General features: G+C 34.6%; 47 protein-coding genes and 1 riboswitch. Of the genes, 17 read left to right on the top strand and 30 right to left on the bottom strand.

Annotated features, from left to right (window positions below):
- Positions 1–245: 245 nt before the first annotated feature.
- Positions 246–1,637, top strand: coding sequence for a class II fumarate hydratase (gene fumC / locus CRO45_RS14925; protein ID WP_097150424.1), 1,392 nt, complete (start codon positions 246–248; stop codon positions 1,635–1,637).
- A gap of 1,015 nt (positions 1,638–2,652) precedes the next feature.
- On the opposite strand, the gene CRO45_RS14930 is transcribed toward fumC, so the two are convergent.
- The 4 genes from CRO45_RS14930 to CRO45_RS14945 all read right to left on the bottom strand — a co-directional run bounded on the left by CRO45_RS14930 (position 2,653) and on the right by CRO45_RS14945 (position 7,344).
- Entirely contained in the window at positions 2,653–3,951 is a 1,299-nt protein-coding gene (locus tag CRO45_RS14930; RefSeq protein ID WP_097150425.1) for a nucleobase:cation symporter-2 family protein, read from the bottom strand.
- Positions 3,952–4,013: 62 nt separating this feature from the next.
- Positions 4,014–4,589, bottom strand: coding sequence for a xanthine phosphoribosyltransferase (locus tag CRO45_RS14935; protein WP_097150426.1), 576 nt, complete (start codon positions 4,587–4,589; stop codon positions 4,014–4,016).
- Between the two features lie 130 nt (positions 4,590–4,719).
- A riboswitch (purine riboswitch) is annotated at positions 4,720–4,821 on the bottom strand.
- 157 nt (positions 4,822–4,978) lie between these two features.
- A complete protein-coding gene (locus CRO45_RS14940; RefSeq protein ID WP_097150427.1) occupies positions 4,979–5,674 on the bottom strand; it encodes a hypothetical protein in 696 nt (231 codons plus the stop codon).
- Between the two features lie 209 nt (positions 5,675–5,883).
- Positions 5,884–7,344: an amino acid permease gene (locus CRO45_RS14945; protein WP_097150428.1), complete on the bottom strand. Its 1,461-nt coding sequence runs from the start codon at positions 7,342–7,344 to the stop codon at positions 5,884–5,886.
- 217 nt (positions 7,345–7,561) lie between these two features.
- On the opposite strand from CRO45_RS14945, the gene CRO45_RS14950 reads away from it, so the two are divergent.
- Both CRO45_RS14950 and CRO45_RS14955 read left to right on the top strand, forming a co-directional pair.
- Positions 7,562–8,770, top strand: a complete 1,209-nt coding sequence (locus CRO45_RS14950; protein WP_097150429.1) for a CynX/NimT family MFS transporter — start codon at positions 7,562–7,564, stop codon at positions 8,768–8,770.
- A 67-nt stretch (positions 8,771–8,837) separates the two neighbouring features.
- Positions 8,838–9,392 (top strand): restriction endonuclease, encoded by a 555-nt coding sequence (locus CRO45_RS14955; protein ID WP_097150430.1) that lies wholly within the window; start codon positions 8,838–8,840, stop codon positions 9,390–9,392.
- A gap of 43 nt (positions 9,393–9,435) precedes the next feature.
- On the opposite strand, the gene CRO45_RS14960 is transcribed toward CRO45_RS14955, so the two are convergent.
- The gene (locus CRO45_RS14960; protein WP_097150431.1) at positions 9,436–10,497 is read right to left on the bottom strand and encodes a nitric oxide synthase oxygenase; all 1,062 of its coding nucleotides are present in this window, start codon (positions 10,495–10,497) and stop codon (positions 9,436–9,438) included.
- Between the two features lie 209 nt (positions 10,498–10,706).
- Positions 10,707–12,557 (bottom strand): SLC13 family permease, encoded by a 1,851-nt coding sequence (locus CRO45_RS14965; protein ID WP_097150432.1) that lies wholly within the window; start codon positions 12,555–12,557, stop codon positions 10,707–10,709.
- Between the two features lie 394 nt (positions 12,558–12,951).
- On the opposite strand from CRO45_RS14965, the gene CRO45_RS14970 reads away from it, so the two are divergent.
- Entirely contained in the window at positions 12,952–14,451 is a 1,500-nt protein-coding gene (locus CRO45_RS14970; RefSeq protein WP_408057158.1) for a catalase, read from the top strand.
- A 148-nt stretch (positions 14,452–14,599) separates the two neighbouring features.
- Here the strand turns inward: CRO45_RS14970 and CRO45_RS14975 are convergent, their stop codons facing one another.
- The gene (locus CRO45_RS14975; protein WP_097150433.1) at positions 14,600–15,529 is read right to left on the bottom strand and encodes an AEC family transporter; all 930 of its coding nucleotides are present in this window, start codon (positions 15,527–15,529) and stop codon (positions 14,600–14,602) included.
- A 443-nt stretch (positions 15,530–15,972) separates the two neighbouring features.
- On the opposite strand from CRO45_RS14975, the gene CRO45_RS14980 reads away from it, so the two are divergent.
- Positions 15,973–17,430: a hypothetical protein gene (locus CRO45_RS14980; RefSeq protein WP_097150434.1), complete on the top strand. Its 1,458-nt coding sequence runs from the start codon at positions 15,973–15,975 to the stop codon at positions 17,428–17,430.
- A 56-nt stretch (positions 17,431–17,486) separates the two neighbouring features.
- Here CRO45_RS14980 and CRO45_RS14985 read toward each other — a convergent pair whose 3' ends face one another.
- Together CRO45_RS14985 and CRO45_RS14990 are read right to left on the bottom strand one after the other, a co-directional pair.
- Positions 17,487–18,671, bottom strand: a complete 1,185-nt coding sequence (locus CRO45_RS14985; protein WP_097150435.1) for a CaiB/BaiF CoA transferase family protein — start codon at positions 18,669–18,671, stop codon at positions 17,487–17,489.
- Between the two features lie 402 nt (positions 18,672–19,073).
- Positions 19,074–19,367, bottom strand: coding sequence for a DUF6509 family protein (locus CRO45_RS14990; RefSeq protein ID WP_097150436.1), 294 nt, complete (start codon positions 19,365–19,367; stop codon positions 19,074–19,076).
- A 158-nt stretch (positions 19,368–19,525) separates the two neighbouring features.
- Between CRO45_RS14990 and CRO45_RS14995 the strand changes: the two genes are divergently transcribed.
- On the top strand, positions 19,526–20,716 hold the full coding sequence (locus tag CRO45_RS14995) for an alanyl-tRNA editing protein (protein WP_097150437.1): 1,191 nt from the start codon (positions 19,526–19,528) through the stop codon (positions 20,714–20,716).
- A 40-nt stretch (positions 20,717–20,756) separates the two neighbouring features.
- Here CRO45_RS14995 and CRO45_RS15000 read toward each other — a convergent pair whose 3' ends face one another.
- From CRO45_RS15000 to CRO45_RS15060, 13 genes are all read right to left on the bottom strand, one after another.
- Positions 20,757–21,572, bottom strand: a complete 816-nt coding sequence (locus CRO45_RS15000; protein ID WP_097150438.1) for a metallophosphoesterase — start codon at positions 21,570–21,572, stop codon at positions 20,757–20,759.
- Positions 21,573–21,652: 80 nt separating this feature from the next.
- Positions 21,653–22,360, bottom strand: coding sequence for a hypothetical protein (locus CRO45_RS15005; protein WP_097150439.1), 708 nt, complete (start codon positions 22,358–22,360; stop codon positions 21,653–21,655).
- On the bottom strand, positions 22,357–23,079 hold the full coding sequence (locus CRO45_RS15010) for a hypothetical protein (protein ID WP_170949508.1): 723 nt from the start codon (positions 23,077–23,079) through the stop codon (positions 22,357–22,359). Before CRO45_RS15010 ends, CRO45_RS15005 begins: the two co-directional genes overlap by 4 nt.
- Positions 23,063–23,953 (bottom strand): ATP-binding cassette domain-containing protein, encoded by an 891-nt coding sequence (locus CRO45_RS15015; protein ID WP_097150441.1) that lies wholly within the window; start codon positions 23,951–23,953, stop codon positions 23,063–23,065. The genes CRO45_RS15010 and CRO45_RS15015 overlap by 17 nt, the downstream gene beginning before the upstream one ends.
- Positions 23,954–23,956: 3 nt before the next feature.
- Positions 23,957–24,328, bottom strand: coding sequence for a GntR family transcriptional regulator (locus CRO45_RS15020; protein WP_097150442.1), 372 nt, complete (start codon positions 24,326–24,328; stop codon positions 23,957–23,959).
- 1,002 nt (positions 24,329–25,330) lie between these two features.
- On the bottom strand, positions 25,331–26,284 hold the full coding sequence (locus CRO45_RS15025; RefSeq protein WP_170949509.1) for a nuclease-related domain-containing protein: 954 nt from the start codon (positions 26,282–26,284) through the stop codon (positions 25,331–25,333).
- A 268-nt stretch (positions 26,285–26,552) separates the two neighbouring features.
- A complete protein-coding gene (locus CRO45_RS15030; RefSeq protein WP_097150444.1) occupies positions 26,553–26,978 on the bottom strand; it encodes a Na+/H+ antiporter subunit G in 426 nt (141 codons plus the stop codon).
- Positions 26,956–27,240: a Na(+)/H(+) antiporter subunit F1 gene (locus CRO45_RS15035; RefSeq protein ID WP_097150445.1), complete on the bottom strand. Its 285-nt coding sequence runs from the start codon at positions 27,238–27,240 to the stop codon at positions 26,956–26,958. Before CRO45_RS15035 ends, CRO45_RS15030 begins: the two co-directional genes overlap by 23 nt.
- Positions 27,240–27,722: a Na+/H+ antiporter subunit E gene (locus CRO45_RS15040; RefSeq protein WP_097150446.1), complete on the bottom strand. Its 483-nt coding sequence runs from the start codon at positions 27,720–27,722 to the stop codon at positions 27,240–27,242. Before CRO45_RS15040 ends, CRO45_RS15035 begins: the two co-directional genes overlap by 1 nt.
- 1 nt (position 27,723) lies before the next feature.
- Positions 27,724–29,208, bottom strand: coding sequence for a Na+/H+ antiporter subunit D (locus CRO45_RS15045; protein ID WP_097150447.1), 1,485 nt, complete (start codon positions 29,206–29,208; stop codon positions 27,724–27,726).
- The gene (locus CRO45_RS15050; RefSeq protein ID WP_097150448.1) at positions 29,201–29,539 is read right to left on the bottom strand and encodes a Na(+)/H(+) antiporter subunit C; all 339 of its coding nucleotides are present in this window, start codon (positions 29,537–29,539) and stop codon (positions 29,201–29,203) included. Before CRO45_RS15050 ends, CRO45_RS15045 begins: the two co-directional genes overlap by 8 nt.
- A 4-nt stretch (positions 29,540–29,543) precedes the next feature.
- On the bottom strand, positions 29,544–29,969 hold the full coding sequence (locus CRO45_RS15055; RefSeq protein WP_097150449.1) for a Na(+)/H(+) antiporter subunit B: 426 nt from the start codon (positions 29,967–29,969) through the stop codon (positions 29,544–29,546).
- On the bottom strand, positions 29,953–32,364 hold the full coding sequence (locus CRO45_RS15060; RefSeq protein WP_097150450.1) for a Na+/H+ antiporter subunit A: 2,412 nt from the start codon (positions 32,362–32,364) through the stop codon (positions 29,953–29,955). Before CRO45_RS15060 ends, CRO45_RS15055 begins: the two co-directional genes overlap by 17 nt.
- Positions 32,365–32,683: 319 nt before the next feature.
- On the opposite strand from CRO45_RS15060, the gene CRO45_RS15065 reads away from it, so the two are divergent.
- Positions 32,684–33,364: an adenine nucleotide alpha hydrolase family protein gene (locus tag CRO45_RS15065; protein WP_097150451.1), complete on the top strand. Its 681-nt coding sequence runs from the start codon at positions 32,684–32,686 to the stop codon at positions 33,362–33,364.
- Positions 33,365–33,494: 130 nt separating this feature from the next.
- Here CRO45_RS15065 and CRO45_RS15070 read toward each other — a convergent pair whose 3' ends face one another.
- A complete protein-coding gene (locus CRO45_RS15070; protein WP_097150452.1) occupies positions 33,495–36,581 on the bottom strand; it encodes an efflux RND transporter permease subunit in 3,087 nt (1,028 codons plus the stop codon).
- A gap of 93 nt (positions 36,582–36,674) precedes the next feature.
- Between CRO45_RS15070 and CRO45_RS15075 the strand changes: the two genes are divergently transcribed.
- Positions 36,675–37,523: a TetR/AcrR family transcriptional regulator gene (locus CRO45_RS15075; RefSeq protein ID WP_170949510.1), complete on the top strand. Its 849-nt coding sequence runs from the start codon at positions 36,675–36,677 to the stop codon at positions 37,521–37,523.
- Between the two features lie 98 nt (positions 37,524–37,621).
- Positions 37,622–38,347, top strand: coding sequence for a DUF421 domain-containing protein (locus CRO45_RS15080; RefSeq protein ID WP_408057159.1), 726 nt, complete (start codon positions 37,622–37,624; stop codon positions 38,345–38,347).
- Between the two features lie 57 nt (positions 38,348–38,404).
- Here CRO45_RS15080 and CRO45_RS15085 read toward each other — a convergent pair whose 3' ends face one another.
- Positions 38,405–39,349, bottom strand: a complete 945-nt coding sequence (locus CRO45_RS15085) for a carbohydrate kinase family protein (protein WP_097150454.1) — start codon at positions 39,347–39,349, stop codon at positions 38,405–38,407.
- Positions 39,350–39,493: 144 nt separating this feature from the next.
- On the opposite strand from CRO45_RS15085, the gene CRO45_RS15090 reads away from it, so the two are divergent.
- From CRO45_RS15090 to CRO45_RS15105, 4 genes are all read left to right on the top strand, one after another.
- Positions 39,494–40,066 (top strand): GNAT family N-acetyltransferase, encoded by a 573-nt coding sequence (locus tag CRO45_RS15090; RefSeq protein WP_097150455.1) that lies wholly within the window; start codon positions 39,494–39,496, stop codon positions 40,064–40,066.
- A gap of 19 nt (positions 40,067–40,085) precedes the next feature.
- Positions 40,086–40,979: an EamA family transporter gene (locus CRO45_RS15095; protein WP_097150456.1), complete on the top strand. Its 894-nt coding sequence runs from the start codon at positions 40,086–40,088 to the stop codon at positions 40,977–40,979.
- A gap of 117 nt (positions 40,980–41,096) precedes the next feature.
- Positions 41,097–42,611: an argininosuccinate lyase gene (argH, locus tag CRO45_RS15100; protein WP_097150457.1), complete on the top strand. Its 1,515-nt coding sequence runs from the start codon at positions 41,097–41,099 to the stop codon at positions 42,609–42,611.
- Entirely contained in the window at positions 42,612–43,574 is a 963-nt protein-coding gene (locus CRO45_RS15105; RefSeq protein WP_097150458.1) for an N-acetylglucosamine kinase, read from the top strand.
- 22 nt (positions 43,575–43,596) lie between these two features.
- Here CRO45_RS15105 and CRO45_RS15110 read toward each other — a convergent pair whose 3' ends face one another.
- From CRO45_RS15110 to CRO45_RS15120, 3 genes are all read right to left on the bottom strand, one after another.
- Positions 43,597–44,865 carry a transglutaminase domain-containing protein gene (locus CRO45_RS15110; RefSeq protein ID WP_097150459.1) on the bottom strand — a complete coding sequence of 423 codons (1,269 nt, stop codon included), beginning with the start codon at positions 44,863–44,865 and terminating at the stop codon, positions 43,597–43,599.
- A 29-nt stretch (positions 44,866–44,894) separates the two neighbouring features.
- Positions 44,895–45,278 (bottom strand): YkvA family protein, encoded by a 384-nt coding sequence (locus CRO45_RS15115; protein ID WP_097150460.1) that lies wholly within the window; start codon positions 45,276–45,278, stop codon positions 44,895–44,897.
- Positions 45,279–45,568: 290 nt separating this feature from the next.
- Positions 45,569–47,326: an ABC transporter ATP-binding protein gene (locus tag CRO45_RS15120; RefSeq protein ID WP_097150461.1), complete on the bottom strand. Its 1,758-nt coding sequence runs from the start codon at positions 47,324–47,326 to the stop codon at positions 45,569–45,571.
- Between the two features lie 195 nt (positions 47,327–47,521).
- On the opposite strand from CRO45_RS15120, the gene CRO45_RS15125 reads away from it, so the two are divergent.
- From CRO45_RS15125 to CRO45_RS15135, 3 genes are read left to right on the top strand one after another with little or no spacing between them, the layout of a single operon-like run.
- Positions 47,522–48,940, top strand: a complete 1,419-nt coding sequence (locus CRO45_RS15125) for an ABC transporter permease subunit (protein WP_097150462.1) — start codon at positions 47,522–47,524, stop codon at positions 48,938–48,940.
- Positions 48,941–48,950: 10 nt separating this feature from the next.
- Positions 48,951–50,447: an ABC transporter permease gene (locus CRO45_RS15130; protein ID WP_097150463.1), complete on the top strand. Its 1,497-nt coding sequence runs from the start codon at positions 48,951–48,953 to the stop codon at positions 50,445–50,447.
- A gap of 32 nt (positions 50,448–50,479) precedes the next feature.
- Positions 50,480–52,279, top strand: a complete 1,800-nt coding sequence (locus tag CRO45_RS15135) for an ABC transporter substrate-binding protein (protein WP_097150464.1) — start codon at positions 50,480–50,482, stop codon at positions 52,277–52,279.
- 46 nt (positions 52,280–52,325) lie between these two features.
- Here CRO45_RS15135 and CRO45_RS15140 read toward each other — a convergent pair whose 3' ends face one another.
- The 3 genes from CRO45_RS15140 to aceA form a co-directional block, all read right to left on the bottom strand.
- Positions 52,326–53,495, bottom strand: a complete 1,170-nt coding sequence (locus CRO45_RS15140) for a pyridoxal-phosphate-dependent aminotransferase family protein (RefSeq protein ID WP_097150465.1) — start codon at positions 53,493–53,495, stop codon at positions 52,326–52,328.
- Between the two features lie 195 nt (positions 53,496–53,690).
- On the bottom strand, positions 53,691–55,292 hold the full coding sequence (aceB, locus tag CRO45_RS15145) for a malate synthase A (RefSeq protein WP_097150466.1): 1,602 nt from the start codon (positions 55,290–55,292) through the stop codon (positions 53,691–53,693).
- Between the two features lie 120 nt (positions 55,293–55,412).
- Positions 55,413–56,696: an isocitrate lyase gene (gene aceA, locus CRO45_RS15150; RefSeq protein WP_097150467.1), complete on the bottom strand. Its 1,284-nt coding sequence runs from the start codon at positions 56,694–56,696 to the stop codon at positions 55,413–55,415.
- Positions 56,697–56,903: 207 nt separating this feature from the next.
- Between aceA and CRO45_RS15155 the strand changes: the two genes are divergently transcribed.
- A complete protein-coding gene (locus CRO45_RS15155) occupies positions 56,904–57,572 on the top strand; it encodes a LytTR family DNA-binding domain-containing protein (protein ID WP_097150468.1) in 669 nt (222 codons plus the stop codon).
- Positions 57,573–57,671: the final 99 nt, after the last annotated feature.

Raw genomic sequence — 57,671 nt, forward strand, 5'->3', positions numbered from 1 at the left:
CGATTATCGTTATCATAGAGAATGGAATTAGATCTGTACCCCCCCTAAAAGTATTCGATCTTTTATTCTCATTAAAAAGGAGTCTCACCTCACTATTTTACATGCTAGCGGCTCCTTAAATGACAATTAGCGTTGTATGACGCATAAATCGGCTGTAGCGGTAATTTTGCTACAGCCTTATTACTAGATATTGTGTTCATTTTTGATGTATAACTAAAATATAACAATATAGAGGGGTTGAAAGAATGGATTATCGTATTGAAAAAGATACATTAGGCGAAGTTCGTGTACCCGCAGATAAGATTTGGGGCGCTCAAACTCAAAGAAGTAAGGAGAATTTCCAAATTGGTCAAGAAAAAATGCCTATTGAAATTATTCGTTCCTTTGCCATTCTAAAGAAGGCTGCCGCGATTACAAATAACAAATTAGGAAAATTATCTGAAACAAAAGCTAATGCAATTGCAACTGCAGCAGATGAGATTCTTAGTGGTAAATGGGATGATGAATTCCCTTTAGTGGTATGGCAAACTGGTAGTGGTACTCAATCAAACATGAATGTGAACGAAGTAATTGCTCACCGCGCAAATCAACTACTAGAAGAACAAGGGTCACAAGAACGTGTACATCCTAATGATGATGTTAACAAATCACAAAGCTCAAACGATACATTCCCAACTGCCTTACATATTGCAGCAGTTGAATCTGTTGAGGATTATTTACTGCCTCGACTCCAATTATTAAAGGAAACTTTAAGAGAAAAGGCAGAAACCTTTAAAGATATTATTAAGATTGGTCGCACCCATTTACAAGACGCAACACCTTTAACACTTGGTCAAGAAATCAGTGGTTGGCATCATATGCTAGTCAAATCCGAAAAAATGATTCAAGTAACGAAGGAGTTTTTAAGGGAACTTGCAATTGGTGGTACAGCTGTTGGAACTGGTATCAATGCTCATCCTAATTTTGGTGAGATGGTTGCAGAAGAAATCAGCAAGATTACAGGTAAATCTTTTGTATCAGCAGAAAACAAATTCCATGCATTAACAAGTCACGACGAAATCGTTACCGCTCATGGCGCATTAAAAGCATTAGCCGCTGATTTAATGAAAATCGCAAATGATGTACGTTGGTTAGCAAGTGGTCCACGTAGTGGTATTGGCGAGATTACAATTCCTGAAAATGAACCTGGAAGTTCCATCATGCCAGGTAAAGTAAACCCTACTCAATCTGAAGCATTAACGATGGTTGTTACTCAAGTGATTGGAAATGATGCAACAATTGCTTTTGCTGCAAGCCAAGGGAATTTTGAATTAAACGTATTTAAACCTGTGATCATTTATAACTTCCTACAATCATCAAGATTACTTGCCGATGCAATGAAATCATTCAATGATAACTGTGCTGTAGGTATTGAACCAAATACTGAAATTCTAGAGCGTAATCTCGAGAACTCATTAATGCTTGTAACAGCTTTAAATCCTTATATTGGCTACGAAAACGCTGCGAAAATTGCAAAGACAGCCCACAAAGATGGGACTACATTAAAAGAAGCAGCACTTGCACTAGGGTTATTGACTGAAGAGCAATTTGAACAATATATCGATCCGAAGAAAATGATTTATCCAAATGCGGAATAATGATTACGGAGGCTGTTGCGACAGCCTCCTTTTTAGTTCTTTCTTATGCATTGTCATTCATTGTTCGGCTATGTCCTTCTCACGAGATTTTCATTCCGATATACCCTTATGAGGACTATTTTCATGTTACTTCGACCGCAAAATGGTCTTTATCAACCATATCAATACTTATTTTCATGTAATTTCAACCCATATCTGTCTTTAGAAGCTGGATAAAGGACATTTTGTATGAGTTTTCACTTCATCTTGTCCTTTAGAAGCCTTATAAAAGACATTTCGCATTAGTTTTCCATTCGTTTTGTCTTTTAGAAGCACTATAAAAGACATTTCGTATGAGTTTTCACTTCGTTTTGTCCTTTAGAAGCACTATAAAAGACATTTCGTATGAGTTTTCACTTCGTCTTGTCCTTTAGAAGCCCTATAAAAGACATTTCGTATTAGTTTTCCATTCATTTTGTCCTTTAGAAGCACTATAAAAGACATTTCATATGAGTTTTCACTTCGTTTTGTCCTTTAGAAGCACTATAAAAGACATTTCGCATTAGTTTTCCATTCGTTTTGTCCTTTAGAAGCACTATAAAAGACATTTCATATGAGTTTTCCATTCATTTTGTCCTTTAGAAGCACTATAAAAGACATTTCATATGAGTTTTCACTTCGTTTTGTCCTTTAGAAGCACTATAAAAGACATTTCGCATTAGTTTTCCATTCGTTTTGTCCTTTAGAAGCACTATAAAAGACATTTCATATGAGTTTTCACTTCGTCTTGTCCTTTAGAAGCACTATAAAAGACATTTCATATGAGTTTTCACTTCGTCTTGTCCTTTAGAAGCACTATAAAAGACATTTCGCATTAGTTTTCCATTCGTTTTGTCTTTTAGAAGCACTATAAAAGACATTTCCCTATCATTTCCACATCCAAATGTCCTTCATCCGAAAGCCTGAACAAAATCTCAACCTAGCGGAATAAAAAAATGCTACAAAACTCAATCGTTTTGCAGCACTCTTACTCACTTTATTTAACTGTAGCTGGCTCTACTGGAATTGGCTCTTTTTTCGGGCCAATCATATTAAATAGGAAGTTTAAAACAATGGCAGTTATAGAACCACAAACAATTCCATTTGACGTTAAAATTGAAGCCCATTCTGGTAGAACTGCAAAGATAGATGGTACGAATGCTACTCCAGCACCTAGCCCTACTGCGATTGCAGCAACCATTGCATTTTCTGGTGTGCGAACAATTTCTGGAGCTAACATTGTAATACCTTGTGTTACAACCATCCCAAACATCGCAAGCATTGCAGCACCTAAAACTGCTGTAGGAATAATTTGCGTTAACGCAGCGATTTTTGGTAAAAAGCCAAGTGCAACAAGAAGTACACCAGTAATCATAATTACTCGACGAGATTTCACACCTGTCATTTTTAATAGACCTACGTTTTGAGAAAACGTTGTATATGGGAATGCATTAAAGATCCCACCAATAATTGAAGCTAATCCTTCTGAACGATAACCACGTGCTAAATCCTTCGAATCTAGCTTTTCTTTCGTAATATCACTTAATGCATAGTAGACACCTGAAGATTCTACTAAAGAAACCATCCCTACTAAAGTCATTGTTAGAATAGCCGCAATATCAAACGTTGGCGTACCGAAATAAAACGGTTGAACCATATGTAACCAACCAGCTTCAGTAACCGGCGTAAAATCAATTTTTCCTAAGAAGCCTGCAGTTACTGTTCCAATTACTAAACCTAATAAGATAGATATCGAACGAACAAACCCAGTAGCAAAACGATAGATTAATAGAATTACTACTAATGTAATCATTGCTAATGAAATATTAAAAGCTGAACCAAAGTCTTCTGCACCTTGTCCTCCACCCATATTATTAAGAGCGACAGGAATTAGAGAAATACCAATAATCGTTACTACAGATCCAGTAACAACTGGTGGGAAAAATTTTACAAGTTTTCCAAAAATACCTGAGATAAGAACGATGATAAGTCCTGAAGCAATAATTGCTCCGTACACCGCGCCTACTCCTTTATCAGAACCAATCGCAATAATTGGTGTTACCGCTGTAAACGTACAACCTAATACGACTGGTAATCCAATTCCGAAAAACTTACCACGCAATACTTGTAAGATTGTTGCAAGTCCACACATCATAATGTCGATTGCAACTAAATATGTCATTTGTTCAGTAGAAAATTGCAATGCCCCACCAATAATAATAGGAACTAATATAGCCCCCGCATACATTGCGAGCAAATGCTGTATACCAAGAGTAAATTCTTTTGCCTTGTTCATGGGAAATAATCCTCCAATGTTATTTGTTTAGTATTCAGCCATAACAGTTCAAATTAAGCTCTTTAATAGTCAAAAAATTCAATTTGACCATTCGCTAACGATTTTATATTAGCTAATGATTCCACTCGAATACCTTGTTCTCTTAAAATTTGACCACCTTGTTGGAAGCCCTTTTCAATAACAATACCAACACCAACTACTGTTGCACCTGATTGTTGTGCAATATCTAATAGTCCTTTTACTGCTTCACCGTTTGCTAAAAAATCATCAACAATTAGAACATTATCATCTGGTGATAGGAAATCTTTTGATACGGATATTTCATTTGTTTCATTTTTTGTAAATGAATGTACTTTTGAAGAATATAAATTTCCTGATAGAGTTAACGACTTTCTTTTACGAGCGAAAACGACAGGCGCACCAATCGTCAAACCTAACATTGTTGATGGAGCAATTCCTGATGATTCAATCGTTAAAATTTTTGTGATTACTTCATCTGTAAAACGGTTGGCAAATTCCTCACCGATTTCCTTCATTAGTAGAGGATCAATTTGGTGATTTAAAAATGAATCAACTTTAAGTACTGTATCTGATAAAACTTTGCCGTCGTTCATAATTTTCTCTTTCAATAATTTCATAACTAATTACCTACCTTCCTAATAATAAATCCCGAAAAATAACAAAAAACCCGAAAGCTTATTTCCTCTATGAGTCAACAAGCCTTTCGGGTGTATATACGAAAGTAAATAGATAATCTGAAAAAGTTTATCCATTTCTATTGTCTCTCATAGTCGACTTATTTACGGTAAGTCGGTAGAAACTTGCGAGCCATATCCCCGCGATTATATGAGTGATATATTAAGTTTTTTATTGTTAATTTTTATAAGAACGTACCCAATTATAAACACGAATGAAGTCGAATGCAATATAATTTAGGAAAATATTAAACAATTATTCGGGATTTGTTAAAGAAAAATGACATTTACTATATTAACGTTCGCCTTTTCAGAATATTCACTACAAGTAATTATGATAATAAATCATTTATTGTTTGTTTTAATACACTAAAAGATGTTCCCGTCTTCCCAAAGTTCCCTAAACTACGGCAAGCTAAAATGTTTACAATTTCTCCATTTTCTAAAGTAAGTTTAGCTAAAACCCCTTGTGTCTCTAACTGTTGAACAGACTGATTTAAATCAGCAACTACTGTTAATTGTTCTCCATATAGTTCAAGAAACTGTTTCCAATTAGTAGCACCCTGTACAATTACAACTTTTGGTGCAAACTCATTCAGAAGTTCCTGCAAAATTGCTAAACCTCTTTCATACAAATGATACAAATGATTGTTTTGTTTTTTCATTTCCTTAAATTGACGACTATCTTCTACATATAAACAATTTAAATAAGATAACAGAACATTCTCACCGTAATTTGTTTTCATCCATTTCATAAAATTTAAACAACCTTTATATTCACGGGATGCTGTTTTTATCTCTTCAGAAAATAGTTCTTGAAATTCGTTACTACTTACTAATGACTCAGCAAATATATCTAAATCATCCAAATCAATTTGAAGAAATGGTTCTGGAGTTGCACCAATGATGAAAATATTTGATTTGTATGGATTACCATTTGCTTGAAATGGTTGAAAGGCAATTTTTTGTTCCTTTGAATCCACTACCCATTGTTCAATTTTCTTGTAAAAGCCTGCCGACACAGTCATATTCTCAACATCCTTTATCTACATTCTTTAGAATTACCTATTTGTAGAACCATTATAACAAGCGTCTGTTGTTAATAAATATATGAATTAAAGTAATTATATGTAAGATTACAGCAATTCAACCCACAAAACAAAAGCTTTCTATACCTAATGCAAAAATCTACTCCCACTAAAAAGGGACGTCTCAAAAAGTTAGACGTCCCCTACTATTAATCATTATTATTTAAATCACATTTTTCTAACGGTACGATCTTTGTTTTATGTTTTATTTTATAACCAAACCAAAGAATTAAAAATAATGGAATACCAATATAGGAAACGGCAATCCCATACCAATCAATTGAACCTCCAGTAAAGGCTGTGTAGTTTTGTCCTGCAATGACAATTAAACAAACTATAAATGCAAAAAGCGGTCCAAATGGATAAAGTCTCGCTCTATATGGAAGCTCCCCTAGACTTCTCCCTTGTACAATAAATGCTTTTCTAAAACGATAATGGCTAATCGCAATTCCAACCCACGCGATAAAACCTGATAAACCAGAAGCATTTAAAAGCCATATATAGACAATTCCATCACCAAAGAACGATGATAAAAATGCTAAACAACCAATTGCTAACGTTGCGAGTAAAGCATAATACGGTACACCATTTTTACTTAACTTCGCAAACATTTTTGGAGCTTTGCCATCCAATGCAAGCTGATAAAGCATTCTAGAAGATGCATATAGACCAGAATTCCCTGCTGAAAGCATTGCTGTTAGTATAATTGCATTCATAACAGATGCAGCAAATGCAATCCCTAACTTATCAAACACTAATGTGAACGGAGAAACTGCTATATCTTCTGATAAGAGTCTAGGATCCGTATAAGGAATAAGTAGTCCTATTGCAAAAATGGCTAAAATGTAGAAAAGTAAAATTCTCCAAAAGACAGATCGAACTGCTCGTGGAATATTCTTTCCGGGATCATCTGTTTCTCCAGCTGTAATCCCTAACAATTCAGTCCCTTGGAATGAAAAACCTGCAGCTAGAAAAATACCAAAGATAGCTAAAAACCCACCATTAAAAGGTGCATCTCCAACAAAGAAATTTTCAAATCCAACTGGATCATTTCCACCTAAAATACCTATAATCATTAAAAATGATACGATAATAAAGACAATTACTGTCACTACTTTAATCATTGCAAACCAATATTCACTTTCACCATACGCTTTTACAGAAAGTAAGTTAAACGTTAAAACAACTGCTATAAAAAGAACAATCCAAAGTACAGAAGAACTATCAGGAAACCAATATTTCATAATTAAATTAACTGCCGCTATTTCTGCAGCGATTGTAATTGCCCAGTTGTACCAATAGTTCCAACCCATTGCAAAACCTAACGCGGGATCTACAAATTTTGTTGCGTACGTACTAAAGGATCCAGATGTCGGCATATAAGCTGCCATTTCACCTAAACTTGTCATTAGAAAATAAACCATAATTCCAATAATTCCATATGCAACTAATGCGCCTCCTGGACCTGCTTGGGCAATGGAAGCACCACTTGCTAGAAATAGGCCTGTCCCAATCGTCCCGCCTAACGATATCATCGCTATATGTCGACTTTTTAAATTACGCTTTAATTTTTGTTGATTGGCATTTGTGCCGATCTGCTGTTCACTCATGTTGTAATCTCCTTTGATGTCACCTATGTAAAGTATAATGATTTAATTGATTATCTTCATTTACCAACCCTATATTATAACTTGTTAGAACCATTAAAGGAGAATATTTTGTTCTAAATAAGTAACTTTAGTTACTATCCTAATCAATTCTACAAGTTGTATTATTAATTTGTGCAATTGTTTAAGTACTTATTTTCACTCTTAGGGGAGGGAAATCATGGATACATATAAATCACCCAAAAACCAAAAACATCTTCATGTTTCTACAATATTATTTGTTATTGCCATCATCTCTTTTGCATCAATACTTCGAACTCCTTTAACTGGGGTTGGCCCAATTATTTCCTATATTCGAGAAGGGCTTGGAATTTCAAATGTACTCGCTGGTTTTTTAACAACCATTCCTCTTCTAGCATTTTCAGTTGTTTCACCCTTCGCACCAAGAATCGCACGAAAATTAGGAATGGAATCCACATTATTTTACTCTGTTATCCTACTTACTACAGGAATTGTTATAAGGTCATTAGGCACTACTTCATTTCTTATTATTGGGACAGTATTAATTGGTATAGCAATTGCATTTGGAAATGTATTGTTTCCAGGCTTTTTTAAACTAAGGTATCCTAACAAAACTGGTTTATTAACTGGAATCTATACAGTCTCAATGAATATTTCTGCAGGAATAATACTTGGAATTAGTCAACCGATTGCATCAAATCCAACGTTTGGATGGCAAGGGTCTCTTGCATTCCCGATTACTTTAACTTTAATTACGATGATTGTGTGGATTCCCTTACTCCGGGGCGAAAAGGTAAACTTAAACAACCTAACTGCTACAGGTTTAAATAGTGCAGAAAAAAAGTTATGGAAATCACCACTTGCTTGGGCAATAGCATTTGCGATGGGATTACAATCACTTCTTTTCTACTGTTCCGCTACTTGGATGCCAGAAATTCTAATCTCACAAGGGTTTAGTGCAGAAAGTGCGGGTTGGATGACATCAATCATGCAATATTCTCAAATCCCTATGACGTTCTTAATACCAATTTTCGCTGAAAAGTTAAGTTCTCAACGTTCCATCGTTTGGTTATTTACGCTATTTTATTTAATAGCTTTTTCGGGGATTTACTTTAACTTCACTGAGTTAACTATTATTTGGATGATTTGTTTAGGTATTGCCTCTGGTACATCGTTCGGTCTTTGTATGATGTTATTTATATTACGAACTAAGACAGCCTATGAAGCATCACAAATATCCGGGTTTGCTCAATCAGTTGGGTACTTATTGGCAGCAATCGGCCCTGTACTATTTGGCTATTTGCATGATAAGACAAATAGCTGGTCAATACCTGTTATTTTATTTATAGTCGTATCAATTTTGTTATTTATATTTACATTCGTTAGTTCAAAAAATCGTTATTTGTAAAACGCAAACATATGTACTCTTTTATGTTACAATATAGTATGTAATTTCCATAAAGGAGTTCATAGATTTGCGAAAAGAAAAAGAAAATAAAAAAAGTAGATTAACACTCATTCCGTTATTAATTTTACTTATAATTGGATATATCGGTTGGTATTATACACAGACAAAAGAAGGAATCTTCGCTGCTATTATTGCTGCACTTATTTTATTTATCATTTTTAAGTTATGGAGAAAATCGCGTGCTACAGCTAAATTTAGAAAAGCTGGCATTTATGATATTGATGAAATGACCGGTGAAGAATTTGAACAGTATCTTGGTGAACTATTTATAAGAAGAGGATTTAATATTTCTTATACGAAAGCATCATCAGACTATGGTGCAGACTTAATATTAGAAGATAAAGAAGATATAATTGTTGTCCAGGCAAAAAGGTATTCTGGTTCTGTAGGTGTTAAAGCGGTTCAAGAGGTAATCGGTGCTTTAAAAATGTATGAAGCAACGGAAGCGTGGGTTGTAACGAATAGTTATTTTACTAAACAAGCCATGAATTTAGCGGAATCAAATGAAGTATTCCTTATTGACCGTGATGAGTTAATTGAAATGATTTTAGAGACAAAATAATAGAAGTGGTACAACTAAATTTTCAATTGTACCACTTCTATTTTTATAAATATAAATCATAGTTCGGTGCTTTTTGATAAAAATAATTAGGCTTTTTTATTATATTGGGGATAGGTTGATGAAATATATGCGTCGCAGCTGGTGACATAGGCGGAATAAGCCACTTCCAATCCCCTGTTACTTCACGGTTACTTTCCTTCTCAAGTTGATCAAATACTTTAAATTGTTGTGCCGCTGTATGATGGTCAACTATACTTACTCCCTTTTCCTTATATGAGTGCAACACTGCCAAATTTAACTCAACAAGCGCTCGATCCTTCCACAAGTTTGAGTTTGAAGTTGTATTTAAACCAATAAGTTCAGCCACTTTCGGTAATATATTATAACGGTCAACATCAGCTAAATTACGTGCTCCTATCTCAGTTCCCATATACCAACCGTTAAAAGGTGCTGCTTGAAACTCAATACCGCCTAAACTCAACTTTAAATTTGAAATAATGGGGACTGCATACCATTTCAATTGAAGCTCATGAAACTTCTCAAATTGAGGATGGGTGATGGGAACCTCCAGAACATACTCTTTTGGGATTTCAAACATTACTGGAGTCCGATTATTTACCTGAATAACAATGGGTAATACATCAAAATGTGTACCTTCTCCTAGCCATCCTAAAGCTTGGCATACTTTCGTAAAAGTAATAGAACTAGGATCACCTAAAACTCCATTATCCGTTTCATATCCAGCATAGCGGATAATTTGTTCATTCCATATACGGACAACACCAGGTTTAAATACTGTAATGGCTGGTTTAATTTTGCCATTATTCGTTGCATATTCAATATGACGAAGAAGTGCTTTAAAAATTTCTTCCTCATCTTCTAACTCACGTTCATCAAATACGTGTAGTGATTTCCAAAACAACCTACCTATACATCGGTTGCTATTTCTCCATGCAACCCTTGTGCCAAACGTTAATTCGTCAAAGGTCGGTTTAAATGTACCTATATCTTTTATTTCTCCGATTCTCTCCCTATACCATTCATCCGACAAATCCATCTCTTCTTTATATTGAATTAGAAATTGCTCAATCTCTATAAGATCCATACATTTCCTCCATCAATTGCAATCATGAGGCCGTTTTACGTCCCAACAACACCTATTTAGAAAGTAATTTTTTGATGTTTGACATAGCCTATTCAAACAATCCTCATTGGGTTATTGTCTTATCTCAAGAAAGATGAAATTTACTTCAAGGAAAAAAAAAGGGGTATCCAGAGAATTTCCCTAGATACCCCAATTTAATAATCTAATCTTTAAAATGGATATATCAATGGAATTACAATCATCATGATAACTAACATAATGATTTGTAAAGGAACACCGATACGTACAAAGTCCATGAATTTATAACCACCTGCTGTTAATACAAGTGAATTTGTTGGAGAGGCAATAGGCGTTGCAAAAGCCATTCCAGCTGCCGCAGCAACAGCAATCATAAAGGTATAAGGATTGACATCCATTAATAACGCAGCATTCATTGCTATAGGTGCGAAGAGTACTGCAGTAGCAGTATTACTTACAAACTGACCAAAAATAATTGTTAAAACATAAACTCCTATAAGCACTCCATAGGCTCCATATTGACCAAGCATATTAATAATTCCATCTGATAATAATGTCATGCCACCAGTCTTTTGAAGTGCTGTTGCCATTGGTAGCATGGCTGCTACAAGTACAATACTTTCGAAGTTTATCTTTCTATAAGCATCATCCATATTTCGTAAACAACCTGTGATAATCATTAAAACTGCACCAATCATCACTGAGATTACAGCATCAAATACTTCGAATACCATTAGCCCTACCATAAGTAATAAGATGATTCCAGCAATTGGCGCTTTACCAGTGGCAGCAACAACTCCAGCAAACTCACGTGGTTGCCCAACAACTACTACATCTTGTGTTTCTTTTGATAATTGGTCTATTTCCTCCCAAGTTCCTTGACCTAAAATAGCATCACCAAAGCTAAGCCTTTGGTCGGCCATATTTTTCAATATGTAATCACCTTTTCGATTGATTCCTAAAATGTTCAAGTTATATTTTTCCCGGAACCCAATTTGACTAACCTTTTCATTTATTAACCGTGACTGGGGAGTTAATAGTACTTCAGCTAATCCTATTTTCTTTGATATTAATTCCGCTGCTTCTTCATTATCCATCGTCTTCAACTCTAAACCATAATCATTCACAAAATTAAGTACATCTACTTTTGTCCCTTGAACAAATAACACATCATTTGGATGTAAAATTGTCATGGGTCCTGCCATTTCATGATTTGATAACGGAGATAATAAATTTTTACTATCATTAAAATTATGTTTTATTGTCATTATGAAGATTTGATATTTTGCAGGAAGCTTAAGTTCTGCTAACGGTTTATCTATAATTTGTGAACTCTCTGGGATATTTATTTGGAATAGTCGATCTTTCAAATGGTAATCTTTAATAATCTTTTTAGGCGAAAGCTTATATCCAGCATCTTTGTTCACCCTACTTTTCTCATTTGGTAATAACCTGTTTCGAATAACGACTAAGTAAAGAATGACAATAATAGTCGCAATTATACCAATTGGAGTAATTTCAAAAAAACCAAGTTTTTCGAACCCATTATCAACTAACGTCTGGCTGACAATTAAGTTTGGCGGAGAAGCAATGAGTGTCATTAAACCTGACATACTTGCAATATAAGATAATGGTAGTAAGTACTTTGATGGACTTACTTTAATGCTAATTGCAACACTTACTACAATTGGTAACATTAAAGCAAATGTCCCTGTATTATCCATGAAAGACCCTACTACCGCTACAATGATTAATAACAAAACAAAAAGTTTTAATTCACTATTTCCAGACCACTTTAATAGTAGCTTTCCTGCCATTCCCGCTAAACCCGTTCTCAATAACCCTTCCCCTACAACAAATAAGGCAGCAATCATAATGACTACAGAATTTGAAAAGCCTGCTAGCGCTTCAGTTGGAGTTAATATCCCAACTATTACAAAGGCAAGGAGTGCTAATACAGCAACTAAGTCGCCTCGTATTCGATTTGTTATAAATAGTGCAATTGTAATTCCCAAGATTATAAAAGTAATTGTTAGTTGCAATATTCTTAATCCCTTCGATTATTTTCCCTTTACTATTTTAACTAATTTCCGAGCTTTTTATTATCAATTATAAACTTAAGTAAAGAATTATAATTTTCAATTAAACCAAATTACTTCACACAACTGATAAAGATAAAGGTGTGTATAATATGATTCCCCTTTAAATCCCTTCATTCTACAAAATGCGACATAATATTTATAAATCAATACTTACACGTAACACTTCACACATAATACGCTATAACCAAAGCTTATTATTTAAGGCGTTTTACACATTTCAACAAAATACAACAATTCCTTAAAAAGAATTATTATAATTTAGTAGAAATTTTTATCTGGATTTGTTATACTAACTTTCGAAGAGATTTAATCGAATACTTTGGGAGGTATTAACGTGACAAATAATAATAATCAACGTTTAACTACTAATGCTGGGGCTCCTGTTGTAAGCAATGATAATGTCCTAACAGCAGGTCGTCGTGGCCCAATTTTATTACAAGACGTATTTTTAATTGAAAAATTAGCTAACTTTAACCGTGAAGTAATTCCAGAGCGTCGTATGCACGCAAAAGGATCTGGCGCTTTTGGTACTTTCACTGTTACACACGATATTACTAAATATACAAAAGCAAAAATTTTCTCTGAAGTTGGTAAGAAAACAGAAATGTTCGCTCGTTTCTCAACAGTTGCTGGTGAACGTGGTGCTGCTGATGCTGAACGTGACATCCGTGGTTTCTCACTAAAATTCTATACTGAAGAAGGTAACTGGGATTTAGTTGGTAACAACACACCTGTATTCTTCTTCCGTGATCCATTACATTTCACAGATTTAAACCATGTTGTAAAACGTGATCCTAAAACAAATATGCATAACGCAAATAGTAACTGGGATTTCTGGACTAGCTTACCAGAAGCATTACACCAAGTAACAATTGTTATGTCTGACCGTGGTATTCCAGCAGGTTACCGTAATATGCATGGATTCGGATCTCACACTTACTCTATGATTAACGAAGCTGGAGAGCGCGTATATGTGAAATTCCACTTCCGCACTGAACAAGGTATTAAAAACTTAACTGCTGATGAAGCTGCTAAAGTAATCGGTGAAGATCGTGAGTCTTCACAACGTGACTTATTCGAAGCAATTGAAAAAGGCGATTTCCCTAAATGGAAAATGTACATTCAAGTAATGACTGAAGAGCAAGCTCGTAACTCAAAAGATAACCCATTCGATTTAACAAAAGTATGGTACAAATCTGAGTACCCACTAATTCCAGTTGGTGAATTTGAGTTAAATCGTAACCCAGAAAACTACTTTGCTGATGTAGAGCAAGCAGCATTTGCTCCATCTAATACAGTACCTGGTATTGGCTTTTCACCAGACCGTATGTTACAAGCACGTCTATTTGCTTACCAAGATGCTGCTCGTTACCGTTTAGGTGTTAATAGCCACCAAATTCCAGTAAACCAACCACGCTGTCCATTCTTGGTTCACCACCGCGATGGTCAAGGTCGTGCTGATGGAAACAACGGTAGTGCATTAACTTACTATCCAAACAGCTATGGTTACAACCAACCACAACCAGAATACAAAGAACCGGCACTAGCTTTAGACGGTCCAGCTGATATTTATGACTTCAACGAAGATGATAATAACTTCTTCGAACAACCAGGTAAGTTATTCCGTTTAATGTCAGCTGAAGAACAAGAGCGTTTATTCCAAAACACTGCTGATAACATGGCTGGTGTTGAAGAATTCATCAAACGCAAACATATTTTACACTGCTACCTAGCTGATCCAGCATACGGTGAAGGTGTAGCGAAAGCTATGGGACTATCTTTAGATGGCATGGATTTATCAAATCCTTATGAAAATACAGTAGCTGCAAAATAATAAACTACTAATCTACTAATTGTGTCTCTGCATTATCATTTCATTTTTGAAATGAACACAATATAAAACTTTACATTGCTATCCAAATAACAAAAACCCTATCTTAAACATCGTTAAGATAGGGTTTTTTGTAACGTATTATGGTCATTTATCCAAACAAAATCGTCGATAAATAAATTACAAAAGTAACAGTCAAACAGCTAACAATGGTTGAAAAGAGAACTGTTTGAGCTGCAATATTAGATTCAACATCATATTCTAAAGCTAAGCTCGAACTATTTCTAGAGGTAGGAAAAGCACTTGCTATAAACAAAGATTGTGCTACTACTCCTTCAAGGCCCAGTATCCAAATAACAAGTAAAGCCAACGCAGGACCAACAATTAATCTAGTAAAACAACTAATAATAATCGTCTTATTGATGATTGTTCTTATTTCTATTTGCGACAATTGTGCACCTAGAGTTATTAAAGCAATAGCTATAAAACCATCAGCAATGTGATTTAAAGGAATGACTAATGTTTCTGGTAGCTTTATGTTCAATATGTTTAAACTAACCCCAATAATTAATGCATGCAAAATAGGCATTTTTACAAAGTCTTTTACTATTTCAATCCCCGACTTTGTAGCAGAAATTAAATTATATAATCCATAAGTATAAGTCGTGACATTTTGAAAGATTACTAGAATCACTTGAATTGCTACCCCTATTGGTTGCGTTTGAAACACCAGCTGTGCAACAGGGATACCATAATTACCTGAATTAATCAGGACGACACTGTTTTTAAATACCGCAGATTCAGTACGATTCAACTTAAGAAGTTTTGCAATGTAGTGGCTTAAAATTATATTAGCCCCAATAAATAGAAAGATAAATATCGCTACTTGGGTTAATACATTTAAATTAACAGACGTTTCGTATAAATTCATAAAAACAGCTACTGGCATAAAACAATAGGTAATTAAATGCGATAATGCTTTTAAATTAAATTTAAATTTCTTCTGAAGTATTGCACCTATAATTAGTAAAATTAGAATGGGTGCAACAATTTGGAAAAAAATCATAGATAAATACGTCATATGTTTTATTCCTTTCAATATTTCAAAAGATCTAGTAATTTTAGAAATTACAAGTATCTTAGATTATAATGAAATTATGGTACATCTTTTGGCTACAACTTACTTGCACCTTATTCAACTATAGCGAAAAAGAGGAATGTAAGTGAAGAGAAATAAAGGAAAAAGGCATTTAAATATTTGTCTTATTATATCTGTAATTTTCACCATCAACCTAGTTAGAAGTCTTGAATACTGGCGAGATTCCTATAGCAAGTCTAATTTTTACTGCCGTTGTTTATATAGCAACAATCCTATTAACATTTACAATAAAGAATAATATGGAGAATATTAATTGTCTGAATTATTCCTAGTATTTTCAGACTTTTTTAATTATTTTAACCCAATTTTCATTAAAATCTGATATATTCTTGTTAGACTTCCACTTTTTGAGAGGGTGTATTCTATTGTTGCATTGCGATGAATTGATTTATAAACAAGCTGCTGGACAAGTTGGAGAACGATTTGAATTGGCTATAAAAGATCTATTCAATCAGGACAATTTACAATTCCCCCCTCAATTTGGTGAGCTTATTCCACTGAATAAATTTCTTCTACATAAAGAAAAAGCATTAACTATTGCTAGTAGAATTGCGCGAAAATATTGGGGAAATATTGACCTATTCCTATTTGAAAAGTTGCAAGATACTACAATTGATCTAAACCATGCAAATGAACGTCTCACACACTTTTTTAACTCTACTCAGGGTAAAAAAGCCCTTTTTCAATATTTAAACATTCACCATAAATTACGATTTGACCATTTAATAAGTCTCGTATTTGGAAAAGAAATTGAAATTACAAACCAAGTTGGAGGGCTTAACTGTATATATTTTTATAAGGTTGGAAAAAGATACTTTATCCATATTATTTACAATCAGAATGAAATCTTTTGGAAGACGTTATTTGTAAAAAAGGTATATTCAATCTTTTTACAAACGTCCATTCTATCAATTAATGATTCTGCAGATTTAATGAATCAGTTGAAATTGCACCTAGAATCACTCTCCACAATAAACAAAACAGTAAGTACACTTAATTCATTGGTGGATGAAATAGCTTTTAATAACCCTAGCTCTTTTCAGTTAAAAGAACTCCAATTATTTAATGTAATTTCCCATTATAACGGCGGGAAAAGACATAGACAAAAATTGATTAGAATTATAGAAGATATGTATGATACATGGGGAGATGGAGATTGGGCTTTAACTGAAAAGGAGCAGACCATCCTTAAGTTTATGTTAGTCATTGATTATTATAAAAAAGAAGATTTCGTAAATACAATTACTCATGGCGAATACTTAATAAAAAAAGACCGGCTAAATAACCATGCTATTGAACTTATACTTGAATATAGTGATGTATTACCAAGCATAAAGCCGGAACCTACTACACTTATAAAAAGATACGATAAAAACTATATAGAAAAAATATTTTATATATTAATAGACGCGTATATACAAAAACAACAGTACAATAAAGTGATCCGCTTATTAAAAGAATATGAAATTGCTTCTTGTACAGCTATTTATAATTATTTAAATCAGGAACAATATGATGAGAATTCTCTTCATCATATTGAAGCTACTGTTCAAAGAGATATTATTTTTATTGTCGACCAGACACCACAACATGCTATGCAATCTCTTGATGTTTGGCATAATCACTATCAAACTGAAAATAGTCTTTTTAACGATATTGCTATCATGTCTTCAAAACATATATGCAATATATTAAAAGCACTATTTGCAACCGAACAATACGAATTGTTCGATAAACTGATGGAGGTTTACACAAAGTATGTTAAAATCGATGAACATTTCCACCAGCTTCGTGATTTTGTCGCCGATTATGTAAAAGCATAACCCCATTAAAAAAGGGATGTCGAGAAAGTATACACCTTTCAAGACATCCTTATCTACTACTCCAAAGAGCCCTTTTCATGTAAATGTTTAATTTCTTCATCTGAGTATCCGAGTCCTTTTAATATTTCATCAGTATGTGCCCCTAACTTTACACCTGCAAACTTATACGTCGGTTCCATGTCACTAATTTTAAATGGTGAACCTATTTGCTTTCGAGGAGCCCCCTTTTCATTTGGCACATTTACTACCATGTTACGAGCTTTCAATTGAGGATGATTGCATGCTTCCTCAAAAGTAAGAACTGGTTCAACGCAACCTTCGAAATCATCGCCGAAAGTCTCCAACCATTCATCAAAGTTCTTTGTTAAAAATGCATCTTTAATGGCTTCTTTAAATCGCGTTTGTGTATAACTGGATGCATTAAAAGTACTTTCAATTAGTTCTGGTATGTCTAAGGCTTCACATAATAATTTTCTAAACTGTGGCTCCAAACTACCTACCGAAAAGTATCTACCATCTTTCGTCCGATAATAATCGTAGAACGTACCCCCATTTAAGATCCCTTCCTCAGCTTTTGGTAAAACCCCACTTCCGAGAAAAGCTGTGCCGTATAACGCATTTAAAGTAAATACTGAGTCTGTCATTGATACGTCAATATATTTGCCCTCCCCAGCTTTTTCACGGTTTAATGCACTAGCTAATATTCCAATAGCTGCATATAAAGATCCACCAGCAAGATCTGCTATCTGTATCCCCATTGGAACTGGTTTTTTATCTTTTAATCTTGAATAATCAAGAACTCCTCCAACTGATAGATAATTTATATCGTGTCCTGGTCTATTACGATATGGACCTGTTTGACCAAAGCCAGTAATTGAGCAATAAATTAGTTTAGGATTTACCTGTTTTAATGTTTCATAATCAAGCCCTAATCGAGTCATGACTCCAGGGCGAAAACCTTCAATAATTATGTCGTATTCCATTATTAACTTTTTTACAATTTCAACCGCTTCTGATGTTTTAAGATTTAAGGAAAGTGATTTCTTTGATCTGTTTAAATGTTGGTGAATATAGGATTCTTTTTGTTCATCATAAGGCGGCATAATCCGAAGCATATCAACTCGACGTTCTGATTCTACATGTATAATATCCGCGCCTAAATCTGCAAACATCATTGTTGTAAATGAACCTGGTAATAATGATGAAAAATCAAGAATTTTCAAGCCCTTCAAAATGGACATACTTATCCCCCCATATAAAGATTCACTCCGAAAAAACCTTGTATTAATACAGATGAGAAATTTTATATCAGTATTATAACAGTTTGTTTCCAATATTTATATATTAATTTTTTTATTTGATAGAAATTTCTGATAATTATATGGTGGGAAAGATCGGAATATGAAAGATTGTATTACATTAACATAATTGGTTGGAATTATTAATTTAGTTTAGTAGACATTTAGAGAGTAAAGGTTTTATTAAAAAAATGTAAATTTCAGATATTTTTGTAAGAAATAAAGTATGATGATGTTGAGCTTTGAGAGTCTCTCTTAAGCTCCCTTTTATACGTGAGATAACCCAGCAATTTAGAGCGGTTGCTGGGTTATTTACTGGGGATTTTTAATTAATATTACATAAAATTAAAGTTCCTCTTTTAGAATTTCTTCGCGACAAAATGCAAGAATTATTTCCTCTTCATCTTCCTCTAAAGCAAAGTCTACATATTCATTGTCTTTTTTATCGATAATGAAATAATTTACAAGTCGAAACTCATTTTCTTTTTTGCCAATGATTGCTCGGATTTCAATACCAGCTTCTGAATATAATTCATCTTCTTCATCAATCTCAACATCTAATAATACTTCAAAACGTTGCCCTTCAATAATATTTGTTGGATCTTTAATTTCTTCAATAGAGTATTGTGTAATTTCCATCTAAGTTCTCCTCTTAACGCTAAATATTCGTATATTTAATAATAACCTTTTCACGCACGCGGTCAATTAAAAGCTACTATTTACTCAAAGTGTACGTCGTGACACAACTACCAAAGTATGACAAAATAATACTATTATTGTTCAAAAGGGGCATGTTTATGAAGGACTTATTTTATTATCAAGATTCAATGATAAAAGAATTTAAGGCAGATGTTGTACGTACAGGTGTTGAAGAAGATGATCGACCATATTTTGTATTATCAAATACTGCTTTCTATCCTACTGGTGGTGGACAACCTCATGATACAGGGTATATTAATGATATTCGTGTAACTGATGTTGAAAAAGTTGAGAATGAAATCCGTCATTATGTAGAGGGGGATGTTCCTTCATCTTTAAACGGGATAGTAACTGGGAAACTCGATTGGGATCGTCGTTTTGACCATATGCAACAACATTGTGGTCAGCATATTTTATCAGCTACTTTTGTAGAGCTTTTTGACTTTGCAACTGTTAGTTTTCACTTAGGTTCTGAAATAGTTACGATCGATTTAAATACAGAACATGTGACAGATGAACAACTAGCACTTGTTGAGAAACGAGCAAATGAAATTATCATAGAAAATCGAACAATTGAAACTAAATGGGTGATCAAAGACGAACTTTCCCAATACCCGTTACGAAAAGATGTTACGGTTGATGAAGATATTCGTTTAGTCATTATTCCTGATTATGATTACAACGGTTGTGGAGGTACCCACCCCACATCAACGGGACAAGTGAGTCTACTGAAAATTATGGGTACAGAAAAAATGAAGAAAAATACTCGAGTATCCTTTGTTTGCGGGAACCGGGTACTAAAACAATTGGATATGCGAAAAAGGGTTTTATCTGAAGTTGCAAGAAATCTAAGTGTTCCTGAAGAAGAGGCAGCAGGTGCACTACAAAAAGTAATGAAGGATGCTAAGGCAACAGAAAAGGCTTTAGGTGAGGCGCAAGATGCGTTGCTTGTTTATGAAGCTCGCGATTTAGCAACCAACAGTGAAAATAATGTAGCAGCTGCAAGTTTTGTAAATCGTTCAGTTCAAACTTTACAAAAACTTGGCCGGGCAATCGTTTCAGAAAATAATAATTTGATTGCCCTTCTCGTTTCTGAAAATGATGGTAAGTTACAATTTGTTGCCTCAAAAGGTACCAATGTAGTTTTCAGTATGAAAGAAGTCTCATCGAAAGTATTACCATTAATCAACGGTAAAGGTGGAGGAAACGAATCCACTGTACAAGGTGGAGGAGAAAAGATCTTATCTGCTGAAAGCTTATTAGCTGAAATGAAGAATATTGTATCCTAATTAAAAGGGCGAGCTGCTTGGCTCGCCCTTGTTCATTTATTTATTTTGCCCTTAACTCAACTACAACAATTTCAGGTAAATTTAAAATTCGGAAAGGTACTGTACTATTTCCAAGCCCTCTACTTACAAACATAGTTGTTGCATTTTCTTTATAAGAACCCGCGGTATACGTCGGTAAAAATCCCTGTCCCGGTGCTACAAGACCTCCTACAAAGGGGATTCGAACTTGACCACCATGAGCATGTCCAGAAAAGACCATATCCATCCCATTTTGTACATATGTGTCAAAGTATTCGGGGCGATGAGCAAGAAGAATCTGTAACGAGTCTCCGTTCGGTTTTGATCCAGCTACATCTAACATCCACTGCGTTTCATGGCCGTTTAACGGATCTTCAATTCCTATTAAATCGATACTTTCTCCATTCCGGTTAATGGTTGTTCTAACATTTGGTAATATCGTCACGCCGGTTTGTTTCATCGCATCATAGATTTCATCAATTTGGTTACTTGCGACTTCATGATTCCCTAAAACATAATAGACATCTGCAATTTTCACGAATTCTCGTATCGCCGTTAAACTTTGTTCTAAATTGAAACGGTTACTATCGATAACATCACCCGTTATAAAAATAACATCTGGGTAAGTATTTCGAACCTTTTCTATAAGTTGTTCTTGGTTGTCTCCAAAAAGAGCATCGTGCAAATCAGAAATTTGTGTTATTCGAAAGCCTTCAAAACTTTCAGGCACTTTTTCAGATTCATATACATGTTCAGTTGTTACAATCCAATGATTATTTATATATAGAAATAAGTAAGCACCTACAACTAGGATGACTAATGTTAGTAACTTTTTCAAAACAATCGCTCGATTCATTATTGTTAGGTAAGTGGTTAAACACTATAATAAGTTATTCTATTAATCTTTTGATTTACAACTTACCGTACATAATAAATATAACCACTTTCATCAATAATATTAACATGACTTGGGACATTCAAGAAGAGAATTGTCCGACCTGTGAATAAACTGTAATATGCATCATGTTCAATATTGTTATCGTTTATTTGATCGAGTATTTGCATTCCAGGATACATTTCATAAAATCTAAACTCCTGATTATTTACTTGCTGAACGATAAGAGTATTCTTTTCAAATGTAAAATAATCTAAGGACGCATGCCTTGTAAAATCATTTCCCCTATATTGATACGGGATGACATATGTTTTTGCATAAATAACATTTGAATTAGAATCTTCTCTTGTCTCTACAATGACATCTGCTTTTATGTCAGTCCCTAAATGTGGTACTATACGAATTTGATCCGAAGTCAGTTCTATTTCCCATTCTTTTTGTAAGTATTTTTCATAATCAGAATTTTTTTTGCCACTTAAAAGTGAATTCCATAATCCTGTTTCATCTTCATACATCGCTTTTCGTTCTTCAATTGAGTATTTCTTTACTTCTTCAGTAGTAAAACTCAATACAAAGATAGAAATTAATCCAAGAGCTAAATACCCTACTACAATCCATTGATTTACTGTTGCTGTCCAGACTTTACTTCCTAAAACTTTTGAAAGAATGATTACAATTAAAAAGATAAAAGCGAAAGAAATAATAATCGGAATAGTAGAGAGTGATGTCATCTACGAGTCACCTCAATTCGATTCAAGATTAATGTTGAAAGACCAAATAAAAGAATAGAACCGACCAAAGCTTTTAGTATCAATAGTAAGTCCCCGCCATTAAATAGAAATCTGATTACACTTGCTATTCCTAGTGGCGTTAAGTTAAGCAAAACAACAAGGAGAACAACTACTCCAATTCCTGTAAATTTTGATAAATGAAAAGCTGAACCCATGAAAAACCCACTAGCAGCCACAAGTAAAATAAGCATAAAGATTACAATCACTTCGACTGGGTTAATAATCAATCCATTTCTGATTAAATCAATCCCACTAAATAATTGGTAAAGTAAGGTTGAAATATAAAGAGTAGCTATAGCAATCATTGTGGCAATAAAACTATAAATAGTAACTACAATAGAATTTGAAACATTAGATACAGTTCGACTCGTTACAAAAGAATAATCATCTTGATGTTGAATTCGACCTTGCATCAATAACGATTGAATAAATGCCCAGATACATGTAATAATAAAAATCATATCTAAACTGTAATAATTGATGTACACACTAAACTGATTAGACCCTCCACCTGAACTTCCCGAACCATTCCAACCTAGAAGCTGTATTACAACTAGAATCCCGATTAAAGTGATAAAGGATTGACTAAAAGCTTTGCATTTCCATATCACTTGTTTCCAAATTACTTGGGGAGTCGTCACACTATTTAAAGACATCATCAATTCCTCCCTTTCTTTGACTCGTTAAATATTTGCAAACTTCACTAGCTGAAACAGGTTGTATAGAAATCCCCTCTTGGATCAGTTCATTTTTCATCGAGGCAACAGATGTTGATTCTACAACTACTTCTCGACTTACAGGTGAGTCTTTTTCAAAGTAAATTTCATTCGAGCGAATGTATTCATTGATTTTTGCACTATTACCAACCAACTTCACAAGCAATTGCTTAACATCTTCTAAAGGTGCATGTAATATCGCTTGCCCGTGGTTGATTAACAAAACATCTTCGATTAAATGTTCAATTTCTTGTAAATGGTGGCTTGAAATAATGATCGTACGAGGATATGCGATATATTCTTTTAAGATTGCTCGGTACATATCAGAACGAATCGCCTCATCCATTCCATTCATCGGTTCATCTAAAAGGGTTACTTTACATCTAGTAGCTAGACCATAAATAAGGTTGAATGTGGACTTTTGCCCTTTGGATAAATTGTGATGGTGGTTTTTATCTGATATATTGGCATACGCAAGAAGTTTACGAGCTAAGTCGTCCTGCCAGTTAGGAAAGAAATCTTTTGCCATTTCAAATAGTTCACTAAGTTTAAAAATAGGCGGGAATGACATTGTATCTTCGATGAAAATTAGATTACTAGAAACTTTTAAATTATTAAATGGGTGCTCTCCATAAAGTTGGACATCCCCACTAGTCGCTCTTAAATGACCGGCTAATATTTTAAGTAATGTTGATTTACCAGCACCGTTACGTCCTATGAGCCCAGTAATTTTATCTTCTTCTATTGTAAATGACATACTATTAAGCGCATTTTGACTCCTATACTTTTTGAAAACTTCTCTAAAAACAATAGTCATTGTTTAGCCCCCCTTTTGAACCTTTCTAATTAACTCTATTAATTCCTCATCGGATACAAACAAACGCTTTGATTCCATAACGATATCTCTTGCAAGGATTGTTAATTTCTCATCACGTCTTTTTTTAACAATCTGTTCCTTTGCCCCTTCTAGAACGAACATGCCGAGTCCCCTTTTCTTGTACAAAATGTTGTTCTCAAGTAGAATTGTAAGCCCCTTACCGGCTGTTGCCGGATTAATGTTAAACATTTCAGCCAGTTGATATTGGGAATAGACTTTACCATCTGAAATTAACCGATCTGCAAGAATTTCATTTTCAATCCATTCAGCAATTTGAATATAGATCGGGGTGGAGCTTTCAGCATTTAAATTCAACGTTGCCCCTCCTTTCGTATTGCTTGTCGTTTATATAATATTTCGAATCGCAACTTAGTACATTACTGTTGTAATGTACTATATATTATGATGGAGTTGTTGTCAATTACTGGGTGAATTGACTTTCGAACTGAGCGACTTTGGACCATATTTGCGTAAAAGCTTTTCTAAAGGGCTTTATTGAGCAATTCTTGGCCCTAATTGAGCACTTTTTTCCGTGAATTGAGCACTTTCCCGATGGAATTGAGCAATTCCAAATCACTTTTGAGCAACTGCATTTCCCTTGGACTTTTTTGAGCAATTTTTAGCCCTAATTGAGCACTTTTTTCCGTGAATTGAGCACTTTCCCGATGGAATTGAGCAATTCCGGATCACTTTTGAGCAACTACATTTCCACTGGACTTTTTTGAGCAACTTTTAACCCTAATTGAGCACTTTTTTCCGTGAATTGAGCACTTTCCCGATGGAATTGAGCAATTCCGAATCACTTTTGAGCAACTGCATTTCCACTGGACTTTTTTGAGCAATTTTTAGCCCTAATTGAGCACTTTTTTCCGTGAATTGAGCACTTTCCCAATGGAATTGAGCAATTCCGGATCACTTTTGAGCAACTACATTTCCACTGGACTTTTTTGAGCAACTTTTAACCCTAATTGAGCACTTTCCCGATGGAATTGAGCAATTCCGAATCACTTTTGAGCAACTGCATTTCCACTGGACTTTTTTGAGCAATTTTTAGCCCTAATTGAGCACTTTTTTCCGTGAATTGAGCACTTTCTCGATGGAATTGAGCAAATTCCGAATCACTTTTGAGCAACTGCATTTCCACTGGACTTTTTTGAGCAATTTTTAGCCCTAATTGAGCACTTTTTTCCGTGAATTGAGCACTTTCCCAATGGAATTGAGCAATTCCGGATCACTTTTGAGCAACTTCATCTATTCGACTATCCCATCACAAAAAAATCCTCCATTCCATACAACGGAAGGAGAATTTTTTGCTGCTCACCAATTCCACTTATAATAAGCTCCCTTGGTATTTCCAAACTCTAATATGTTTTCATGTTTTAATAACCGTTTTGTTAAATGTCGATCATTAATTAACAAATACTCTTGGCATTCACGATTCGTTATCGTCTCTTTGTAAAAAAGAAACCATTCTTGAATGGCGGCAATGTGAGCATCCCTATCTTTATGATTGCAGGAAATACAAATCCAGTTGCCATGATGCCATTTCATACCAACTTGTCCGCAATTTTTGCAACGAACCCCTTTTTTAATATTTAAATTTTCAAGATGTAAACTCTTCTTTAAGGGGTACTGCATAAACCGTTTCTTCACGCTTTCTGCACGTATAAGTTCACTTAACTTCTTTAGTTCTGTTGACGACAAATGGTTAGTCTTCTCTCGATAATAATCCCATTGACGATTAATGTGTACAAATATTGATTTTGGAAAGAGTGCCTGAATCCTCTCTGGCCCCTTTACAATCGTTGGGTGTACAGCACTGGTGAATACAAAGGCACCCACAACAGGGATTTGTAAACCACGCTTTTCCAGCCACCATTTAAGTTGAATCATATTTCTTTCAACTTGAACTTCAGGACTTTCATAGACAGCAAAAAGCCCATTATCCTTTTCGCTAACAAGTCTCTCTGGGTTTTTCTCAAATGAAAGTTTGCCACCAATATTTTTACTTTCTAGTAGAAATATTACGTTAGATGTTAGGATTAAACAGTCTGTTTGAAACTTTCCACCTGCTTCTAGCGAAACACCATGCAATACTTGGTTAGAAAAGGGAAATTGGTAGTGTTCAAATACTTTAGCCAGTCGTTTTTCACCGATTACTCCTAATCTTAGTGTTGTAAGTTTCTTTTCAAGAATTTGTACATTCTCAGGATTGCTAGTTTCTACCCTTTCTAATAGTACATCTATGTTATTCTTGCTAAGAATTTTCAAATAAGAACCGCTCCTATTTTTTATTTGACCGCACTCTATTAAATACTATTATAACGAGAATTTTTTTCTAGTCGCAACGTAAAAACTTATCCACAATCGCGCAATATTTATAAACTGTTTACCACTTCTCCACAGCGTTATCCTCACCCCCACTACTTTTCCACAACACCCCTCAACAAAACCTCATGAAAAACCAAAATTTTTATCCACAAAACAAGAAAAACATCTACTTTTTGAAAAAGTAGATGTTTTTGCTCTGTGGATAGATTTATTCATTTTTTGAATTCTTACTTTCTGTTTCGTCTATCATTACTCCCTCTGCTGTAACAGGAGTTGCATTATCTTCACCAAATAACACTGGTTTCAACTCATCATCACCAGACCCTTCTGCTAAAGGAACCCGTGAACGATAAGCTGCACGAAGCGTTAAGTGTCCCGCAACTGGACTAGTAATAAAGACAAAAATAATTCCCAATAGTAGTCTTACACTGACGTACTCAAAATGCCCCCAAAAATATAGAAATGCACCAAACAAACAGACGAGTACTGCCAATGTTGAACTTTTTGATGCAGCATGTACCCTCGTATATACATCTGGTAAACGAACTAATCCAATAGCACTGATTACACTAAAGATGGCACCTAGTAAGATTAACAAGATTCCAATCCATTCAACGATCTCGTTTACGTTCAATAATATCGCCCCTTTCAATATACTTTGAAAAGGCAATAGTACCGATAAATGATAATATACCTAAAATGAGAATTGCTTCTAAAAAAGCAGTTGTTGATAAAATGATTGAAACAATTGCCATTGCTGATACTAAATTAACCCCAATCGTATCTAGGCCCATTGCTCGGTCTGGCATGGAAGGTCCGACGATAACGCGATATAGAATTAAGAAAATGGCTACCATAAATAATGCTAGTGCAATAAATAGTATTATTTCTTTCATTATCTCGTCACCTCCATAATTGCTCTTTCAAATTTATCTATTTGCTTTATTAATGACTCTCTTGAATCTTCGAGATCCATCGCATGTATGTAGATAGCTTCTCCGTCATCAGAAACTTCCATTACAACTGATCCCGGTGTCAATGTTAATAGAAGAGCTAGTGTTGTAAGCTCCCAATCTCCTCTTAATTTCGTATCATATTTAATAATACCTGGAGTAATCTTTAACTTTGGTGTTAAGATTTGTTTCATAATCACATAACTTGAACTTAATATTTCACGAATAAAAATTAAGATTAACAAGATGATTTTCGTTACTCTTCTTAAGTAAAACTTCGTACCAAAAAAACGATGCATTATATACAAAATTCCGATTCCCACTACAAACCCTGTAAAGAATGTTGTTAACTGTGGTATATCTTCATCTGAAAGCAATAGCCATAATAACGCGATAAATAAGTTTAATATAAATTGTCCAAACACTTTACACTCCCTCCCCTAAAATCGCATCAATATAGATGGAAGGATTAATTAAAGTATGAGCTGCGTCTTGTACATAAACTGAGAGGGATTCTGCACCTACACCTAAATAAATAATCGATATCGTAAATAAAATAAACGACACCATCACACCTTTAGGAATTGGTTTTTTATCCTCTTCACTAACCGTTGTCTCACCAAAGAAAGATGCTAAGAAAATTCTTAATAGAGAGTATAGTACAACAATACTTGAAGCAAAACCAATAGCTAACAATACATAAGAGCCTGCTTCAATTGCACCTTGCCCTATAAGTATTTTTCCAACAAACCCACTGAATGGTGGGATTCCAGTTAATGTTAATAAAACCACAAAGAAAATCCATCCAAATAGCGGATAGTTTTGAATGAGTCCGCTCATTCTTTTAACAATAGTTTCTCCAGTTAAATACACCATTGTCCCAACTAATAGGAAAAGTAACCCTTTTGCTAACATGTCATGAATTAAATAATAAATCGCACCAGATAATGCCGCTTCTGTACCTGAAGCTAAGCCGATTAAAATAAAGCCAACTCCGATGATGACATTATATGTAGCAATTGTATAAACATCTTTCCCTGCTAGCGCACCCATACAACCAAGAACAATCGTTAAACCCGCCATTATTCCTATCAATGTATGTGTTACATCTTGATTTAGTGGGAACATTAACGTAAATGTACGTATTAGCGCATATACCCCGACCTTTGTTAATAATGCTGCAAATAATGCTTGTACAGCTGTTGGAGGCACAATATATGAGCCTGGTAACCAGAAGAATAATAGTAATCCTGCTTTTATACTAAATACAATTAAAAACAGAATTGCAACAGTAGTTATTAGTGGATCCTGTCCTACTTCAGCTACTCTTTCCGCGATATGAGCCATATTCAAAGTCTTTAAAGTCCCATACAAATATGCAAGCGCGACAAGGAAAATCCATGACGTAACTACATTGATCAAAACATATTTTAAAGATTCGCGTAATTGAACTCTTTCTCCACCTAACGCAATCAATACATAGGAAGCTAATAACATTACCTCAAAACATACAAATAGATTAAATATATCTCCCGTTAAGAACGACCCATTCACTCCGGCAATTAATAAGAGTACGAATGGATAAAAGAACATTTGCTCATGTCTTGCGCCGATTGTTGAGAATGCATATATCAAACAGATGATAGTTACAATATTTGCAACAACGACTAATAACATTGAAAAGGAATCTGCTACAAACAAAATCCCAAACGGTGGTAACCAACCACCAAAATCAAGTTTTATAATGCCTTCCGTTTGTACGGCACTTAAGATCATAATAGAGATTCCAGTAATAAAAATCATTGTAAGAATTGAAATGATTCTCTGTAGAATAATATTCCTTCGTAAAAAGACTAGAATAACTGCTGTCATAATTGGGATGATCAGTGGTAAAACTATAAGATTATTCATCTGACGTACCTCTCAATTCTGAAACATCGTCCGTTCCATTTGTCTTATACATACGGTAGGCCAGAACTAAAAGAAATGCTGTTGTAGCAAAACTAATTACAATAGCAGTAAGTATTAAAGCTTGTGGAAGGGCATCAGTAAATGGACCTTTTGAAGACCCTAGGACTGGTACGTCTCCTGTTTTCAAGCCCCCCACCGTTAAAATTAGTAAATGGACTGCATGAGATAAAACTGCTGTTCCTAAAATAATTCGTATAACATTGCGAGAGAGGACTAAATACGTTCCCACTGAAACGAGAACGCCGACTAATACAACCATTAACGATTCCATAATATTAATCATCCTCACTAATACTTAAGATTATTGTGACAAGTGTTCCAATAACAGTTAAAGCTACGCCCGCTTCAAATATTGTCACAGTTGTTAAATGCTTTTCTCCTAAAATTGGAATATTAAAATATCCATCAGTTTGGGATAGGAAAGGAACATTAAAATATAAAGAGCCAATTGCAGTCCCAGTAGCTAAAAGGACGCCCAAAGCCGCTACTTTCTTAAAGTCGAAAGGCATTTTTCTTTGAATTGTTTCTATATCATAAGTTATATACAGTAAAACAATTGCTGACCCTAGAACAAGCCCTCCTATAAACCCTCCACCTGGTGCATTATGCCCTGAAAAGAACAAGTAAACACCAAGCGTTAAAATGATTAAAACAACACCTTTTACGACTGTACGTAAAATGACATCATTCACTTTTCTCAACGTCTGTTCCCCCTTTATTTGCTTTTAGCTTAATGAGGGCATATACACCTAAGCCCGCAATAAAGAGGACGACTACTTCTAACATCGTATCAAATGCACGGAAATCTCCTAAAATTGTATTTACAATATTTTTTCCACCTGCAAGTTCATAAGCATCCTCAAAGTAAGTAGCAATTGTAGGGAATTTATCATAGTTAACTACCGCTAATCCTACAATTGTTACAGTAGCCCCTACTAATATTGAAATAGCACTTTTTGAGATTTTCCAAACTTTCGTGCTCGTTTCAGGTTTAATTTCAGGTAAGAATTTAAAACAAATTAAAAACAGTGCTGTTGTAACTGATTCAACTACAAGCTGTGTTAAAGCTAGATCTGGTGCACGGAAAGTTACAAAGAAGAATGCGACAGAATAGCCAATAACTCCATTGATCAAAACCGTTGTTACCCGTTTTTTCGCAAAAAGAAGAGCAACACTTGCAAACATCACCACAAATACAAGAATTAATTCGTAATGGTCAACCTTAGAGCCACTTAAAGGATTCCAAACAAATGCATCAGAACTGATAAAATAGCCCGCTACAATTAATACAAAGAAGGCATATATATAAACAAAGTAGTTAGTTAAATTACCATTCATATATCGATTTGTAAGATTTCCTGAAATATCTTCACTTTTAGCAAAGAATCCTTCATAGATTGAATTTAATGTTAACCTTTGCGGAATCAAATTATATACTCGTTTCCAATATTTCAACGTCTTATATAAGACAATTCCAAAAATAATTACGCCAATTGTCATCCACAATTCTGGAATAAATCCATGCCATGCAACGATGTTAGGTGTCATTTCATCCGCTGAAAAATTAGGATAAACACTTGTCATTGCCGGCTTTAATATATATCGTCCTAAAATATTCGGGAAGAAGAAGATTAATATAACTAACCCAACCAATATTAATGGAGAAATCAGCATTCCAAATGGTGCTTCATGTAAATCTCTTTCTTTAATATCAGGTTTTACCTTTCCTGTGAATGTACGTAGAACAATTATTAAACAATAAATAAATGTAAATACACTAGCAATCCATGCAACTACTGGTATTAATACGCCCAAACTATCTAATGAAAAAATGTCTAACGTGCTAATACTTAATGCCGCAGTAAAGAACATTTCCTTACTTAGGAAACCATTAAACGGCGGTAAACCTGCCATAGAGAATGATCCAATTAACGCAATTGTAAAAGTTACAGGCATAAAGGACATAAGCCCACCTAATCGTCTTATATCACGTGTTCCAACTTCATGGTCTACAATTCCTACCATCATGAAAAGAGCACCTTTAAATGTAGAGTGGTTGATCAAGTGGAATAGCGCTGCAAACGTGGCCTGAGTATAAATTAATGATTCGTCTGCATAACCAAAATAGAAAGCAACCGAGCCAATACCAAGTAAACTCATAATTAACCCTAGTTGACTTACTGTAGAGAATGCTAAAAGTGCCTTTAAGTCAGTTTGTCGAACCGCATTAAAAGATCCCCAGAATAAAGTGAAAAGACCTACACCAGTAATTACCCAAAACCATGTCATTTCTCCCCCAAATAATGGAGTAAAACGAGCAACTAAGTAAATACCTGCCTTTACCATCGTCGCTGAGTGTAAATAGGCACTAACAGGAGTTGGTGCTTCCATTGCATCTGGTAACCAGATATAAAAAGGAAATTGAGCAGATTTTGTAAATGCTCCTAAAAGAATTAACAATAACGCTGGGATAAATAAACTATGTTCACTTATCAGCTGTACATTTGAGATAAGTTCTCTAATACTCATAGTGCCAGACATAGCATAAAGCATTAAAAAACCAGCAAGCATTGCAATACCGCCGGAGACAGTAATAATCATAGATTTTCTTGCACCAGCTCTGGAACCTTTACGGTGGTGCCAAAATGCAATTAATAGGAAGGAAGAAACACTTGTTAATTCCCAAAATGCATATAACACCATTAAGTTATCAGAAAATACAACACCCAACATTGCCCCCATGAAGAGTAGCAAATAACAGTAAAAATGATGTAATGATTCTTTTTTAGATAAGTAAAAAATTGAATAGAAAACGACTAGCGTTCCAATACCAGTAATTAACAAGCTAAATATTAAACTAAGTCCATCTATATATGTTGTGATATTAATATTTAATGAGGGAATCCACTCATACGTATTTGAAAAAGTTTCACCATTTGAAATACGAGGGATATATGTAGTTAATATAATGAAAAGACATAACGGAATAAATAAAACAACCCAACCAATAACATTCTTACTCAAATACCTGTGGAAAATAGGAACGAGTGCTGCTACTAAAATTGGGAGTATTATAATGGCAAATTCAATTGACACAAAGCTAAACCTCCAATATATAAAAACAAATTTCCTATGTAAAACCAACCCTTCACTTGACTTACTATCAAACTCAATTCATAATATGATGTCATACAGAGGAATTAATACTTCCGTATTTGCATTGATATTAAATTACAATAATAAAAATTTCGTAAAATTTCTTAAAAGCACAATAATTCATTCAAGTAAAAGTATACAATAAGATATACATCGATGCACTTAAATAGCATTTATTTTTTCTCACTTCTCCACCATTTTGCTATTTTCAGTATTGAACTATTTTTAGATAAAACTTTATTTTGAGGTGTATATTAAAATGGGTAGTATTAAAAGGTCAGATGAAAGCATCCTCGTCTGCGTATATTATGGATTAAATGGAGAGCGACTTATTCGTAGAGGTCATAAACTGGCAACATTATTAGATTGTCCACTATATATTTTAACGGTAGATCAAAACCCTCTCGACGCGTTTGATGCAGAAAAATCAGGTTATATTGAAAAATGGACTGAGCTTTGCGATGAACTTGGCGTAGAAAAATTCATTATTCGCGACAATGAGAAAAGACCGATTCAAAAAGTAATTGCAGAAACTGCAAGAAACTATAATATTACTCAAATTATTGTCGGTCAAAGCGCTCAAAGTAGATGGGAAGAGATTACTAAAGGGTCTTTTCTAAATGTTTTACTAAAGGAAGTACCATTTGTAGACTTCCATATTGTATCGGTAAAAAGACAGTCTGTTGACAATGACAACGGTAATTATGAAAAAGGTGTCCGCGCTTATATTATTAGAGACGATGAACACTATAAAATTACCTTTACTTGTCCTAAATTAGAACATTTAGAAGGTATTTTCTTTAAAGAAATTGGTACTGATTTTGATAACGGTATTTTTAAATTCCCTCATGAACATAAAATGAATGAAATTACTGTTAAAGAAGGATATGTGATTAACCCTTATGCAATCCAACCTTTATTCGGTAAACAAATTAGTTAACTTAAAACAATTTAAGTACACCATTGTAAGCTCTAACCAGCAAACGAGGGTGTACTTTTTTATTGTACGATAGTAAAAAAAAACAAACCGCCTTATAGTCTTAAAGACCTTAAGGCGGTTTAATAATTTATTAATTATCTTCTATTTCATTACGTTTCTTTTTGAATATTTTCGATAATATTTCGTACACGATTGGAACGACAACTAATGTTAATAATGTCGAAGATAGTAATCCACCAATTACTGTAATTGCTATATCCTTCGAAATTAGACCGCCACCATCAAGTACAGCCATTGGAATCATTGCTCCAATTGTTGCTATTGCTGTCATTAAAATTGGGCGTAAACGTGTCGCACCAGCTTCTAAAATTGCTTCTCGCATCTCCATACCTTCACGTTCCATACGGATAATGCGGTCAACCAATACAATTGCGTTCGTAACAACAATACCAATTAACATTAACATACCCATCATTACCATTACTGAAATTGTTTGACCTGCAATAAATAGACCTACAAATGCACCAATTACTGTAAATGGTAACGAGAATAGTATTGCAAATGGCGCTAACCCTTCACCAAATGTTACTACTAAGATGAAGTATACGATTGCAACAGCTGCAGCCATGGCAACACCAAGTTGTGTAAATGTTTCTTGCATATCTGCAGCAACACCACTAACACCTGTTGTCACACCTTTTGGTAAATCTAAATCATTAATTTTTGCATCTGCTTGGGAAGTTGCTTTTGATATATCTTTATCCACAATTGTTCCAGTTACAGAAGCGTAGTATTGTCCTTCAGATCGAGCTAATGCGTTTAATGTAGTACCTTCTTCCACTTCTACAAGATCACCAATTGTCATCGTCGTACCTAAAGCAGTTTGAATTTCTGTAGCTAATACGTCTTCTAATGAAGTAGCCGCTGCTTTTTCTTCACGTTTGATAACTACATTAAGATCTTCTCCATCATTTTCAACAGATGTTAAAACTTCTTGTGTATTATTTGTTGCTAATGCCATAACGATTTGAGCTGTTGTTAAACCGTATTGAAGAACGTTTTGTTGTTCTACTTTAAATACATGCTCAACGTAAGGGTCTTCATAATCAGAGCTTACATCCTCTAAACCGTCTACATCAAGTAATGCTGTTTCAACTTGTTTTACAGCATCTCTTAAATCGTCTAAATCTTCACTGTATAAAGTGTAACTAACTTCATTAGAGCCACCCATTGACATTGCCGCAAAGTTTTGTGACTTCCATTCACCAGATTGGTCAACATTAAAAACATACTCTTCTATTTCGTCACGTACAGCAGGGAAATCTTCTAATTCATCATCGAAAATTAGGTACATTAATGCACCGCCACCACCGCCAGACATAATTGAAGCCATATCTGTGCTACTTGAGTCTGTTACTGATAATTGTAATACATCAATATCTGTACGTTTTAGTAATTCTTTTTCAACTTCTTCTACATTTTTTAATGTTTCTTCTTTTAACTCACCAGCTCCTGGTGTGTAAGTTATATACATTACTTTTTCTTCCGAGGATCCTAAGAAACTAAACCCAATTAATGGTGTTAAGGCTATAGAACCAACTAATAATAATATCGCAATAGTAGATGTAATAATCTTATGATTTAATGACTTCTCTAATATTCCACGGTACCACTTAGCCAGTTTACCTACTTCTTTATGCTGTTTGTCTGTTTTCTCACCGTATAATTTTTTACGGAATAGCGTATGAGATAAAACAGGAACGATTGTAATCGCAACTAAAAGAGATGCCCCTAGTGCAAATGCCATCGTTAAAGCAAACGGCATAAATAATTCACCAACCATACCACCAACGAATAATAACGGAGCAAATACTGCTATTGTTACTAAAGTTGAAGACAAGATAGGTTTAAACATTTCAATTGTTGCTTCACGAATTAACGCTCGACCGTTTAATTTCTCTTGTTTTAAATGAATTCGGCGATAAATATTTTCTACTACAACAATGGAGTCATCGATAACACGGCCAATTGCAATCGTAATCGCACCGAGCGTCATAATATTCAATGTAATATCTAACCAGTGCAATAAAAGTAATGCCATTAAGATTGAAACTGGAATTGATATAATTGAAATAATCGTAGATTTAAAGTCTCTTAAGAATAGTAGGATAATAAGTACTGCTATTAACCCACCAAATACAGCTTTTTCAACCATTGAGAATACTGATTCTTCAATTGGTTCCCCTTGGTCTAGTGAAATTTCAACTACTAGCCCATCAATCGCTTTTTCTTCTTCTTCAATTAAATCCTTAACCGCATTTACAACTTCAACCGTATTTGCTTCTTGACCTTTTACGATTTGAATTGCAATAGCATCTTCACCATTTGTTCGTGAAACAGATTGTACTTTACCTTCCACTTCAATTGTAGCAATATCTCCTAGACGAACGAATGGAACAGGATTTGTCTCAGAAGGTGTAACAGGAATTAATAATTCTTTCAGTTCATCTACAGATTTGACTTTTCCGTCTACTGAAACGGCTTGTTCTCCAACTGTAAATTCATATAAACCTAGCGAAAGTGCCATATCACTTGCTTGCACCATTTGTTTAACTGTATCTTCTGTTAAACCTAATGCTGCCATCTTTTCTTCATCATATTCCAGTGCAACCTGTTCAATATGTTGACCAGTAATGGTTGCAGAAGCGACACCATCAATTTTTTCGATTTTAGGTAAAATTATATCTTCAACTGTTGACGTCAATTCAACAATATCTTCTTCCGTACTACTAACTGACAATGCAACAACTGGCATCATGTTCATACTGATTGCCATAATCGTTGGTTCTTCTACCCCTTCAGGTAAAGGAACATTATCAAGTGCTGACTCTAGCTGTCTTTTTTTCTCGTCCATATCAACACCGTAATCGTACTCAATTTGAACTTGAGATACATTTGATGAAGATGTTGAATAAACAGCTTTTACATCTTCCAATAGCTCTACCGCTTTTTCAAACGGAATCGACAATTCATCCATAACTTGTTCTGGTGTTGCACCTGGATATACACCAACAACAATTAAATATGGTATTGAAATATTCGGTAATGATTCCATTTTCATTTTCGTAGCTGAATAAATACCTGATCCAGCAATGATCAGTGTTAATAGCCAAACAGCTAATTTATTTTTTAAGACAAAGTTGACTAAAGAATTCACTTGTACACCTACCCTTTCTTGACACTTCAAATTCCAAATTCTATAATAGTGACTAATCGGTCACTTGTCAATTAATCTATGAGGAGTTTTACTATGTTAAAAAAGCAACTTATTATGGAGTCTGCAATTGAACTATTTGCGAAGAAAGGTATTGACGCAACTTCAGTGCAGCAAATCACGGAACATTGTGGCATTTCTAAAGGGGCTTTTTATCTATCATTTAAATCGAAAGATGAGCTCATCTTTTCCATTATTGATTATTTTACGAAAAACGTAACTGCCAACATTGAACGGTCGGTCAGCGAACAGCAGAACCCCCACGATAAGTTAGCAGCTTACTTTATGGAAATTTTTAATATTTTACAAAAGTATGGCGATTTTGCGACGGTGTTTATTAAGGAACAGCATTTTATAAATGAAACTCTCATCGATAAAATGGCTTATTATGATGAGCTAAACAATAAATTATTATTAGATATATTGAGAGAATTATACCCAAGTAATGTAGATTCCTTACAATACGACTTAATTATTATCATCAAAGGTTTGATAGCAAGCTATGGCGACTTTATCATAAAAAATAGCTACCCATTTGATATAGAAAAGTTAACTGATAGCCTCGTTGAAAAAATCAAAATCATTGCTAAATATGGGGAAAAATCATTTTTCACAAAAGATATGTTTAAAAGTTACTCTAGCCACCAACCAATGATTACAAAGGATTTAATCGTTGAAGAATTACAACAATTATTAACACATATTCAGGACGAGGTTCTAAGGGAATCACTTCAAATACTTGAAAAGCAGATCCAATCCGAATCTCCAAGTAAGGCGATAATTCTTGGGATGTTATCAAATTTAAAAAATGAGCAAGAGTGTGACTGGTTTTGTTATATGATGAGAAAATATTATGAATTAAATATCAGTAATACCCCATTTTAAAGGTTTACAAAATAATTTTTCCTTACCACTCAGGGAGAACTTGAATACTGTATTCATCTTTCGCTCAAGCTAATTGTAAGTGAAAGGAGAATACAAGTGTGGAAGGATTTACAGAATTTAATTTTTGGGAAATGATTCTTCGTGCTACATTAGCATTTTTTGCAATGATAATTTTGGCAAGAATTATCGGAAAAAAACAGGTGAGTCAGCTTACTTTCTTTCATTACATTACTGGGATTACATTTGGATCAATTGCCGCAGAAATATCTGTTAACCAAGAGACACAATTTTGGGATGGCTTTGTCGCACTAATATGGTGGGGTATATTAACTCTTCTTGTAAGTTTCATTGCGTTAAAATCTACGAAAGCACGAGTCCTATTTGACGACAGACCGACTATTTTAATACAAAACGGCACAATTATTAAAAATGGTATGAAAAAGGCTAGACTTCATACAGATGAGCTTTCTATGTTACTAAGAGAACAGGGGATTTTTTCCTTCGACGAAGTTCATTATGCAGTATTTGAGACAAATGGTGAGTTAAGTGTGTTAAAGAAACCATCTAAAGCAACTGCAACAAAATCAGATGTGAAAGCTGATAGTACAATTCCACCATATATGCCAACAGAAGTTATTTCTGATGGTAAAATTAATGCGAAAAATTTAATCGAACTTAATCTAACAGAAGAATGGCTACTCAACAAATTGAAAAAGAAAAATGTAAAAAGTGTGGAAGAAGTATATTTTGCTCAAGTACAAGAAAATGGGTCACTATACATTAGTCTTAATAACGGAAATACAATAAACAGTGGTAGTAAATAACAACTCAACAAAAAAGACTATTAATAACCTCTACTTGTTATTAATAGTCTTTTTCTTTTATAGTAAATCTTTGATTTCGTCGTAATATGGTAATGCCGTTAAAGCACCTGCTTTTGTTGATGCATATGCCCCAAGGCGGTTTGCAAAACTTACACATTTTATTAACTGTTCCTGATTTGAAGGGAGTCCATTATAGTGTACATATCGTAATACACCTGCCATAAATGCATCCCCTGCACCTGTTGTGTCTACAGGTTCAATTTCAATTGTAGGTACAAGAATAATCTCACCGTTTAAAACTGCGTAAGTTCCATTTTCCCCAACTGTCACCAGAATAATTGGAATATCCATATTTTTCAAAGCATCTAGCCCACTTTGTAAATCTTCTGTTTCCGTTAAGAATAAGAGTTCTTCATCGGCCAATTTTAAAATATCAGCAGATTTGAAAAATGATCGAATCGTATTGCGACAAGTTTCTTCGTCACTCCAGCGCAATGGACGAATGTTTGCATCGATTGCAATCATCACATCATTTTTCAAAGCAAGTTCAACAGCTTTTCTTGTTGTTTCTAAAGCTGTAGGATGAAACATTGTTCCTGAACAAATATTAAATACTGAAGCCCTTTGAAAAGCTTCTTCATTTAATTGTTCCGGCGTTACTTGTAAATCAGGTGTTTCATCGATATAGTCTTTAAAAATTCGTTCACAGGCTTCCGTTAAGTGTACATAAACGCCACTAACTCTTTTTTCAGGTGCGTAGATTGAATAGTCTAAATCTACACCTTCTTTTTTCAACTCCGATCTTACAAATTCCGAAGTTTCATCATCACCTGTAATAGTAATGAGTGCAGAAGGTGCACCAATACGACTAATTCCTGCGGCAACATTAATCGTTGCACCACCTAAATATTTTGTAAACGATGTATTCGTTACATCATCAGCTATATAATCAACAAATGCATCTCCATAAACGAGAACAAAATCTTTATTTGTATGAAGCATCAGCGGTTAACCTCCGAAAAGTTAATACCTATAGATTAACACAAAGCTATTTCACAATAAAAATTTCATATTATTCAAACTTTCTAAAATCTAAATTTTGTTCATTAATTTGTTATACTTTACACTGGAAGGATGCGATTTACCGTGACTATTATTATTCGAAATGCTACACAAGAAGATGTAAATCAAGTGGCACCACTTATCTACGATGCAATTGGAGACATTGCAAACCGTTTAACTGGTGAGTCAAGTGAACATAAAATATTAGAACAATTGGAATTGTTATTCTGTCAAAATGATAACCGACATTCTTACTTAAATACATATGTTGCAGTTAACGAGATCGATAGCCTGAAAATCTTAGGTATTCTAGTACTTTATTCAGGAGAAGACGGCATTAAAATGGATACTGCTCTACAAAATTGGCTAAAAATTAAACATGGTAAAACAATAAAAATTGATCAAGAAGCACATTTAGATGAATTTTATGTTGATACTATTTGTGTGCACGAAAAGTGTCGTGGACTAGGCATTGGTACGAAACTTTTACAATTTGCTGAAGAAATTGCCATGCAAAAAGGATTTACCAAAATATCTTTAAATGTAGAAACGAAAAAGGATAATGCACGACGACTGTATGAAAGCATAGGTTATGTCGTGACTGAACCTTGGACAATCATTGATGAACCTTTCCATCATATGGTGAAAAAATTATAGAAATGTGGTTTTTAACAACATGAAATACAATATTCTTTATCCACTACTTATTATCATTGCGTCGAGTAGTTATGGAATACTTTCCACAATAGTTAAAGTAGCTATGAATCATGGATATACTTCTGCTGAAGCTACTACAAGTCAATATGCTATTGGGTTTTTATTAGCATTAATATTATTTTTAATCACACAAAAGAAACTACCTAGAATCAGTAAATCTGGGTTCCTTTTTATTGTTTTTGCGGGTATTTGTACAGGTACAACAGGTATCGTTTATAACCAATCGTTAAATTATCTACCTGCATCCCTAGCAGTAGTATTACTATTCCAATTTACTTGGATTGGTATGCTAATTGATTGTTTATTACGTAAAAGATTACCGAGTCGAGCTGAAGCAATTTCCCTAGTATTTTTATTTTTAGGAACAATTCTTGCAGCTGGCCTTGTGGATGTTGATTTATCAAACATTGCTTGGCAAGGTTGGGTATTCGGATTAGCTTCTGCTGTGAGTTTTTCAATTTTTATTCAATTTAACTCACGTCCTGTAGAAGGGATTACAACCATTTCTCGAACTTTACTTATGTCATTTGTTGCCCTTCTGATGATTAGCGTATTTTCATCCCCTGAGGTTATTTGGAACGGAAAGTTATTTGGCTCAAGCCTATTCATTTTTGGGGTCATATTAGGTATTTTCGGAATTATTTTACCGATTGTGTTATTCTCAATTGCCGCTCCAAAAGTAGGTGGAGGACTAACATCTATTTTAAGTGCGATGGAATTACCTGTGGCAATAATGGCTTCTGTAATTGTATTACACGAAACGTTAACTTTATTACAGATATCAGGAATTGTATTAGTTATTATCGGTATGACACTACCAACTGTATTAGCCCAAAGGAAAAAATCGGTCTAACATTTACTATGTATAGGCCGGTTTTTTATTTTCATAAAAGTAGGCCAATTTAATGAACACCTCATGTAGTGTAAGTCTATGAAAAACATATAGAGAAAGAACGAAGGAGACTCTCTCATGTTTCAAGATTATAAAAAGAAGGTATTCGAACTTGAAGGTAGTCAATTCCCTTCAATTAGTTATCAACAGTTGGTATTACAACCAGCATATGAAGAAGCAAAAAATCAGTTTCTAAACTATCTGATGCAAATTCACATTGCACATTTAAAAATGCTGGAGGAACAACAATTAGTTTCAAAGGAAGAGGCAAAAAAAATAGGTCGAGCACTTAAAGAATTAGATTTGGCGTACTATAAACAAAACGATTATAACCCTAAATATGAAGACTTATTTTTTCGAATTGAAAACAAGTTAATTGAACTTGCTGGTGATATTGCTGGAAATTTGCATATCGGAAGAAGTCGAAATGATATGGGCATCGCAATTTATCGAATGACTTTAAGAAATAAACTTCTTTTACTAATGAATGAATTATTAACACTCCGATCTTCCCTACTTATATTTGCAGAAGAACATATCGAAACCATTATGCTTGGATACACACATACTCAACAAGCCCAACCTACAACTCTTGCTCATTACTTAAAAGCAGTTATTGACCAGTTAACTCGTGATTTCAAGAGACTGCAAGCTGCATACGTTACAATTAACCGTAGTAGTATGGGAGCAGCTGCATTGACAACGACCGGATTTAATATTAATCGCGAACGTGTAGCAAAACTATTAGCATTTGAAGACGTTATCGAAAATTCATGGGACGCGGTTGCTAGCGCAGACTATATAGCGGAACTTGCAAGTATTGTTCAACTAGCTGCCTTAAACCTTGGACGTACTTCTCAAGACTTTTTACAATGGGCAACTCAAGAATTTAATGCATTTACTCTAGCTAGTCCATATGTACAAGTAAGTTCAATTATGCCGCAAAAGCGAAATCCAGTTTCGATAGAACATACTAGGTCTCTACTTTCTGCAGTTGTAGGAGATGCTTCAACCGTTTTACAAATGCTTCATAATACACCATTTGGCGATATTGTAGATACAGAAGATGATATGCAACCGTACTTATGGCGGGCAATGGAAAATTTACGAGGCATATATAAACTATTCGGAAGCATTGTTGTTACAATGGAAGTAAATAAAGAAAAACTACTAAAACGTGCAGAAGAAAGCTTTGCTAATGTGACTGAATTAGCTGACACACTTGTACGATCTGAAAATATTTCATTTAGACAATCCCATTGTATTGTAAGCAAATGTGTACGTACTTTACTTGAAGAGAAAAAGGAATCCCTTGAAAACCTAAATTGGGAACTTGTAAACGAAAAGTCGATAGAAGAGACTGGAAAGCCATTAAAAATTACAAAGGAACAATTTACATTAGTATTAAAGCCACAAAATTTCGTTGAAATTCGTTCCCTTCTCGGAGGTCCAGCCCCTAACACGATGCGAAAGTCCTTACTTCATGCAAAAGCAATCTCTCCACTATTAGAAGACTGGGTAAAAGAAAAAGAGAATTGTATAATGGAAAGTGAACAACAACTGTTAGCATTTTTAGAAGGTTGGAATAAGTAAATGGATAAAAAGCGAATTGTTATGGCCATTGATGGTGGGGCAACTAAAACTACCCTCGTAATCTACTCTGAACAAGGACAGAAATTATTTGAAAAAACATCTACTGGCACAAACTATCATGCAATTGGCACCGAAAAGGTAGAAAGAGTAATGACAGATTTATTGCTCGATGCTTATAAAGCAGTACCTTATGATAGATTTGAAGTTGCGGGTTTTGCGATGGCCGGAGTCGATACTGAACGTGATTTATCTACTGTAAAGGGAATCATTGAAAGTTCCTTTAACAATGTTCCCTATCGCATTAATACAATTATTGTGGAAAACGATGTTCACTCAACACTAATAGGGTTAACTCGCGAAAACCCAGGCGCACTTCTTATATCTGGTACCGGTTCAATTGCATATGCGAAAGATGGTAAAGGTAACATTGTACGTACTGGTGGATGGGGCCATCGTGCAGCAGATGAAGGTAGTGGATATTGGATTGGTCAACAAATTATTCGTGCAGTCGTTCGCCATGAAGACGGCCGATCTAGTAAACAAACCATTCTGAAGGAACTATTATATGAAACTTTGAAAGTAAATCAATTGGATGAGATGTTAGCTTGGCTCTACCACCCTGAATATACTAATGCACAAGTGGCTAGTATTAGTTCCATCCTGAATGAAGCTGTGAAACTAGGTGACGAGACAGCACTCAATATTGCAAATCAAGCTGCTGTAGAACTAACTCTACTAGCGGAAACAATATTACAAAAGATAAATTATTCAAATGAACCTTTTGTCTTTTATCTAAATGGAGGGATTCTTCAAAATCATTCCACCATTCGAGATTTATTCATACAGAATATGCTTACAAAGCATCCAAACTTATCATTCAAATTATGTGATGACCATCCAATTCAATATATTGTAAATCGTGTATTCCTTGAGCTTAATAAAAAAAAGAACTGCAGCCAATAAAACTAAACGGTTGCAGTTCTTTCTATTGTAATGCCATCTTCTTCAATCCATCCGGTGTAGTGAAGTATAAATGACCATCTTCTATAAACAAATTTTTCACTTCTGTTTGATATAATGTGGACTCTTCTGTTCCGTTTGTACGTATTTTCGTTAAGTACGCACCTTTTGAGTAATTACTAAAATATAGCCAATCTCCATACCCAACGATAAACTGAGCACGGCTATCAGTTACTTTCTCACTTACACCTGAATTTAAATCCACTCGATATAAAAGATTATCATCTTCAATATTGCTATAATACATATACCCATTTAATTCATACGCATGATCTACTTGTTTCATGAAGGAGTATTTTTTACTTTTTGCTTCAGGATAATTCGCTTGATCCCATGAATGATCTAGTTTTATCTGAGCGTCGTTTATTAAAAAATACTTATAACTAACTGTATTTGGGCGATCAGGAACAGGATCATTCCAAGTTGTATCTAAATGGTACCATTCACCATCAACCTTAACTAAGTTCCAAGCATGACCACCAGTATAAACTTCTCCTACCACATACTTTGATTCGACCCCTAACGCCTGTAACAGCTTCAAGGCAAGTAATGCATAACCTTGACATACACCTTTTCCTTCACTAACTACCGCGCAAGCACTATGTGGACTAGCTGTTGTATCTTCACTATAGGAAGTGTTTTTTACAATATAGTCGTTAACAAACTTCACTTTTTCAAAGTCAGTCATATTTTGTGGATTTACTGTAGAAAGTATATTCGTGACTTCTGAATCTACGATTAACTCTTGTTCAGGAGTTGTTAAGTATTGTTGATACACTTTTATTTTTGAATCCATTACCCCATACTCATATTCTATTTTCCGGTCAGAAAGGTGTCCCTCAATATATTGGTTTCTACTTTTAGCATCCTTAACAGCACTTTCAATAATATGCTCTATATCACTTGTACTACCTTTATAATGAATCTCAAATTCAGTAATCCAATTACTAAAATAGTAGTAAAATGCATCTGCTAATTCTTCTATACTCTGAACCTCGTTAATAAGGGTAGAGTTTTTAATTGTATTAGATGATGTCGTCATATTAGATATGTTGGATGCGATAGTATTTACACCATCTGATACTACGGTAATAACTTCACTTGTTGCATCGGTAATTTCCGCTGAATGATTATTTAGGAAGTTATTTACTCCGTCTATTATTTTCGGTCCATAATCATACGCTGGTTTTATTAATACGATTAATAATACTATGAGAGTAATTTTTTTTAACATAAGAACACCTCTACCTTAGGTATCTCTAACTATTCCTCTTTATATTCATATTTATCTCCAAAAATTTTCTTTAATAGTAAATGACCTTCCTCTTTCATTTCCTCTGTAATTGATGAGTAAATCGTTGACAGTGCATGCATAATGATTATTGCATCATCTGCTAAACCAATCCCAGGAAGGAAATCCGCTACTAAATCAACTGGCAATATAAAATAACCTAAAACACCAACGATCAACAATTTGTTTTGCTTTGGCATATCCGGGCTTTTAACTGCGCTAAATAATGTGGCTGCCCCATGCAAAGCTTTAAAACCTAATTTCAATCCACTCCCCTTCAGTTTATCGATAAATCCTTTAGGAGAATAGTGTTTTTCTTTTCCACTAACAACTTCTAATTCATATTCCTCTTTCATGGCAACCTCCAAAATAATTAATTTGAAAATAGTTTTTTACAAAGGATGGTGTCTCTTAACCTGTTAACAGAATCCATTTAATTTAAATACGAAACTACTAATTTAAAGTTTCACTTTGACTTTTTTCTTATTTTAAAATTATGTCATACATTTATACAGTCACAATATATGATGGCATTGTCTAAAAAATCCAATTACTATAGCTATCTATAGTAACTTCATATAGAAGTATACACATAAAAAATCCCCACTAGTTAAAGCAGAGCTAACTGTCCGGGGATTTTTAAACATTAAGATAACATTTGTCGTTCTTTTGGAACTGCTACCCAATGATTTGGTAGCACTTCTTTTAACACTGTGTTTGAAAGATTATATTTTTGCGTATTTAATGATTCATCTATTCCTTCATTACGCTTTTTCCTTTCGATTGCAGGATCAGGTATTGGTATCGATTTTAATAACGATTTTGTATATGGATGTTGAGGATTGGAATATAGCTCTTCACTCTCTGCTAACTCTACAATCTTCCCGCCATACATAACTGCAACACGATCACTAATATGTTTTACCATCGATAAATCGTGGGCGATAAATAAATAAGTTAGCCCTAAGCGGTGTTGCAGATCTTTTAACAAATCGACAATTTGCTTTTGAATTGACACATCCAGTGCAGATAATGGCTCATCACACACAATAAATTTCGGTTCAACAGCTAAAGCTCTAGCAATTCCAATTCGTTGACGTTGACCACCCGAAAATTCATGGGGATAACGATTTGAATGTTCCTTTTTTAACCCAACTAACTCTAACAACTCTTCAACTCGTTGTTTACGCTGTTCATTACTCTTTGCAAGACCATGGATATCTAATGCCTCACCTATAATATCCAATACTTTCTTACGTGGATTTAAAGATGAATATGGGTCTTGGAAAATAATTTGCATATGTCTTCTCATGGTTTTTAATTGCTTCTTATTTAAACGGGTAATAGGCACACCATTATATAGCACATCTCCGTCTGTCGGTTCATGCAATCTTAGAATGGTTCTTCCTGTTGTGGATTTACCAGATCCAGATTCTCCAACTAACCCTAAAGTCTCACCTGGGAAAATTTGAAAAGATAAATCATCTACTGCTTTCAAAACTTCGCCTTTCCCTAAATCAAAGTGCTTTTTCAATGATTTAATTTCAAGAAGTGGCTTTGATAAATCAAAGTCCTCATCTAATATAGGAGTTTCTTTTGATTCTTTCTTTTCATGAAGTTTTGGTAACGCATTTAACAATCGTTGTGTATAGGGATGTTTTGCATTATTGAAGATTTCTTCTGTCGTACCTTCTTCAACAATTTCTCCCTCTTTCATAACAATGACACGATCACACATTCCAGCTACTACACCTAAGTCATGTGTAATTAATATAATCGAAGTGCCGAACTTCTTTTGCATTTGCTTCATTAAGTTTAAAATTTGCGCTTGTATCGTTACATCAAGGGCAGTAGTTGGTTCATCGGCTATTAATAAGGAAGGGTTACAAGCTAAGGCCATCGCAATCATGGCTCTTTGTCGCATACCACCTGAAAATTCATGCGGATATTGCGAGTATCGCTTTTCACTATTTTTAATGCCTACTAAGTCTAATAGTTCAACCGTTTTTGAATATGCATCCTTTTTTGAAACACCTTGGTGTTTCATTAAACTTTCTGCAATCTGTTCACCAATACGAATAGTAGGATTTAAAGATGTCATAGGATCTTGGAAAATCATACTAATATGTTGCCCGCGAACTTGTTCCATTTCCTTTTCAGACTGTTCCACAAGGTTTTTTCCTTGAAAGAGTATTTGGCCTGACTTTAAGAAACTCGGTGGAGATGGTAGCAAGCGCATAATTGATCGAGCAGTCACACTTTTACCACTCCCTGATTCCCCTACTATTCCTACGGTTTCTCCCTTATTAACAAAGAAGTTTACACCTTTTACCGCTTCAAATTCGGATTCACCAGTAATAAATGAAACACGAAGGTCGTTTACTTCTAACAATCTATTATTCATAACGGATTCATCCTCTTTTAGCTATATATTAATGCTTGACTATTTAATTTATATATTCCATACTATACTATGTCGCTAGGAATAGTACAAATAATTTTTCTAATAAAGTATTATACTATAGGAAGAATACCATATCTTCTTATTTTTAGATATTAAACTGTTAACAGTTTCACTGCACAATGAATGGTAGGAAGGATGACAAATGAAGTGCATACAAAAGCCACTTTATTCAATAATACGTATCGAAAATTATCGCATGGACGTATTTATGCAATACTATTAATACTACTCGGTCTTCCAGTACATATTGTTGCCTACCTAATGTACAAAATAGGTAAAAACCAGAATTCTTATGATGAGACGTATCAAAGAATTAAGCAAGAGATTGTTTCAAAACGGACTCACCTAAAATGGAAGCAAGAGTTTCTAGAACAAGAAAAAAAGAAGGCAAGCTTCTTTAAAGAGTCTGTAATAGATTCTGAACTAGAGAAAAAGGTGAATAGTTTAGTAGAAAATAGATTAAATAAAGCCGTTGAAGAAGAAGTAAGATTACTAGGTATTGAAAAAGCTACATACCGTACATACTTCACAGAATTACTGAATAGCCAAAAGTTTTTAGTTATTTCAGCGATTCCGGGGATTTTAATGTATGCTTTGCTTCTATTATATAGTAACCCTTTCATCCGATTTATTTTTGAACGTGTTATTCAAACACTCTTTGTAATATTAGGGGTAGCTACCCTTGTATTTACAATTCTTTATATTTCACCATTAGATCCTGCTCGTAATTTACTTGGTATTGAAGCTACACCTGAACAAGTAGCGAATTTCAATCGTATTTACGGGTTAGATCAACCATATTTAGTTCAGCTTTGGAACGCACTAACTGGATTATTTACTTTTGACTTAGGAACATCTTTTGCTGGTAAGGAAAATATCATTGCTAGTATTGCAAATAAGTTCCCAGTTACATTACAAATTACGATTTTATCTTTAATAATGGCGATTGTAATTGCGATTCCAGTAGGCATCATTTCAGCAATTCGCCCTAATTCATTTTTAGATTATTCATTTATGATTATTGCGCTTATTGGATTATCTATTCCTAGCTTCTGGCAAGGGTTAATCTTTATTTTAACTTTCTCACTCGAACTTAAATGGTTCCCTGCTACTTATAATCCAGGAAACTGGTTATCGCTAGTTTTACCAATCGTAGTACTTGGTACTTCGCTTACTGCTTCTATTGCAAGGATGACTCGTTCTTCCATGTTAGAAGTCATAAATGAAGACTATATTATTACCGCAAAAGCGAAAGGTTTGAATGAAAGAAAAGTCATTTCAAAACACGCTATTCGAAATGCTATGATTCCTATCATTACTGTAATTGGACTATTGTTTGGTGGAATGTTAGGCGGTTCATCTGTAACAGAGAAGGTATTTAATATTAGTGGTATCGGTAGTTATATTGTCGATAAGCAATTTATACCTGATATACCTGCTATATTAGGTGGGGTTGTTTATATTGCAATTACAATTTCAATTGTGAACTTAATTATCGATATTTTATATGCATTCTTTGATCCGCGCATCCGCTCAAAAATGAAGGAATCCTAGGAGGGATAATGTGAAAGTCATTTCAAACATCAAACTACTTTTGAAAATTACACACGAGCATGCAAATGCACACTTTACATTAACCTTTTCTGCGGTCCTATCGCTTTTATTTTTAATCTATAGTTATGATTTTAATGCACAATCATGGAGACCTTTTGTACTTTCGTTTTTAGCTATCTATTTAGCTACAACATTGTATGTGTGGTTAATCTCTCTACTAATTAAGAAAGATCTTTCAAAAACAAGGGAGATTCAGAGGCTGACACGTTTTCTAGGTTATCCTTTGATTTTAACGATATTCGTAGGAAATATTTTCGCAAGTAGCTTTGCATTTTCATTAATTTCAAAAAATAAAACGCCAGAATATACTTTTGCTTATTATGCATTTTTAACTCAAATAAGCATCATCCTAATATCAGCGTTTAATATATTTAAACCATATGTTATTGATACGTTTCTTCTTGCAATGGGTGCATTTATCCTTTTAGCGATCATTTATGCCGTCCTAATCATTCTTTCGGCAAAATGTGTTACTTCTAGTTTTGCACCTAGATGGATGTTACCAATTGGTGTGATTTTACTCTTTACTATTTTAACCGGTAACATATTCGCATTTTTATTGGGGATCAGCTTAATTAAAAAGGCTCGAAATAAGGATAGTTCCGCTGTTGAAAAATGGCAAAAAATGTGGAGTAAAATTTTACGTAATTCCATGGCTGTCTTCGGTATGTTCTTTGTTATCTTTATGTTTTCATTATCCGTTGTCAGCCCTTGGACGTTTGACTATGAGTTTGCTACAGCAAATAATTATAGTGCTATTTTACAAACACCCACTCTCGAGTATCCATTAGGAACCGATGATTTTGGACGAGATCTATTTTCACGAATTGTATTCGGTGCTCAAATATCTCTAATTGTTGGGTTCTTTTCTACATTAATTCCTGCTGTTGTCGGAGGAACACTTGGTGCAATCTCTGGTTACTACGGGAAAAAAACAGACAACATTATCATGCGGTTGTTAGATATTTTATATGCGATTCCAGGTATTTTATTAGCAATTGCAATTATCGCAGCATTTGGAGCTAATACAGTGAATTTAATTATTGCTTTAAGTGTTGGATCCATTCCTACTTACGCACGTACAATGCGTGCTACAGTAATGCAAATATCAAACTATGATTTTGTAGAATCTGCAAGAGCTTTAGGAGCTTCCGATGGTTCGATTATTTTTAAACATATCGTTCCAAATTCACTTGCTCCAATGATTGTAAAAGCCACATTAACAATTGGTGGTGCGGTTATTTCAACTAGTAGTTTAAGCTTCCTTGGATTAGGTGTTGAACCTCATATTCCTGAATGGGGTAACATATTAAAAGTTGGAAGTGCTTATCTAGAGACTCATTCATATGTAGCAATATTCCCAGGGGTTTGTATTATGTTACTCGTACTTGCCTTCAACTTCTTCGGTGATGGTTTACGAGACGCATTAGACCCTAAAACAAACTAACTGACAGTACAGACATAGGAGGATTTATAGCAATGAAAAAATTTATTGCGCTATTATTTGTTGCAGTTTTAGCACTTGCTGGCTGTGTACAAACAAAAACAGATGTAAAAGGTGGAGACACTAACACTTCATCTGGCGAAAAAGTAACGATTGAAGTATTAGGTATGGCTTCTGGGGAACAAGATTTAAACATTCTTCGTGACCAATTAACTAAAAATGGTTTTGATGTAAAATTAAACATCCAACCAGATTATGGTTCATTCTCTGCTCAAAAAGAAGCAGGAAACTATGATGTAGCATTATCTAGCTGGACAACTGTAACAGGTAACCCAGACTACGCTGTACGCGGACTATTTAAAACTGGCGGAGACTACAGTGTTGTTAGTGATTCTAAATTAGATGAATTAATCGATAAAGCAAGTACATTAACAGGCGATGAAGCTAAAGAAGCTTATAAAGAACTTGAAGAACTACTAGTATTTGACCAAGCTTACATTGCACCACTTTATATTTCTAACAAAGCTCAAGGTATTTATTCAAAAGCAGTTAACCCTGATACAGTACGTTTATCAAAATCACGTGCTCAAACTTGGGAAGCAATTTCATTTAACGATGAGTCTTTAAATGCAACTGAAACTTTAGTATTACACCAAGCAATTAGTTCACTTACATCTCTTGACCCTATTAAAGGGAACGATGGTTCAATTAACACGTTAAACACAAATATGTATGTACGTTTAGTAAACTTAACTGATGAAGACGAAGTAGTTTCAGATGGTTCATTATCATACAATCACGTAATTGCAGATGGTAACTCAGAATATTACTTCATCTTACGCGACGATATTAACTTTGCTGCAGTAGAAAATGGTACAGCTGTTGATACTGGCGAATTAGTTTCTGCTGAAGATGTTGTATTCTCTTTAAACCGTGCAAAAGATCAAAATGCTGTTCCTGATCACCGTACTTATAGTATCCATGAAAATATTGAAACAGTTGAAGTTGTATCAGACATTGCAGAATTAGAAAATGCAAAAGTTGCTGGTTCAGATGAATCTGTTCTAGATGCATTATCAAAAGACCTTCCATCAGCAGTAACAGAAGTTGTTGCTTCAGAAGATCAAGTTGATAACGCTGCTGGGAAATACCAAGTTGTAAAAATTACAACGCCAACACCATTCCCACAAGTATTAAACTATTTAGCTCACCAATCTGGTGGTATTGTTTCTGAAAAACAAGTAACAAGCATTAACACTTATGATGTAGCAAATTATGATCCAAATACAGACATCGCTTATGGTGACCAAGCAACTGTTACTGAAGGCGGTTCATATAACAATCATTTATATGCAAGTGGTCCATACATTTTAGTACAAAAAAATGACTACGAAGCTAAATTTGTGAAAAACCCTGCTTACCGTGTAGGTACTGAATACGAACCAAAAATTACAAACATTTCAGTTCGTTTTATCAGTGATAACGATAGTGCATTATCTGCATTACGTAACGGAGAAATCCATGTTCTACAATCAGTACCAGAAACAAAAATGGATATTGTAGAATCAGATGAAAACCTAACTTTAAAACAAGCTGACAGTAACGCAGTTTCTTATTTACAATTCAACACTTCAGGTCGCGAAGTTTCAAACTCTGCTGACCTACGTAAAGCAGTTCTTTACTCAATCAACCAAGAAGAATTTATTACTTACTACCAAGGAAACAAAAAACCAGCTGTTTCAACAGTTTCACCTTTAGTTGATACTGGATTAAAACTTGAAGCAGATAGTAGCAAAGTTTCTGAATTCTTAAAAGCATATCAAGAAAGTAAATAATAAAGAAAAGCACGAGTAAGTCATTACGACATTACTCGTGCTCTTTTTATTTTACAGATTGAGCTAGTTCTTCTTTAAGTACGTTGACAGCATTATCAATACTTACTGGCTTGCCTAATTCTTGAAGTACAGCACCAATTTCTTTTACAGCTTGTTCAAGCATAGGAGCTGTTGTATTCCCCATATGACCAATACGGAATGCCTTTCCTCCTAAATGAGCCAACGCGCCAGCAACAATGATTCCTCTTTCAGAAAGTTTTGTTCGGAAGGAAACATCATCTACACCTTCAGGGTATAATAGACAACTAAGTGTAGGTGCTGCAATGTCTTCACTTGCTAATGGTGTCATACCATATGTTTTAAGTGCTACTCGAATAGCTCTTCCATATAAAATATGACGTTGTTCTCTCTTTTCAATTCCTTCATCTAATACAATTTTTAACCCTTCATTATACGCATAAATCATATTTACTGGTGGTGTAGCAAAGTATTTTGATGGATCTTTCATAACTGGTAACCAATTGTGAATATCAGCATAGTAAGCAGGAATAGTTCCTAATGCATCGCGAGCATCAAGTGCCGTTTGGTTAAATGCAATGATTGCAAGCCCTGGTGGTACACCAATCGCTTTTTGCGAACCTGTTAGAACAATATCAATTTTATAATCAGAATTGCCATAAGCTTTGCTCATGTCTTCATCTAGAGCAGCAGTTGCAACAACACCATCTAAAATGACAAGTGCTCCACTTCGTTTAATAAGTGGAACTAATTGTTCTAGGTTGGAAACAACACCTGTTGATGTATCTGCATGAGTAATTGTCACTGCTTTATATTGTGTTTCAGCTAGTTTTTGTTCAATAAGGGATAGCTCAACTTGTTTGCCCCATTCTGCTTGAAGTACATCTACTTCAATTCCAAAGGCTTTCGCTAACGGAGTAAAGCGATCGCCAAAATATCCATGGCTAATAACAAGTAGCTTTTCTCCTTTTCCTACTGTATTGACAATGGCCATTTCCATCGCCAATGTGCCTGATCCTGCAACGAGGAACACTTCCCCATCAGTTTTCAATAAGTCCTTAGTCTGTTGTAGTGCATGTTTAAATTGCTCTACAAAGCGTGGATCTGTATGACCTCTTGTCTCATTTGAAAGCGCATCGTAGATTTCATCTACTACAGGTGTTGGTCCTGGTACTAATAATAGTTCTTTATTTTTCATAATAATCTCCCCTTGCTACTAGTTGTTATACAATACTTCGACAACATATGTACTGTTTCCTTTAATAATGGTTATAAAGATACACTCCCGGATTAAATCTACCAAATAATTGTCATTTTTTGTTTAAATATATCGAGTTTTCATGCTCTTAATAAAGGCCTTACGAATTTAGACTCGTAAGACCCTTTCTTTCATCTAACTAATTTTTTTATAACCTGGTAATGTTAAGAACTCTACAAACTCGTCTTCCACAATTAAATTTTTAAATAGTTCAGCAGCCTCTTCGTATTTGCCACTTTGAAACGTCTGTTCTCCAACAGTATCTTTAATTTTAGATAGCTCTTCTTCTAATACTTCTAATACTAATTCCAAACTCACTTTACGCCCATCATCTAATATTCCTTTATCATGTCGAATCCACTGCCAAACTTGTGTACGAGAGATTTCTGCCGTCGCAGCATCTTCCATTAAATTATTGATTGGTGCTGCTCCATTTCCTCGTAACCAGGAAGCGATATATTGTACTCCGACACTTGCATTAATACGAAGACCTTCTTCTGTTATCGTCCCCTCTGGAACAGCTACAAGATCTTCTGCAGTTACTTTAACATCTTCACGTTTTTTATCAATTTGGTTAGGTGTTTTCATAACCGCATCAAATTGTTCCATTGCTACTGGTACTAATCCAGGGTGGGCTACCCAAGTACCATCATGGCCATCTGTTGCTTCACGGCGTTTATCTTCACGAACTTTCTCAAAGGCAATCTCGTTGGCGCTTTCATCGTTTTTAACCGGAATTTGCGCTGCCATTCCCCCGATTGCTGGCGCATTTCGCTTGTGACAAGTTTGAATACATAAAGATGTATATGCTCTCATAAATGGCACTGTCATAGTCACTTGACCACGATCAGGAAGGATTACGTCAGGTTGATGGCGTAAGCGTTTAATGAAACTAAAAATATAATCCCAACGCCCGCAATTTAAACCTGCTGAATGATCTTTTAATTCATATAAAATTTCATCCATTTCAAAAGCAGCAAGAATTGTTTCTATTAATACGGTTGCTCTAATTGTCCCTTGTGGAATATCTAGATAATCCTGACTATATACAAATATATCATTCCATAGTCGTGCTTCTAGATGACTCTCCAATTTTGGTAAATAGAAATATGGACCAGTTCCACGTGCAAGTGCTTCTTTCGCGTTATGGAAGAAATATAGACCGAAATCAAAGAAACTACCTGACATGGGTTCACCATTTACTAAAATATTTTTCTCAAGTAAATGTAAGCCTCTTGGACGTACTAGTAATACTGCCGTGTTTTCCTTTAAAGAGTATTGTTTTCCTGTTTCAGGTTGTGTGAATTGAATCGTTTTACTGATCGAGTCACGCATATTAATTTGTCCTGCAATCATGTTTTCCCAAGTTGGTGTTGAGGCGTCTTCAAAACACGCCATAAACATCTTCGCTCCAGAATTTAGAGCGTTTATCACCATTTTTCGGTCTACTGCAGGACCCGTAATTTCAACTCTTCGATCCTTTAAATCTTCAGGTAATGGAGCAATAGTCCAATTACCTTCACGAACAGCCTTTGTTTCTTCAAGGAAACCTAGTTTTTCACCGGCATCTAATCTTTTTTGTCGTTCCTGCCTATAATTTAACAACTCAATTCTTCGAGCATTAAACTTTTCATGAAGAGAAACGATAAATTCTAGCGCCTCAGGAGTTAGAATTTCCTTTGCATCCTCCGTGAGTTCTCCAACAATCGTTAATTTTTCGGAAATTGCTTGTTCCATATAAAAGTACCCTCCACTTATAAATGAAATATGCAAAAACAGCCTCGAGTTTCCTTAACGTAATTTGCAGTTGTCATTTCACGCGACTCGAGGCTCTAGCTTATTTTTACGAACTCACTATTATACGAACTGTTCAGTTTCTGTAGAACCAGCCATAGCTGTGGTAGATGAAGTACCACCTGAAATCGTTTGAGCTACTTCGTCAAAGTATCCAGTTCCTACTTCACGTTGATGTTTTGTTGCAGTATATCCTTTAGATTCAGCAGCAAACTCAGCTTGTTGTAACTTAGAGTAAGCAGCCATACCGTGATCTTTATAATCATGTGCTAGTTCAAACATTGAATAATTTAATGAATGGAATCCAGCTAACGTTACAAATTGGAATTTATAACCTAGCTTTGCAATTTCACGTTGGAATTCAGCAATTTCTTTATCCGAAAGTTTTGCTTTCCAGTTAAACGATGGTGAACAGTTATAAGCTAACATTTTACCAGGGAATTCCGCATGTATTCCTTCCGCAAATGCACGAGCTTCTTCAATGGAAGGTGTTGAAGTTTCACACCAGATTAAATCAGCATAAGGGGCATACGCTAATCCGCGTGCAATTGCTTGTTTAATACCCGCTTTCGTACGGAAGAAGCCTTCTGGTGTACGTTCGCCAGTAATAAATTCCGCATCACGAGGATCAATATCGCTTGTTACCATATCTGCAGCATCCGCATCTGTTCGTGCAATTAATAACGTTTCAACTCCCATTACATCCATTGCTAGACGTGCAGCTACTAAGTTTCGAACTGCATTTTGTGTTGGGAGCAATACTTTACCACCTAAGTGACCACATTTCTTTTCAGAAGCAAGTTGGTCCTCTAAATGTACACCAGCAGCTCCTGCTTCAACCATTCCTTTTACAAGTTCAAAGACGTTTAATGGTCCTCCAAATCCTGCTTCAGCATCTGCTACGATCGGAGCAAACCAATCAAATTCATCGTTTCGACCTTCTGCATGATCGATTTGATCTGCTCTTTGCAATGCTTGATTAATACGTTTTACTACTGCAGGAACAGAATTGGCTGGATATAATGATTGGTCAGGATACATTTGACCTGATAAGTTAGCATCAGCTGCCACTTGCCATCCTGACAAATAAATTGCCTTTAACCCTGCTTTTACTTGTTGTACTGCTTGATTTCCAGTTAGCGCTCCAAGAGCATTAATATAATCTTCTTCATGTAAAGATTTCCAGAGTCTAGCCGCACCACGTTTAGCTAAAGTCTGTTCTACTACAACAGAACCTTGTAATTTTACTACTTCTTCTGGATTGTACGGACGAGTAATCCCTTTCCATCTTGGATTTTCTGCCCAATCTTTTTTAATAGCCTCAATTTTTTCTTGTCTTGTTGACATGTAAAAATTCACACCTTCCCCAAATTTTCAATACACTCTATTAATATATAAAATTTTCGGAAAACTGTTCCATAACAGGTGTATTTGTTGTAAATTAATATATAACAGCATGAGTTTATTTTCATTATTTTCTGACAGAATACCTAAAATTTAGGATGAGAGTATCTTTTTTAAGGATGATTCTAAAAACTAAAGGGGAAAAGTTGAATGGAGATGAACAATTTAAAGCTTTGTAAAAATGAACTTGAACAATTTACATCGATTTTAAAAGATTGGATTCCTAAAGATGCATCGATTGCCATCGCTGTTGATCATGCATATATTTATTCTTGGAAAAGTAATCATCATTTACATTTAGAAAGTAGAAGTGATTTTGATGATGAAAGCATCGCAGCTAAAGTACTTAGAACAAGTAGAAAAATAGAGAATGCTTTGGATGATTCTCTCTTTGGAGAACCCTATCCTGTAATTGGATATCCTATTTATGTAGACGAAAAGAAAGCTGCATTAATTATTATTTTACCAACATCTTTTATTGATAAACGTAATCCCTATAAGTTTCTAACTGGCAAGCAAGATGAGTGCTGGACGCCTGTTCCAATTGATCAAATTTCTTATATCGAAAGTCTGCAAAAACGAACATGGTTTTATGCAGATAGTGAGCAATATAAATCTAATATAACGTTAAAAGAACTACAAACTAGATTGCCTAACCATTACATTCGAATTCACCGATCGTATATTTTAAACATTTATTATGTAAAAAAAATAAAAAAGGATATTTCATCAAACTTTATCGTTGTATTAAAAAATAATATCGAACTACCTGTAAGTCAGACTTACGTTAATGAATTAAGGAAGATATTTGAGTTTTAAATTGATGAACTTCTGCTTTTTATGTTAGTTGGATATAAAAAAACACCGCTGATATTTTCAGCGGTGTTTTTGGGATGCAAGCGTTTGCTTTCTTTGAAC

Origin of the sequence: Ureibacillus acetophenoni (assembly GCF_900220965.1) — a bacterium.
Classification (GTDB): Bacteria; Bacillota; Bacilli; order Bacillales_A; family Planococcaceae; genus Ureibacillus; species Ureibacillus acetophenoni.

What these genes read in the sequence shown, in the direction of transcription:
- fumC (WP_097150424.1), top strand. Translation starts at nt 246, where the DNA reads ATGGATTATCGTATTGAAAAAGATACATTAGGCGAAGTTCGTGTACCC.
- CRO45_RS14930 (WP_097150425.1), bottom strand. Translation starts at nt 3,951, where the DNA reads ATGAACAAGGCAAAAGAATTTACTCTTGGTATACAGCATTTGCTCGCA.
- CRO45_RS14935 (WP_097150426.1), bottom strand. Translation starts at nt 4,589, where the DNA reads ATGAAATTATTGAAAGAGAAAATTATGAACGACGGCAAAGTTTTATCA.
- CRO45_RS14940 (WP_097150427.1), bottom strand. Translation starts at nt 5,674, where the DNA reads ATGACTGTGTCGGCAGGCTTTTACAAGAAAATTGAACAATGGGTAGTG.
- CRO45_RS14945 (WP_097150428.1), bottom strand. Translation starts at nt 7,344, where the DNA reads ATGAGTGAACAGCAGATCGGCACAAATGCCAATCAACAAAAATTAAAG.
- CRO45_RS14950 (WP_097150429.1), top strand. Translation starts at nt 7,562, where the DNA reads ATGGATACATATAAATCACCCAAAAACCAAAAACATCTTCATGTTTCT.
- CRO45_RS14960 (WP_097150431.1), bottom strand. Translation starts at nt 10,497, where the DNA reads ATGGATCTTATAGAGATTGAGCAATTTCTAATTCAATATAAAGAAGAG.
- CRO45_RS14975 (WP_097150433.1), bottom strand. Translation starts at nt 15,529, where the DNA reads ATGACGTATTTATCTATGATTTTTTTCCAAATTGTTGCACCCATTCTA.
- CRO45_RS14985 (WP_097150435.1), bottom strand. Translation starts at nt 18,671, where the DNA reads ATGTCCATTTTGAAGGGCTTGAAAATTCTTGATTTTTCATCATTATTA.
- CRO45_RS14990 (WP_097150436.1), bottom strand. Translation starts at nt 19,367, where the DNA reads ATGGAAATTACACAATACTCTATTGAAGAAATTAAAGATCCAACAAAT.
- CRO45_RS14995 (WP_097150437.1), top strand. Translation starts at nt 19,526, where the DNA reads ATGAAGGACTTATTTTATTATCAAGATTCAATGATAAAAGAATTTAAG.
- CRO45_RS15005 (WP_097150439.1), bottom strand. Translation starts at nt 22,360, where the DNA reads ATGACATCACTCTCTACTATTCCGATTATTATTTCTTTCGCTTTTATC.
- CRO45_RS15010 (WP_170949508.1), bottom strand. Translation starts at nt 23,079, where the DNA reads ATGATGTCTTTAAATAGTGTGACGACTCCCCAAGTAATTTGGAAACAA.
- CRO45_RS15015 (WP_097150441.1), bottom strand. Translation starts at nt 23,953, where the DNA reads ATGACTATTGTTTTTAGAGAAGTTTTCAAAAAGTATAGGAGTCAAAAT.
- CRO45_RS15035 (WP_097150445.1), bottom strand. Translation starts at nt 27,240, where the DNA reads ATGAAAGAAATAATACTATTTATTGCACTAGCATTATTTATGGTAGCC.
- CRO45_RS15045 (WP_097150447.1), bottom strand. Translation starts at nt 29,208, where the DNA reads ATGAATAATCTTATAGTTTTACCACTGATCATCCCAATTATGACAGCA.
- CRO45_RS15050 (WP_097150448.1), bottom strand. Translation starts at nt 29,539, where the DNA reads ATGGAATCGTTAATGGTTGTATTAGTCGGCGTTCTCGTTTCAGTGGGA.
- CRO45_RS15065 (WP_097150451.1), top strand. Translation starts at nt 32,684, where the DNA reads ATGGGTAGTATTAAAAGGTCAGATGAAAGCATCCTCGTCTGCGTATAT.
- CRO45_RS15075 (WP_170949510.1), top strand. Translation starts at nt 36,675, where the DNA reads ATGTTAAAAAAGCAACTTATTATGGAGTCTGCAATTGAACTATTTGCG.
- CRO45_RS15085 (WP_097150454.1), bottom strand. Translation starts at nt 39,349, where the DNA reads ATGCTTCATACAAATAAAGATTTTGTTCTCGTTTATGGAGATGCATTT.
- CRO45_RS15095 (WP_097150456.1), top strand. Translation starts at nt 40,086, where the DNA reads ATGAAATACAATATTCTTTATCCACTACTTATTATCATTGCGTCGAGT.
- argH (WP_097150457.1), top strand. Translation starts at nt 41,097, where the DNA reads ATGTTTCAAGATTATAAAAAGAAGGTATTCGAACTTGAAGGTAGTCAA.
- CRO45_RS15105 (WP_097150458.1), top strand. Translation starts at nt 42,612, where the DNA reads ATGGATAAAAAGCGAATTGTTATGGCCATTGATGGTGGGGCAACTAAA.
- CRO45_RS15110 (WP_097150459.1), bottom strand. Translation starts at nt 44,865, where the DNA reads ATGTTAAAAAAAATTACTCTCATAGTATTATTAATCGTATTAATAAAA.
- CRO45_RS15115 (WP_097150460.1), bottom strand. Translation starts at nt 45,278, where the DNA reads ATGAAAGAGGAATATGAATTAGAAGTTGTTAGTGGAAAAGAAAAACAC.
- CRO45_RS15120 (WP_097150461.1), bottom strand. Translation starts at nt 47,326, where the DNA reads ATGAATAATAGATTGTTAGAAGTAAACGACCTTCGTGTTTCATTTATT.
- CRO45_RS15125 (WP_097150462.1), top strand. Translation starts at nt 47,522, where the DNA reads ATGACAAATGAAGTGCATACAAAAGCCACTTTATTCAATAATACGTAT.
- CRO45_RS15135 (WP_097150464.1), top strand. Translation starts at nt 50,480, where the DNA reads ATGAAAAAATTTATTGCGCTATTATTTGTTGCAGTTTTAGCACTTGCT.
- CRO45_RS15140 (WP_097150465.1), bottom strand. Translation starts at nt 53,495, where the DNA reads ATGAAAAATAAAGAACTATTATTAGTACCAGGACCAACACCTGTAGTA.
- aceB (WP_097150466.1), bottom strand. Translation starts at nt 55,292, where the DNA reads ATGGAACAAGCAATTTCCGAAAAATTAACGATTGTTGGAGAACTCACG.
- aceA (WP_097150467.1), bottom strand. Translation starts at nt 56,696, where the DNA reads ATGTCAACAAGACAAGAAAAAATTGAGGCTATTAAAAAAGATTGGGCA.
- CRO45_RS15155 (WP_097150468.1), top strand. Translation starts at nt 56,904, where the DNA reads ATGGAGATGAACAATTTAAAGCTTTGTAAAAATGAACTTGAACAATTT.